Source organism: Pseudomonas sp. QL9 (assembly GCF_041409665.1).
In the GTDB taxonomy this organism is placed as follows: domain Bacteria; phylum Pseudomonadota; class Gammaproteobacteria; order Pseudomonadales; family Pseudomonadaceae; genus Pseudomonas; species Pseudomonas knackmussii.
In genome coordinates, this window is sequence record NZ_CP166971.1 from 2,641,988 (window position 1) to 2,698,261 (window position 56,274).

General features: G+C 63.9%; 54 protein-coding genes (2 of these 54 only partly in view). 38 read left to right on the forward strand and 16 right to left on the reverse strand.

The window, feature by feature from the left end; translation table 11 throughout:
* Together aroE and hemF are read right to left on the reverse strand one after the other, a co-directional pair.
* Positions 1-139, reverse strand: partial view of a shikimate dehydrogenase gene (aroE, locus tag ACA097_RS12515; RefSeq protein WP_371370298.1) — the 5' portion only. Its footprint begins 683 nt before the window's first position; only the first 139 of its 822 coding nucleotides appear in the window; the start codon lies at positions 137-139; its stop codon lies off the left edge, out of view.
* Between the two features lie 61 nt (positions 140-200).
* Complete coding sequence (hemF, locus tag ACA097_RS12520; protein ID WP_371370299.1) at positions 201-1,115, reverse strand: oxygen-dependent coproporphyrinogen oxidase; 915 nt, start codon at positions 1,113-1,115, stop codon at positions 201-203.
* Positions 1,116-1,295: 180 nt separating this feature from the next.
* Here hemF and ACA097_RS12525 point away from each other — a divergent pair, with 180 nt between their 5' ends.
* Complete coding sequence (locus ACA097_RS12525) at positions 1,296-2,273, forward strand: quinone oxidoreductase (RefSeq protein WP_371370300.1); 978 nt, start codon at positions 1,296-1,298, stop codon at positions 2,271-2,273.
* A 199-nt stretch (positions 2,274-2,472) separates the two neighbouring features.
* On the opposite strand, the gene ACA097_RS12530 is transcribed toward ACA097_RS12525, so the two are convergent.
* The 3 genes from ACA097_RS12530 to ACA097_RS12540 all read right to left on the reverse strand — a co-directional run bounded on the left by ACA097_RS12530 (position 2,473) and on the right by ACA097_RS12540 (position 5,324).
* Positions 2,473-3,030 (reverse strand): L-threonylcarbamoyladenylate synthase, encoded by a 558-nt coding sequence (locus ACA097_RS12530; RefSeq protein WP_043247991.1) that lies wholly within the window; start codon positions 3,028-3,030, stop codon positions 2,473-2,475.
* A 43-nt stretch (positions 3,031-3,073) separates the two neighbouring features.
* Positions 3,074-4,159, reverse strand: a complete 1,086-nt coding sequence (gene dprA, locus ACA097_RS12535; protein WP_371370301.1) for a DNA-processing protein DprA — start codon at positions 4,157-4,159, stop codon at positions 3,074-3,076.
* Positions 4,160-4,298: 139 nt separating this feature from the next.
* Positions 4,299-5,324, reverse strand: coding sequence for a LysM peptidoglycan-binding domain-containing protein (locus ACA097_RS12540; RefSeq protein WP_160285392.1), 1,026 nt, complete (start codon positions 5,322-5,324; stop codon positions 4,299-4,301).
* 137 nt (positions 5,325-5,461) lie between these two features.
* On the opposite strand from ACA097_RS12540, the gene def reads away from it, so the two are divergent.
* From def to ACA097_RS12565, 5 genes are all read left to right on the forward strand, one after another.
* Positions 5,462-5,968: a peptide deformylase gene (gene def / locus ACA097_RS12545; RefSeq protein ID WP_043247985.1), complete on the forward strand. Its 507-nt coding sequence runs from the start codon at positions 5,462-5,464 to the stop codon at positions 5,966-5,968.
* Positions 5,969-6,025: 57 nt separating this feature from the next.
* Positions 6,026-6,970: a methionyl-tRNA formyltransferase gene (gene fmt / locus ACA097_RS12550; RefSeq protein WP_371370302.1), complete on the forward strand. Its 945-nt coding sequence runs from the start codon at positions 6,026-6,028 to the stop codon at positions 6,968-6,970.
* Positions 6,967-8,277: a 16S rRNA (cytosine(967)-C(5))-methyltransferase RsmB gene (gene rsmB / locus ACA097_RS12555; protein WP_371370303.1), complete on the forward strand. Its 1,311-nt coding sequence runs from the start codon at positions 6,967-6,969 to the stop codon at positions 8,275-8,277. Before fmt ends, rsmB begins: the two co-directional genes overlap by 4 nt.
* 148 nt (positions 8,278-8,425) lie before the next feature.
* On the forward strand, positions 8,426-9,799 hold the full coding sequence (trkA, locus tag ACA097_RS12560; protein WP_371370304.1) for a Trk system potassium transporter TrkA: 1,374 nt from the start codon (positions 8,426-8,428) through the stop codon (positions 9,797-9,799).
* A gap of 13 nt (positions 9,800-9,812) precedes the next feature.
* A complete protein-coding gene (locus ACA097_RS12565; protein ID WP_371370305.1) occupies positions 9,813-10,130 on the forward strand; it encodes a tetratricopeptide repeat protein in 318 nt (105 codons plus the stop codon).
* Between the two features lie 77 nt (positions 10,131-10,207).
* Here the strand turns inward: ACA097_RS12565 and ACA097_RS12570 are convergent, their stop codons facing one another.
* The 5 genes from ACA097_RS12570 to ACA097_RS12590 form a co-directional block, all read right to left on the reverse strand.
* The gene (locus ACA097_RS12570; protein ID WP_371370306.1) at positions 10,208-10,855 is read right to left on the reverse strand and encodes a 7-cyano-7-deazaguanine/7-aminomethyl-7-deazaguanine transporter; all 648 of its coding nucleotides are present in this window, start codon (positions 10,853-10,855) and stop codon (positions 10,208-10,210) included.
* A gap of 111 nt (positions 10,856-10,966) precedes the next feature.
* Positions 10,967-11,227, reverse strand: a complete 261-nt coding sequence (locus tag ACA097_RS12575) for a PilZ domain-containing protein (RefSeq protein WP_043247974.1) — start codon at positions 11,225-11,227, stop codon at positions 10,967-10,969.
* A 56-nt stretch (positions 11,228-11,283) separates the two neighbouring features.
* A complete protein-coding gene (locus ACA097_RS12580) occupies positions 11,284-12,597 on the reverse strand; it encodes an Nramp family divalent metal transporter (RefSeq protein ID WP_371370307.1) in 1,314 nt (437 codons plus the stop codon).
* Between the two features lie 17 nt (positions 12,598-12,614).
* Complete coding sequence (locus ACA097_RS12585; RefSeq protein WP_160285385.1) at positions 12,615-13,502, reverse strand: lysophospholipid acyltransferase; 888 nt, start codon at positions 13,500-13,502, stop codon at positions 12,615-12,617.
* 177 nt (positions 13,503-13,679) lie between these two features.
* A complete protein-coding gene (locus ACA097_RS12590) occupies positions 13,680-14,228 on the reverse strand; it encodes a DNA-3-methyladenine glycosylase I (RefSeq protein ID WP_160285384.1) in 549 nt (182 codons plus the stop codon).
* Positions 14,229-14,400: 172 nt separating this feature from the next.
* On the opposite strand from ACA097_RS12590, the gene glyQ reads away from it, so the two are divergent.
* The 5 genes from glyQ to ACA097_RS12615 all read left to right on the forward strand — a co-directional run bounded on the left by glyQ (position 14,401) and on the right by ACA097_RS12615 (position 19,735).
* On the forward strand, positions 14,401-15,348 hold the full coding sequence (gene glyQ / locus ACA097_RS12595) for a glycine--tRNA ligase subunit alpha (protein WP_207884869.1): 948 nt from the start codon (positions 14,401-14,403) through the stop codon (positions 15,346-15,348).
* Positions 15,348-17,402, forward strand: coding sequence for a glycine--tRNA ligase subunit beta (gene glyS, locus ACA097_RS12600; RefSeq protein WP_160285383.1), 2,055 nt, complete (start codon positions 15,348-15,350; stop codon positions 17,400-17,402). The genes glyQ and glyS overlap by 1 nt, the downstream gene beginning before the upstream one ends.
* Before the next feature lie 54 nt (positions 17,403-17,456).
* Positions 17,457-17,987, forward strand: coding sequence for a D-glycero-beta-D-manno-heptose 1,7-bisphosphate 7-phosphatase (gmhB, locus tag ACA097_RS12605; RefSeq protein WP_043247964.1), 531 nt, complete (start codon positions 17,457-17,459; stop codon positions 17,985-17,987).
* Positions 17,988-18,002: 15 nt separating this feature from the next.
* Positions 18,003-18,770 (forward strand): 1-acyl-sn-glycerol-3-phosphate acyltransferase, encoded by a 768-nt coding sequence (locus ACA097_RS12610; protein WP_043247962.1) that lies wholly within the window; start codon positions 18,003-18,005, stop codon positions 18,768-18,770.
* 245 nt (positions 18,771-19,015) lie between these two features.
* A complete protein-coding gene (locus ACA097_RS12615) occupies positions 19,016-19,735 on the forward strand; it encodes a hypothetical protein (protein ID WP_371370308.1) in 720 nt (239 codons plus the stop codon).
* Between the two features lie 87 nt (positions 19,736-19,822).
* On the opposite strand, the gene gyrB is transcribed toward ACA097_RS12615, so the two are convergent.
* From gyrB to dnaA, 4 genes are read right to left on the reverse strand one after another with little or no spacing between them, the layout of a single operon-like run.
* Entirely contained in the window at positions 19,823-22,243 is a 2,421-nt protein-coding gene (gene gyrB, locus ACA097_RS12620) for a DNA topoisomerase (ATP-hydrolyzing) subunit B (protein ID WP_043247961.1), read from the reverse strand.
* Positions 22,240-23,346, reverse strand: a complete 1,107-nt coding sequence (gene recF / locus ACA097_RS12625; RefSeq protein ID WP_371370309.1) for a DNA replication/repair protein RecF — start codon at positions 23,344-23,346, stop codon at positions 22,240-22,242. Before recF ends, gyrB begins: the two co-directional genes overlap by 4 nt.
* 10 nt (positions 23,347-23,356) lie before the next feature.
* Positions 23,357-24,463, reverse strand: coding sequence for a DNA polymerase III subunit beta (gene dnaN / locus ACA097_RS12630; RefSeq protein WP_371370310.1), 1,107 nt, complete (start codon positions 24,461-24,463; stop codon positions 23,357-23,359).
* A 37-nt stretch (positions 24,464-24,500) separates the two neighbouring features.
* Entirely contained in the window at positions 24,501-26,060 is a 1,560-nt protein-coding gene (gene dnaA / locus ACA097_RS12635) for a chromosomal replication initiator protein DnaA (protein ID WP_371370312.1), read from the reverse strand.
* A 525-nt stretch (positions 26,061-26,585) separates the two neighbouring features.
* On the opposite strand from dnaA, the gene rpmH reads away from it, so the two are divergent.
* The 22 genes from rpmH (at position 26,586) to ACA097_RS12745 (ending at position 47,410) form a co-directional block, all read left to right on the forward strand.
* On the forward strand, positions 26,586-26,720 hold the full coding sequence (rpmH, locus tag ACA097_RS12640; protein WP_003100258.1) for a 50S ribosomal protein L34: 135 nt from the start codon (positions 26,586-26,588) through the stop codon (positions 26,718-26,720).
* Between the two features lie 14 nt (positions 26,721-26,734).
* Positions 26,735-27,142 (forward strand): ribonuclease P protein component, encoded by a 408-nt coding sequence (gene rnpA, locus ACA097_RS12645; RefSeq protein ID WP_371370313.1) that lies wholly within the window; start codon positions 26,735-26,737, stop codon positions 27,140-27,142.
* The gene (yidD, locus tag ACA097_RS12650) at positions 27,135-27,383 is read left to right on the forward strand and encodes a membrane protein insertion efficiency factor YidD (protein WP_043256750.1); all 249 of its coding nucleotides are present in this window, start codon (positions 27,135-27,137) and stop codon (positions 27,381-27,383) included. Before rnpA ends, yidD begins: the two co-directional genes overlap by 8 nt.
* Before the next feature lie 2 nt (positions 27,384-27,385).
* Positions 27,386-29,134 (forward strand): membrane protein insertase YidC, encoded by a 1,749-nt coding sequence (gene yidC, locus ACA097_RS12655; RefSeq protein ID WP_371370314.1) that lies wholly within the window; start codon positions 27,386-27,388, stop codon positions 29,132-29,134.
* A gap of 64 nt (positions 29,135-29,198) precedes the next feature.
* Positions 29,199-30,566, forward strand: a complete 1,368-nt coding sequence (gene mnmE, locus ACA097_RS12660; RefSeq protein WP_371370315.1) for a tRNA uridine-5-carboxymethylaminomethyl(34) synthesis GTPase MnmE — start codon at positions 29,199-29,201, stop codon at positions 30,564-30,566.
* 99 nt (positions 30,567-30,665) lie between these two features.
* Positions 30,666-32,243: a sulfotransferase domain-containing protein gene (locus ACA097_RS12665; RefSeq protein WP_371370316.1), complete on the forward strand. Its 1,578-nt coding sequence runs from the start codon at positions 30,666-30,668 to the stop codon at positions 32,241-32,243.
* A gap of 617 nt (positions 32,244-32,860) precedes the next feature.
* Positions 32,861-34,753, forward strand: coding sequence for a tRNA uridine-5-carboxymethylaminomethyl(34) synthesis enzyme MnmG (mnmG, locus tag ACA097_RS12670; protein ID WP_043256743.1), 1,893 nt, complete (start codon positions 32,861-32,863; stop codon positions 34,751-34,753).
* A complete protein-coding gene (rsmG, locus tag ACA097_RS12675; RefSeq protein WP_043256741.1) occupies positions 34,753-35,427 on the forward strand; it encodes a 16S rRNA (guanine(527)-N(7))-methyltransferase RsmG in 675 nt (224 codons plus the stop codon). Before mnmG ends, rsmG begins: the two co-directional genes overlap by 1 nt.
* Positions 35,420-36,208, forward strand: a complete 789-nt coding sequence (locus ACA097_RS12680) for a ParA family protein (protein WP_043256739.1) — start codon at positions 35,420-35,422, stop codon at positions 36,206-36,208. Before rsmG ends, ACA097_RS12680 begins: the two co-directional genes overlap by 8 nt.
* Before the next feature lie 17 nt (positions 36,209-36,225).
* The gene (locus ACA097_RS12685; protein ID WP_043256737.1) at positions 36,226-37,098 is read left to right on the forward strand and encodes a ParB/RepB/Spo0J family partition protein; all 873 of its coding nucleotides are present in this window, start codon (positions 36,226-36,228) and stop codon (positions 37,096-37,098) included.
* A 149-nt stretch (positions 37,099-37,247) separates the two neighbouring features.
* Positions 37,248-37,655 (forward strand): F0F1 ATP synthase subunit I, encoded by a 408-nt coding sequence (locus ACA097_RS12690; protein ID WP_043256735.1) that lies wholly within the window; start codon positions 37,248-37,250, stop codon positions 37,653-37,655.
* 16 nt (positions 37,656-37,671) lie between these two features.
* A complete protein-coding gene (gene atpB, locus ACA097_RS12695; RefSeq protein ID WP_043256732.1) occupies positions 37,672-38,541 on the forward strand; it encodes a F0F1 ATP synthase subunit A in 870 nt (289 codons plus the stop codon).
* Positions 38,542-38,654: 113 nt separating this feature from the next.
* The gene (gene atpE, locus ACA097_RS12700; protein WP_043256731.1) at positions 38,655-38,912 is read left to right on the forward strand and encodes a F0F1 ATP synthase subunit C; all 258 of its coding nucleotides are present in this window, start codon (positions 38,655-38,657) and stop codon (positions 38,910-38,912) included.
* Between the two features lie 51 nt (positions 38,913-38,963).
* A complete protein-coding gene (locus ACA097_RS12705) occupies positions 38,964-39,434 on the forward strand; it encodes a F0F1 ATP synthase subunit B (RefSeq protein ID WP_043256729.1) in 471 nt (156 codons plus the stop codon).
* 11 nt (positions 39,435-39,445) lie between these two features.
* The gene (locus tag ACA097_RS12710) at positions 39,446-39,982 is read left to right on the forward strand and encodes a F0F1 ATP synthase subunit delta (RefSeq protein WP_043256727.1); all 537 of its coding nucleotides are present in this window, start codon (positions 39,446-39,448) and stop codon (positions 39,980-39,982) included.
* Between the two features lie 18 nt (positions 39,983-40,000).
* Positions 40,001-41,545 carry a F0F1 ATP synthase subunit alpha gene (gene atpA / locus ACA097_RS12715; protein WP_043256725.1) on the forward strand — a complete coding sequence of 515 codons (1,545 nt, stop codon included), beginning with the start codon at positions 40,001-40,003 and terminating at the stop codon, positions 41,543-41,545.
* Positions 41,546-41,598: 53 nt separating this feature from the next.
* Positions 41,599-42,459, forward strand: a complete 861-nt coding sequence (gene atpG / locus ACA097_RS12720; protein ID WP_043256724.1) for a F0F1 ATP synthase subunit gamma — start codon at positions 41,599-41,601, stop codon at positions 42,457-42,459.
* Positions 42,460-42,489: 30 nt separating this feature from the next.
* Positions 42,490-43,866, forward strand: a complete 1,377-nt coding sequence (atpD, locus tag ACA097_RS12725) for a F0F1 ATP synthase subunit beta (protein ID WP_043256722.1) — start codon at positions 42,490-42,492, stop codon at positions 43,864-43,866.
* A gap of 41 nt (positions 43,867-43,907) precedes the next feature.
* Positions 43,908-44,333, forward strand: a complete 426-nt coding sequence (locus ACA097_RS12730; protein ID WP_043256720.1) for a F0F1 ATP synthase subunit epsilon — start codon at positions 43,908-43,910, stop codon at positions 44,331-44,333.
* A gap of 135 nt (positions 44,334-44,468) precedes the next feature.
* Positions 44,469-45,836, forward strand: coding sequence for a bifunctional UDP-N-acetylglucosamine diphosphorylase/glucosamine-1-phosphate N-acetyltransferase GlmU (glmU, locus tag ACA097_RS12735; RefSeq protein ID WP_371370317.1), 1,368 nt, complete (start codon positions 44,469-44,471; stop codon positions 45,834-45,836).
* 159 nt (positions 45,837-45,995) lie between these two features.
* Positions 45,996-46,583 carry a MarC family protein gene (locus ACA097_RS12740; protein ID WP_043256716.1) on the forward strand — a complete coding sequence of 196 codons (588 nt, stop codon included), beginning with the start codon at positions 45,996-45,998 and terminating at the stop codon, positions 46,581-46,583.
* A gap of 11 nt (positions 46,584-46,594) precedes the next feature.
* Entirely contained in the window at positions 46,595-47,410 is an 816-nt protein-coding gene (locus tag ACA097_RS12745; protein WP_371370318.1) for an N-acetylmuramoyl-L-alanine amidase, read from the forward strand.
* On the opposite strand, the gene ACA097_RS12750 is transcribed toward ACA097_RS12745, so the two are convergent.
* Positions 47,389-49,176 carry an ATP-binding protein gene (locus ACA097_RS12750; RefSeq protein ID WP_371370319.1) on the reverse strand — a complete coding sequence of 596 codons (1,788 nt, stop codon included), beginning with the start codon at positions 49,174-49,176 and terminating at the stop codon, positions 47,389-47,391. The genes ACA097_RS12745 and ACA097_RS12750 overlap by 22 nt on opposite strands.
* Positions 49,173-50,519, reverse strand: coding sequence for a sigma-54-dependent response regulator transcription factor AlgB (gene algB / locus ACA097_RS12755; RefSeq protein ID WP_371370320.1), 1,347 nt, complete (start codon positions 50,517-50,519; stop codon positions 49,173-49,175). Before algB ends, ACA097_RS12750 begins: the two co-directional genes overlap by 4 nt.
* A 357-nt stretch (positions 50,520-50,876) precedes the next feature.
* On the opposite strand from algB, the gene ACA097_RS12760 reads away from it, so the two are divergent.
* The 5 genes from ACA097_RS12760 to ACA097_RS12780 form a co-directional block, all read left to right on the forward strand.
* Positions 50,877-51,116 carry a hypothetical protein gene (locus tag ACA097_RS12760; protein ID WP_371370321.1) on the forward strand — a complete coding sequence of 80 codons (240 nt, stop codon included), beginning with the start codon at positions 50,877-50,879 and terminating at the stop codon, positions 51,114-51,116.
* A gap of 37 nt (positions 51,117-51,153) precedes the next feature.
* Positions 51,154-51,315, forward strand: coding sequence for a DUF1328 domain-containing protein (locus ACA097_RS12765; protein WP_043256709.1), 162 nt, complete (start codon positions 51,154-51,156; stop codon positions 51,313-51,315).
* 641 nt (positions 51,316-51,956) lie between these two features.
* Entirely contained in the window at positions 51,957-53,291 is a 1,335-nt protein-coding gene (gene gltP, locus ACA097_RS12770; protein ID WP_371370322.1) for a glutamate/aspartate:proton symporter GltP, read from the forward strand.
* 260 nt (positions 53,292-53,551) lie between these two features.
* On the forward strand, positions 53,552-54,781 hold the full coding sequence (locus tag ACA097_RS12775) for a nucleoside recognition domain-containing protein (protein ID WP_371370323.1): 1,230 nt from the start codon (positions 53,552-53,554) through the stop codon (positions 54,779-54,781).
* A 216-nt stretch (positions 54,782-54,997) separates the two neighbouring features.
* A protein-coding gene (locus ACA097_RS12780; RefSeq protein ID WP_043256704.1) for an MFS transporter crosses the window boundary here: on the forward strand, positions 54,998-56,274 show its 5' portion. 13 nt of this gene lie beyond the right edge of the window; only the first 1,277 of its 1,290 coding nucleotides appear in the window; the start codon lies at positions 54,998-55,000; the stop codon falls past the right edge of the window.

A 56,274-nucleotide genomic window follows, 5' to 3' on the forward strand; every position in this document is an offset into this window, starting at 1 on the left:
CCGCCCCGGTGAAGTCGTCCAGCGGCGCCAGCAGCGCTTCGTAGGTGAGCGCCTGGCCGGTCTGCTCGGCGAACAGGCGGTGGATCAGCGGCGACTTGCTGTGGCCGATGGGGTTGCCGAAGACGCAATAGCGGTCCATGGAATTCCTGGGAAGTTTCTTCTTGTGGATAACGGCGACGGGCTTGGCTGTGCTCAGCCCATCAATGACCCGCGAGCCAATCGCGGTCCTGCAGGAAGTATTCGGTCAGCCGCGCCTCTTCGCTGCCCGGCTCCGGCTTCCAGTCGTAGCCCCAGCGCACCTGCGGCGGCAGCGACATGAGGATCGACTCGGTGCGCCCGCCCGACTGCAGGCCGAAAAGGGTGCCGCGGTCGTAGACCAGGTTGAACTCGACGTAGCGGCCGCGGCGGAATTCCTGGAATTCGCGCTGCCGCTCGGTCCAGGGAGTGTCCTTGCGCTTGCGCACGATCGGCAGGTAGGCCTCGATGTAGGCATCGCCGATGGCGCGCAGGAAGGCGAAGCTGGTGTCGAAGTCCCACTGGTTCAGGTCGTCGAAGAACAGCCCGCCGATGCCGCGCGGCTCGTGGCGGTGCTTGAGGTGGAAGTAGCGGTCGCACCATTCCTTGTAGCGCGGGTAGACGTCCTCGCCGAAGGGCGCGCAGGCGTCGCGGGCGACCTTGTGCCAGTGCACGCAGTCTTCCTCGTTGCCGTAGTAGGGCGTCAGGTCGAAGCCGCCGCCGAACCACCAGACCGGCTCTTCGCCTTCCTTTTCGGCGATGAAGAAGCGCACGTTGGCGTGGGAAGTCGGCACATGCGGGTTGCGCGGGTGGATCACCAGCGACACGCCCAGTGCCTGGAAGCCGCGGCCGGCCAGTTCCGGACGGTGCGCGCTGGCCGACGGCGGCAGGCCGGCGCCGAACACGTGGGAGAAGTTCACCCCGCCTTTCTCGATCACCGCGCCGTCGCCGATCACCCGGGTACGGCCACCGCCGCCGGCCGGGCGCTGCCAGGCGTCCTCGATGAAGCGCGCGCCGCCGTCTTCGGCTTCGAGCGCGGCACAGATGCGGTCTTGCAGGTCGAGCAGGTAGGCCTTCACGGCCTCGATACGGTCGGTCACGGAGTCACCTTGGAGCGGGAAAGCCGCGCGGCGCGTGGGCCGCAGGCCGAAAAAGGGGGCCAAGCATAGCATCCCCGCCCAGCATCCCGTGCTTGACGGCGATCAACAGGGCGGCTTGGATGAAAGACTTTTCTCAAAGCAGCGTCCTACAGCGGACGCTGCGCGTCGCAGGAGATCGACATGGCCAAGCGTATCCAGTTCGCCCGCACCGGCGGCCCGGAAGTCCTCGAATACATCGACTACACACCCGCCGAGCCGGGGCCGAAGGAAGTTCGCGTGCGCAACCGCGCCATCGGCCTGAACTTCATCGACACCTACTACCGCAGCGGTCTCTATCCGGCGCCCGCGCTGCCCTCCGGACTGGGCACCGAGGGTGCGGGCGAGGTGGATGCTGTCGGCAGCGAAGTCAGCGGCTTCAAGGTCGGCGACCGCGTCGCCTACGCCACCGGCCCGCTGGGTTCCTACAGCGAACTGCACGTGCTGCCCGCGGCCAACTTAGTGAAGCTGCCAGACAGCATCAGCTTCGAGACCGCCGCCGCGGTGATGCTCAAGGGCCTCACCGTGCAGTACCTGCTGCGCCAGACCTACAACGCCCAGCCCGGCCAGACCGTGCTGTGGCACGCGGCGGCCGGTGGCGTCGGCCTTATCGCCTGCCAGTGGGCCAAGGCCCTGGGCGTGAAACTGATCGGCACCGTCGGCTCCGCGGCCAAGGCCGAGCTGGCCAAGGCCCACGGCGCCTGGGAAACCATCGACTACAGCCATGAGAATGTGGTCGAGCGCGTGCTGGCGCTCACCGACGGCAAGAAGGTCCCGGTGGTCTACGACTCGGTGGGCAAGGACACCTGGCCGATTTCCCTCGACTGCGCCGCGCAGCGCGGGCTGATCGTCAGCTTCGGCAATGCTTCGGGCGCGGTGGACGGGGTGAACCTGGGCATCCTCGCGCAGAAGGGCTCGCTGTTCGTCACCCGCCCGACGCTGTTCGGCTACGCGAATACGCCGGAGCGCCTGCAAGCCATGGCCGAAGACCTGTTCGGCATGCTCACCAGCGGCAAGATCAAGGTCGAGATCAACCAGCGCTTCGCCCTGGCGGATGCGGCCAAGGCGCAGACCGAGCTGGCGGCGCGGCGTACTACTGGATCGACCATTCTGCTGCCCTGATAGAGGGGAAGCTGTAGGAGCAACTGTCTGTTGGGCTCCCGCATTCGCGGGAGTGACGGGGCTGAAACATGTGTTTCCCCGTCGTCCCCGCGAACGCGGGGATCCAGAAAACAACGTAGGAGCGGACCTTGTCCGCGATAGCCGCTAATCACTCCGCGATTCGCGGATGAGATCCGCTCCTACACATGCAGCTCCTGCTTCAGGAAGGGCGGACGACCTGGCCGGTCACCAGATCGCGGATCAGGCTGGGATTGCGGCGACCGCCGAGCTTGCCGTCCAGCACGCCGGCCAGTTCGCCACGGAAGTACTGCTCTACGCGAAGTCGCGACCGCGCTGCCGGGCGGCCGGCGGGGTTGGCCGAGGTCGATACCAGCGGCCCGGTGAGGGCACAGAGCTCGCGCACCAGCGGATGATCGGTGACACGCAGGGCAACGCTGTCGTGCTGGCCGGTGATCCACTCGGGCAGGCGGTTCTGGTGCGGCACCAGCCAGGTGTTGGGGCCTGGCCAGCTGGCGGCCAGGCGCTCCTGCCAGGCCTGCGGCAGGTCGGCGAGGAGGAAGTCGAACTGGCGAATGTTGTCGGCGACCAGGATCAGGCCTTTCTCCACCGGTCGCGCCTTGATCGCGAGCAGGCGGTACACCGCGTCTTCATTCCATGGGTCGCAACCCAGCCCCCAGACCGCTTCGGTCGGGTAGGCGATGACGCCCCCATCGCGCACTATTTTGGCCGCACGCTTTACACGCCAACTGCTGATCATCGGCAAACTCCGGGGAAATTCGAATGCGCGGCAGTTTACGTGCTCAGCCACCGCGATGCACCCAGACGCCGGCCTCGCAGGCCACGCGGCCGGCCAGTTCGAGATCGGTCAGCTCCACTAGCAGGCGGGGCAATTCCCAGCCACTGGCAAGCGCCAGTTCTTCGCTGCTGTGGGGCGCGGCGCGCAACAGGGCGAGCAGGGGATGGGCGCGCTCCGCCTTCGGTACGGGCGCAGCGCATTCGCTCTGGGTCCAGCCCTGCAGGCCTTCGAGAATGTGCTCGACGCTTTCCACCAGGCTCGCCCCCTGGCGGATCAGCTCGTGACAGCCGCGCGCGCCGGGGTGGTGGATGGAACCGGGGATCGCATAGACCTCGCGGCCCTGCTCGGCGGCCAGGCGAGCGGTGATCAGCGAACCGCTGGAGGGGCTGGCCTCGACCACCAGCACGCCAAGGGAGAGCCCACTGATGATGCGATTGCGCCGCGGGAAGTTAGATGGATTCGGTGGGCTATCCAGCGGCAATTCGCTGACCAGCGCACCGCCGCCTTCGACGATGCGTCGCGCCAGTGAGCGATGGCGATTCGGATAGATGTGTTCGAGGCCGGTTCCGAGCACGGCGACGGTCGCGCCGCCTGCGGCCAGCGCGCCTTCATGGGCGGCGCCATCGATGCCCAGGGCCAGCCCGCTGGTGATGACGAAGCCGCCACCGGCCAGCGCTCGCGCAAAGGACTTCGCGGTGTCCAGCCCCGGATGGCTGGCACGGCGGCTGCCGACCACGGCCAGCTGCGGACGCTGCAGCACCTCGGGTTTACCTTCGACGAACAGCAGCGGCGGGGCGTCGGACAGCTCCGAGAGCAGCGCCGGGTAATCTTCCTGATCCGACAGCAGCAGGTAGCATCCCTCCTGCTCGAGCCAGCGCAGCGCTGCGGCTGCTCGCCCGCGCACCGGTTCGCTCCGCCGTGCCTCGGCGCAGACCGCCGGCAGCCCCAGCGAGCGCCAGGCAGCAGCGGGCGCACTGAGCGCGGCAGAGGCAGAGCCGAAGGCGGCCAATAGCGCAACGAAGCGGCGAGGCCCCAGTTCGGGCAATAGGTGCAGACGCAGGCGGGCTTCGAGTTCGGCGGGAGAGGGCATGGTGGCGTTCCTTCGGTCGCGGGCGGAACGCCCGACTATGCCGTCCGGATGGGCGGGTGCCTGTCGGACCGCTCGGAAAAACCGGAAGGCCAGAAACAAAGAACCCCGCCGAAGCGGGGTTCTCGAAGAACTTGGTGCGTCAGGGGTTGCGCACCTTGTCCTGCACTTCAAGCGAGCGGCTGGCGGTGAGCACCAGGCCGTAGCTCAGGCGGTTGTAGGTGCGGAAGATCATCACCAGGCCGGAGCGCTCGTCAGGCATCTTCACCAGGTCGCCGTCGACGCGGTCACGCACCGTCTCGCCCAGCTTGTAGATGGCCAGCACGTTGCCTTCCTCGAGGCCGTCGCGCGCGCCCTTGTCGATGGTCACCACGTCGTACTTGCCGACCTGGGTTACGCCGCGCGGCACGTCGATGATGGTGCCCTTGATCGGGGTCTTCGGCTCGCTGGGCATGAATACCGTGGTCACCGCGCGCTCCTCGGTGGGGAACAGACGGTCGCCCGGACGCACTTCCTGGGTGGAACGGGTCAGGTTGAGCGTGGCGACGTCGTTTTCTTTGGCGGTGACGTTGGCGCTGCCGATGTCCATGGCGTCGATGCCGAGGACTTCCTTGGTGTCCGGGTCGGTGTAGGTCTTGCCTTGGCGGAAGATGCCGTAGCTGCCCTGCTCTACCAGCGAGTCGCCGCGCGCATAGGCGCGGTCACCGGCGCCGCTGACCACGCGCTCGGCATCACCGGCAACCATATGCGGGGCCTTTTCGAAATCACCTTCGCTGTCGACGATGCGGTTGGACAGCAGGAAGGCGTTGATCTTGTCCAGCGGAATGGTGGGCACGGCCTCGGCCATGGGCGTGCTGCGCACTTTCGGCGACAGCTTGATGGTGCCGTGGGACGCGCCGCGGCCCAGGACCAGGCGCGGCTGGCCGTCGATGTACACCAAGCTGAGCACGTCGCCCGGGTAGATCAGGTGCGGGTTGCGAATCTGCGGATTCACCTGCCAGATTTCCGGCCACTTCCAGGGTTTGCTCAGGAACTTGCCCGAGATGTCCCAGAGAGTGTCACCCTTGACCACGGTATAGCGATCCGGATGGCCGTCCCTGAGCTCTACGGCACCCTGCGCCACGCTGCCTGCCGCAAGCAGCAGCACGGCGAGTAGTGTTTTCCTCATGCGGTGAATCCCTTTATTATGTGTACCCCTGAAACGCCGCAAAGCCGCCCCTACCGGGCTTTTCAGCGTTTTTCGATGCTGCTCAGCATATTAGCAGCCGATTTTTACTTTATTCCACAAGTGCATCACAAACGCATATGGCCATTCTGAACATTCTCGAATTCCCCGATCCGCGCCTGCGCACGATCGCCAAGCCGGTCGAGCGGGTCGACGACGCTGTTCGCCAGTTGGTCGACGACATGTTCGAAACCATGTACGAGGCGCCCGGTATCGGCCTGGCCGCCACGCAGGTGAACGTGCACAAGCGCATCGTGGTGATGGACCTGTCCGAAGACAAGTCCGAACCGCGCGTGTTCATCAACCCGGAACTGGAGCCGCTCACCGAAGAGATGGGCGAATACCAGGAAGGCTGCCTCTCGGTGCCCGGCTTCTACGAGAACGTCGATCGCCCGACGCGCGTGCGCATCAAGGCGCTGGATCGCGACGGCAAGGCCTTCGAGGAAATCGCCGATGGCCTGCTGGCCGTCTGCATCCAGCATGAGTGCGATCACCTCAACGGCAAGCTGTTCGTCGACTACCTGTCCAGCCTCAAGCGCGACCGGATCAAGAAGAAGCTGGAAAAGCAACACCGCCAGCGCGCCTGACGCCCCATCCCCAAAGGCTTGCCCCGGCAAGCCTTTTTTCTTTGTAGCGAGCCCCGCATGAGCCAAGCATTGCGCATCGTCTTCGCCGGAACCCCGGACTTCGCCGCCGAGCACCTCAAGGCCCTGCTCGACACCCCGCACCAGATCGTCGCTGTCTACACCCAGCCAGACCGCCCGGCAGGCCGCGGGCAGAAGCTGATGCCCAGCCCGGTCAAGCAGCTCGCCGTGGAGCACAGCCTGCCGGTGCTGCAGCCGCCGACCTTGCGCAACGAAGAGGCACAGGCCGAGCTGGCCGCGCTGAAGCCGGACCTGATGGTGGTGGTTGCCTACGGCCTGATCCTGCCGCAGGTGGTGCTCGACATCCCGCGCCTGGGCTGCATCAACAGCCACGCCTCGCTGCTGCCGCGCTGGCGCGGTGCGGCGCCGATCCAGCGCGCGGTGGAAGCCGGCGACGCGGAGAGCGGCGTCACCGTGATGCAGATGGAAGCCGGTCTGGACACCGGGCCGATGCTGCTCAAGGTCGCCACCCCGATTTCCGCCGAAGACACCGGCGGCAGCCTGCATGACCGCCTCGCGCGCCTCGGCCCGCCGGCCGTGATCGAGGCTATCGCCGGCCTCGCCGCCGGCACGCTGAAGGGCGAGGCCCAGGACGATGCCCTGGCCACCTACGCGCACAAGCTCAGCAAGGACGAAGCGAAGCTCGTCTGGAGCCTGCCGGCCACCGAACTGGAGCGCCGCGTGCGCGCCTTCGATCCCTGGCCGGTCTGCCACACCACGCTCAACGGCGAAACCCTGAAGGTCTGGGCCGCGCGCCTGGGCGAAGGCAAGGGCGAGCCCGGCAAGATCCTCGACGCCAGCCGCGACGGCCTGCTCGTAGCCTGTGGCGAAGGCAGCCTGCTGCTGACCCGCGTGCAGCTGCCCGGCGGCAAGCCGCTGGCCTTCGCCGACCTGTTCAACAGCCGCCGCGAGCAGTTCGCCGCCGGCCAGGTGCTCGGCCAATGAGCGTCAGCCCGCGCCTTGCCGCCGCCCGCGCCCTGACTGCCGTGCTCGCCGGCCGCGCCTCGCTGGGTGGCTCGCTGCCGCCGCAGCTGGAGCTGGTCGCTCCGCGTGATCGCGGCCTGACCCAGGAGCTGGCCTTCGGCACCGCGCGCTGGCAACCGCGCCTCGCAGCCCTGGCTTCGCGCCTGCTGCAGAAGCCGTTCAAGGCTGGCGACCGCGACGTCGAGGCGCTGCTGCTGGTCGGCCTCTACCAGTTGCTCTACACCCGCATTCCCCCGCACGCAGCCATCGGCGAGACCGTCGGCTGCGCGGACAAGCTGAAGAAAACCTGGGCCAAGGGCCTGCTCAACGCCGTGCTGCGCCGCGCCCAGCGCGAAAGCGAAGGGCTGCTGGCGGACATCGACCGCGACCCAGCCGCACGCCTCGCGCACCCGCGCTGGCTGCAGAAGGCCCTCAAACAAGCCTGGCCGGAACAGTTCGAAGCCGTATGCGCGGCGAACAACGCGCATCCGCCGATGACCCTGCGGGTCAACCGCCGCCAGGGCACTCGTGACGCCTACCTGGCCGAACTGCAGACCGTTGGATTCGACGCCACGGCCTGTGCCTTCAGCCGCGACGGCATCCAGCTCGACCAGCCGTGCGACGTGCGCGAGCTGCCGGGCTTCGCCGAAGGCCGCGTGAGCGTGCAGGACGAAGCCGCGCAACTAGCCGCCGATTTGCTCGAACTGGCCCCCGGCCAACGCGTGCTCGACGCCTGCTGCGCCCCCGGCGGCAAGACCTGCCACCTGCTGGAAGCCGAACCGGGCCTGGCCAGCGTGCTTGGCGTGGACCTGGAAGAGTCCCGCCTGGTGCGCGTGCGCGAGAACCTGCAACGCCTGCAGCTGGACGCCCAGCTGATCGCCGCCGACGGCCGCGACACCGCCGCCTGGTGGGACGGCAAGCCGTTCCAGCGCATCCTGCTCGACGCGCCCTGCTCGGCCACCGGCGTGATCCGCCGCCATCCGGACATCAAGCTGACCCGCGCCGCCGAAGACATCCCAGCCCTGGCCCAACTGCAGGGCGAACTGCTCGACGCGCTCTGGCCGACCCTGGAAGTGGGCGGCATCCTGCTCTACGCCACCTGCTCGGTGATGCCGCAGGAAAACCGCGAGTCGATCGCCGCCTTCCTCGCCCGCACGCCCGGCGCCCGTGAGCTGGACCTCGCCGGCCCCTGGGGGCTGAAGCAGGACCACGGCCGCCAGTTGCTGCCGCAGGAAGGCGGACACGACGGTTTCTACTATGCCAAGCTGATCAAGATTTCCGCCCGATAGGTTCGGGGGCTGCTGCGCGTCGGCGATACGGCGTCAGGCGGCGATTTCGAAATGCTCATTCACTAGAGTGAACTGCGTTTTCAAAACCACCGCCTTCCTAGTCTCGCTCTAGCTCGCGAGCCCCAGTGAATAGGCATAGGAAGCCGCAATGAAGATCATCATCCTCGGTGCCGGGCAGGTCGGCGGCACCCTCGCCGAACACCTGGCCAGCGAAGCCAACGACATCACGGTGGTCGACACTGACGGCGAGCGCCTGCGCGACCTCAACGACCGCCTCGACATCCGAACGGTGCAGGGCAAGGCCTCCTTCCCCACGGTGCTACGCCAGGCCGGCGCCGATGACGCCGACATGCTGGTGGCGGTGACCAACAGCGACGAGGTCAACATGGTCGCCTGCCAGGTGGCCTATACCCTGTTCAACACGCCGACCCGCATCGCCCGCGTGCGCGAGGCGGCGTACCTGACCCGCAGCGGGCTGTTCAACAACGAGGCCATTCCGGTGGACGTGCTGATCAGCCCGGAACAAGTGGTCACCAACTACATCAAGCGGCTGATCGAATACCCCGGCTCGCTGCAGGTGATCGACTTCGCCGAAGGCAAGGCGCAGCTGGTTGGCATCAAGGCGCACTACGGCGGCCCGCTGGTGGGCCAGGAATTGCGTCAGCTGCGTGAGCACATGCCCAACGCCGACACCCGCGTGGCGGCCATCTACCGGCGCAACCGGCCGATCATCCCCCAGGGCGACACCGTGATCGAGGCCGACGACGAGGTCTTCTTCATCGCTGCCAAGGCCCACATCCGCGCGGTGATGGGCGAGATGCGGCGGATGGAGGAGAACTACCGGCGGATCATCATCGCCGGCGGCGGCAACATCGGCGAACGCCTGGCAGAAGCCATCGAGAACCGCTACCAGGTGAAGATCATCGAGATGAACCCGGCGCGCTGCCGGCATCTTTCGGACAACCTGGACAGCGCCATCGTGCTCCAGGGCAGCGCCTCGGATCGTGACCTGCTGCTGGAGGAAGACATCGGCGAAACCGACCTCTTCCTCGCCCTGACCAACGACGACGAGGCGAACATCATGTCCTCGCTGCTGGCCAAGCGCCTGGGCGCGCGCAAGGTGATGACGCTCATCAACAACCCGGCGTACGTGGACCTGGTGCAGGGCGGCGAGATCGATATCGCCATCAGCCCGCAGCTGGCCACCATCGGCACCCTGCTGACCCACGTGCGTCGTGGTGATATCGAGAGCGTGCATTCCCTGCGCCGTGGCGCCGCCGAAGCCATCGAAATGGTCGCCCACGGCGACCCGAAATCGAGCAAGGTCATCGGCCGCCCGCTGAGCAAGATCAACCTGCCGCCGGGCACCACCATCGGCGCAGTGATCCGCGAAGAGGAAGTGCTGATCGCCCACGGCGAACTGCTGATCGAACACGGCGACCACGTGATCCTGTTCGTGGTCGACAAAAAGCGCATCCGTGACATCGAGCGGCTGTTCCAGGCCGGTCTGACGTTCTTCTGAAGGAGGGCAGGCGATGCTCGAAGGACTGGAAAAAATGCTCGCCAAAGGCGTGGATAACCCGCTGCTGCGCTTTGGCCTCGGCAAGGGCTACCTGGATGCCGGCGAAGCCGCCAGGGCAGCGGTTCATCTGCGCCGCTGCGTGGAGCAGGACCCGAAGTACTCGGCAGCCTGGAAGTTGCTGGGCAAGGCCCTACAGGCCGAAGGCGACCTCGATGGCGCCCGCGCCGCCTGGGCCGATGGTTTGGCCGTAGCCCAGGCCCACGGCGACAAGCAGGCCGAGAAGGAAATGACGGTGTTCCTGCGCAAGCTCGACAAGGCGCAGAACAGCTAACCGCACCGCCCTTTGTAGGAGCGGGCCATGCCCGCGATTCGCGGACAAGGTCCGCTCCTACAGGGAATCGCCGACCTTCAGGCCAGCGCCGGCCGCTGCACGCGACGCAGAATGGCGTTCAGCAGCACGCCATAGAGCGGCACGAAGAGAATCAGGCTGACACTCAGCTTCACCGCGAAATCGACGCTGGCGATCTCCACCCAGTGCTCGGCCATGAAGGGGTTGGCGCTGTGCCAGAAGGCCACCGAGAAGAACGCGAAGGTGTCCATCAGGTTGCCGAACAGGGTCGACACGACCGGGGCGATCCACCACTGGCGCAGCTTGCGCAGGCGGTCGAAGACCTGGATGTCGAGGATCTGCCCCAGCGCGTAGGCGAAGAAGCTGCCCAGTGCGATGCGTCCGACGAAGGTGTTGAACTCGCCCAGCGCGGCGAAACCGCGGTAGCCGCCGTCCTGGAACAGCACCGAAACCACGTAGGAAGCCAGCAGCGCCGGCAGCATTACGCGGGCGATAACACGCCGCGCCGGGCCCTTGCCGAGCAGGCGCACGGTGAGGTCGGTGGCCAGGAAGATGAACGGGAAGCTGAACGCACCCCAGGTGGTCTGCCAGCCGAACAGGGTCATGGGCAGCTGCACCAGGTAGTTGCTGGCGATGATGATGATGATGTGGAAAACGATCAGGCCGGCCAGCGCGTTGCGCCGTGCCGCCGGGGAAAAGGCAGACATGCGTGGTCCTTTTTCATCGATGGGGTGAGGGAACCCATGCCCGGCCCTATGCCGAGCGGCGCGTATTCTAGCGAATAACGGACCCGAAAGTCAGGTTCTTCGTCGGGCGCTTCACTCGACGAAGCGCAAGCCAGCGCCTTCGGCGTCGGTGCGGGTGACTTCCATCTGCAACACCGGCGCCTCGATCGGAAGGTCTTGCACCTGGCCGGTCACGCGGGTGCCGGCGGGCAGGCCGGCGAGGGCTTCATGGCGCACATAGACGCCGCCGTCGGAGAGGTCGCGGGTGTGGCCGAAAATCTCGCCGAAACTCGCGTGGGCGATCTTGATCCTGCACTTCATCGGGGTACGCGGGTACTGCCTCTGATTCGCCATGCTCGGCATCCGTCCGGAAGGTCAGCGGCATAGTCCGCCCGATATGGCGGCGCAGGTCAAGCGAACAGTTGCCCCAGCAGCCACAGGTTGGCGCCACTGATGACCACGAACAGCAGCCAGCCCAAAGCCTGGGTCAGCCGGCTGTTGACGAATTCGCCCATCAACGCGCGGTCGCTGGTGAAGCGGATCAGCGGCCAGAGGGCGAACGGCAGTTGCAGGCTGAGCACCACCTGGCTGAACACCAGCAGCTTGCCCACCGCCTTGTCGCCCAGCAGCAGCACGCCGATCAGCGCCGGGATCAGCGCCAGGGCACGAGTGATCAGGCGACGCTGCCAGCACGGAATCTTCATCTGCAGGAAGCCCTCCATGATCACCTGGCCGGCGATGGTGCCAGTGAAGGTCGAACTCTGCCCGGAAGCCAGCAGCGCCACGCCGAACAGGATGGCGGCCAGGCCGGCGCCGACCAGGGGTTCGAGCAGGCGGTAGGCATCCTGGATCTCGGTGACGTCGGAATGCCCGGTTTCATGGAAGGCCGCCGCGGCGAGGATCAGGATGGCGGCGTTGATCAGCAGCGCAAGGCTCAGCGACACCACGGTATCCAGACGCGCCAGGCGGATTGCCGAGGCCTTGCCCTGGCTGCCGGAAACCGCGCGGGTCTGCACGATGGAGGAATGCAGGTAGAGGTTGTGCGGCATCACGGTGGCGCCGAGGATGCCGATCGCGAGGTACAACGGCTCGCGGTCGCTGACCGCCTGCCAGCTGGGCAGGAAGCCGATGGCCACGTCCGGCCAATGCGGCTTGATCAGCAGCAGCTCGACCGCGTAGCAGGCGCTGATGGTGAGGATCAGGCCCAGCATGATGGCTTCGAGGTGGCGGAAGCGCTGCCCCTTGAGGCCAAGGACGATCAGGGTGTCGAGGGCGGTGAGGAGGATGCCGCCGGTGAGGTTGACGCCCAGCAGCAGGTGGAAGGCGAGGGCGCAGCCGAGTACTTCGGCAAGGTCGGTGGCGATGATCGACAGCTCTGCCAGCAGCCACTGCCCCCTGGCTACGGCCGGGCTGTAGCGTTGCCGCGAGAGCTGCGCCAGATCCTGCCCGCTGACGATGCCCAGGCGCATCGCCAGACATTGCAGGACCATGCCGGCGAGGCTGGAAAGCAGGACCACGAACAGCAGCTGGTAGCCAAAGCCCGAACCGGCTTCGATGGCCGTCGCCCAGTTGCCCGGGTCCATGTAGCCGATGGACACGAGCAGGCCGGGCCCGGCGAATTGCAGGATGCGCTTCCACAGCGGCGCGCTGGGCGAGACGACGACGCTACCTTTGACCTCGGATGGGCAGAAGGGCGCGGTGGCGGTGGTCGGCAATCCCAGCATGCGGCTGCTCCTTCAGCTCAGTACCACTTGGCTTCGCCTTCCGGGCGCTTCTTGAAGCGCTTCATGGTCCACATGTACTGGCTCGGGTAGTCGCGTACGTAGCGGGCCAGTTCGCGGCTCAGGGCGGCCACCGAGACTTCCATGTCCTTGTCGTACATGTCCGCCGGTGCCGCCTCGAGGATCACCTTGTAGCCGCTGCCATCGGGCAGGCGCACGGCATGGAAGAACACCCCGCGTGCCTTGCCCCGCGCGAGCAGGGAGGGCACGAACTTGCTGGTGAGCGCGGTGGTGCCGAGGTAGGGCACGAAGAGCCCCGAGCCCAGGTCCGGCTCAGGGTCGCAGGGAATGCCGACGCAGCCGCCGCGCTTCACTTCCTTGATGACGCTGATGATGCCTTCCGGGGTGGACGGCGCCACGCGGTTGCCCAGCTGCACGCGCTGCTTCTTCAGCAGCTCATCCACCGCCTTCAGCTTCGGCGGGCGGTAGAAGATGATCGGTTTGGCGTAGGAGCAATAGAAGTGGTTGAGCACTTCCCAGTTGCCCAGGTGGCTGGTGATGCCGACCACGCCGTCACCCGAGGCCAGGGCCTCTTCCAGCACCTCCATGCCTTCCACTTCGCGGATGTACTGCAGCGACTTCTGCGGTGGCCAGATCCAGGCACAGGCGCTTTCGGTGAGCGTCTTGCCGATGTCCATCAGGCTGCGTCCGACCAGTTTCTCGCGCTCGGTCGGCGACAGCTCGGGGAAGCAATGCGTCAGGTTGATCCGCACGATCTCGCGGGAGCGGTTGGGCAGCTTCCACATCAGCCAGCCGATGCCCGCGCCCAGGGCCCCGACCGCGCGCCACGGCAACATGGCGAACAACCGCAGGAATCCCACCACCAGTGCGCCTTTGAATTTCTCCACGGAATGCTCCTTCAGACGAATGCGCGCATTTTAACCAGCGCGGATGACCGAAGGCGAAGCGCACGTTCCGATTGGGGCGATAGAGAGGGGATTGGTCTCACCCTTTCACACCCGTAGGAGCGGCCCATGGCCGCGAATCGCGCGCATGGCGCGCTCCTACAGGTTCCTCGACCGGCGTCAGGATAGCTCTGCGTAGCGGTCGCAATCGGTGGTGTGGTCCATCACCATGCCGCTGGCCTGCATGAACGCGTAGCAGATGGTCGGACCGACGAAGGTGAAGCCGGCCTTCTTCAGCGCCTTGCTCATGGCCTCGGCCTCGGGCGTCACCGCCGGGACATCGCCGCGTCCGCTGAAATGGTTGACCTTCGGCTGGCCTCCAACGAAAGACCACAGCAGCTCCACCGGATCGGGCAGGGCCAGCCAGGCCAGGGCGTTCTGCCGGGCGGCCTTGAGCTTGGCCAGGTTGCGGATGATGCCCGGGTCCTGCATGCGCTCCTCGATCTCCTCGTCGCTCATGCGCGCCAGGCGCTCGGGGTCGAAGCCGAACAGCACCTCGCGGTAACGCTCACGCTTGCGCAGCACGGTGATCCACGACAACCCGGCCTGGGCGCCCTCGAGGAGCAGCAGCTCGAACAGTTTCTGCGCATCCCTCAGCGGCACGCCCCATTCGGTGTCGTGGTAGGCGATGTACAGCGGGTCGTCGTTACACCAGAAGCAGCGGGGCATGGCGGTCGGCCTCGAAGGGTTGGGAAAGGCAATCACTATAGTCTGCATACTGTATGAAAATACAGTCACAGGCTGTCGCAGCGGTCGCCCCGGAAGCGTGGAAACCCCAAGCGGCATGCGGCTTCGGGTATACTGCGGGGTTTTAGTCGCATACCCAGCACAGGTGATTTTCGTGAGCCAGACTACGCCCGCCGTGCCCACCTTCCAGGACCTGATCCTCGCCCTGCAAAAATACTGGGCCGATCAGGGCTGCGTGGTGCTGCAGCCCTATGACATGGAAGTTGGCGCCGGCACCTTCCACACCGCCACCTTCCTTCGCGCCGTCGGCCCGGAAACCTGGAACGCCGCCTACGTGCAGCCCAGCCGCCGCCCCACCGACGGCCGCTATGGCGAGAACCCGAACCGCCTGCAGCACTACTACCAGTTCCAGGTCGTCCTCAAGCCGAACCCGGAGAACTTCCAGGAGCTCTACCTGGGCTCGCTGAAGGCCATCGGCATCGACCCGCTCGTGCACGACATCCGCTTCGTCGAAGACAACTGGGAATCGCCGACCCTCGGCGCCTGGGGCCTGGGTTGGGAAATTTGGCTGAACGGCATGGAAGTGACCCAGTTCACCTACTTCCAGCAGGTCGGCGGCATCGAGTGCTACCCGGTCACCGGCGAGATCACCTACGGCCTCGAACGCCTGGCCATGTACATCCAGGGCGTCGACTCGGTGTACGACCTGGTCTGGGCTGACGGCCCGTTCGGCAAGGTCACCTACGGCGACGTGTTCCACCAGAACGAAGTGGAGCAGTCGACCTACAACTTCGAGCACGCCAACGTCGAGAAGCTCTTCGAGCTGTTCGACTTCTACGAAAGCGAAGCCAACCGCCTGATCGAGCTGCAACTGCCGCTGCCGACCTACGAGATGGTCCTCAAGGCCTCGCACACCTTCAACCTGCTGGACGCCCGCCGCGCCATCTCGGTGACCGAGCGTCAGCGCTACATCCTGCGCGTGCGCACCCTGGCCCGTAACGTGGCGCAAAGCTACCTGCAGGCCCGCGCGCGCCTTGGCTTCCCCATGGCCACCCCCGAACTGCGTGACGAAGTACTGGCCAAGCTGAAGGAGGCCGAATAATGAGCGCGAAGGATTTCCTCGTCGAACTGGGCACCGAAGAGCTGCCCCCCAAGGCCCTGAAAAGCCTCGGTGAAGCCTTCCTCGCCGGTATCGAGAAAGGCCTGAAGGCCGCCGGCCTGACCTACTCGGCCGCCCGCTACTACGCCGCGCCGCGCCGCCTGGCCGTGCAGATCGACCAGCTCGCCGTGCAGCAGCCCGACCGCACCGTGAACCTCGACGGCCCGCCGCTGCAGGCCGCCTTCGACGCCAACGGCAACCCGACCCAGGCTGCGCTGGGCTTCGCCAAGAAATGCGGCGTCGACCTCGAGCAGATCGACAAGAGCGGCCCGAAGCTCAAGTTCAGCCAGAGCATCGCCGGCCAGCCGGCCGTGGGCCTGCTGCCGAGCATCGTCGAGACCTCGCTGAACGAGCTGCCGATTCCCAAGCGCATGCGCTGGGCCGCCCGCCGCGAAGAGTTCGTCCGTCCGACCCAGTGGCTGGTGATGCTGTTCGGCGACGACGTCGTCGACTGCGAGATCCTCACCAAGAAAGCCGGCCGTGAATCCCGCGGCCACCGCTTCCACAACCCGGACAACGTGCTGATCTCCAGCCCGGCCAACTACCTGGAAGACCTGCGCAGCGCCCACGTGCTGGCCGACTTCGCCGAGCGCCGCGAAATCATCGCCAAGCGCGTCGCCGAACTGGCTGCCGAGCAGAAGGGCACTGCCGTGGTGCCGGCCGACCTGCTTGACGAAGTGACCGCCCTGGTCGAGTGGCCGGTGCCGCTGGTCTGCTCCTTCGAGGAGCGCTTCCTCGCCGTGCCGCAGGAAGCCCTGATCACCACCATGCAGGACAACCAGAAGTACTTCTGCCTGCTGGACGCCAACGGCAAGCTGCTGCCGCGCTTCATCACCGTGGCCAACGTGCAGAGCAAGGCACCGGAGCACATCGTCTCCGGCAACGAGAAGGTCGTGCGCCCGCGCCTGACCGACGCCGAGTTCTTCTTCAAGCAGGACCAGAAGCAGCCGCTCGAGCAGTTCAACGAGCGCCTGAAGAACGTGGTCTTCCAGGCCCAGCTCGGCACCGTGTTCGATAAGGCCCAGCGCGTTTCCGCCCTGGCCGCCTTCATCGCCGAGCGCATCGGCGGTGACGCGAAGAACGCCGCCCGTGCCGGCATCCTGTCCAAGTGCGACCTGGCCACCGAGATGGTCGGCGAGTTCCCGGAGATGCAGGGCATCGCCGGTTACTACTACGCCACCGCCGGCGGCGAAGCCAAGGACGTCGCCCTCGCGCTGAACGAGCAGTACATGCCGCGCGGTGCTGGCGCCGAACTGCCGAGCACCCTGACCGGCGCTGCCGTGGCCGTGGCCGACAAGCTCGACACCCTGGTCGGCATCTTCGGCATCGGCATGCTGCCCACCGGCAGCAAGGACCCGTACGCCCTGCGCCGCGCCGCCCTCGGCGTGCTGCGTATCCTCATCGAGAAGCAGCTCGACCTCGACCTGGGTGAAGCCATCGCCTTCGCCATCGGCCAGTACGGCGACAAGGTCAAGGCCGAAGGCCTGGCCGCCCAGGTGCAGGACTTCATCTTCGACCGCCTGCGTGCGCGCTACGAAGACGAAGGTGTGGACGTCGCGGTGTACCAAGCCGTCCGCGCCCTGACCCCGACCGCGCCACTGGACTTCGACCAGCGCGTGCAAGCCGTGCAGGCGTTCCGTCAGCTGCCGGAAGCCGAAGCCCTGGCCGCCGCCAACAAGCGTGTGTCGAACATCCTGGCCAAGGCCGAAGGCGAGGTCCCGGCACAAGTCGACGGCAATCGCCTGCAGGAGAACGCCGAGCGCGCCCTGGCGGACGCCGTGGCCGGTGCCGAAGGCGAAGTGGCTCCGCTGGCCCAGGCTCGCGACTATCGCGCCGCCCTGGCCCGCCTGGCCGCCCTGCGCGCGCCGGTGGACGCCTTCTTCGAGGAAGTCCTGGTCAACGCCGACGATGCCGCCGTGCGGGCCAACCGCTACGCGCTGCTGGCGAAGCTGCGCGGGCTGTTCCTCGGCGTCGCCGACATCTCCCTGCTGGGCTGATACGGGTACCCGGTTCCGCGCACCCTGCGCGGAACCGGCCCCGATTTGAACCGTATGAAGCTACTGATCCTCGACCGCGACGGCGTCATCAACCTCGACTCCGACGAGTACATCAAGTCCCTCGACGAGTGGATTCCGATCCCCAGCGCCATCGCTGCCATCGCTCGCCTGAGCCAGGCGGGATGGACCGTGGCAGTGGCCACCAACCAGTCCGGCGTCGCCCGCGGCTACTACGACCTGGCGACCCTGGAAAGCATGCACGCGCGCCTGCGCGAGCTGGTGGCGGAGCAGGGCGGGGAACTCGGCCTGATCGTCTACTGTCCCCATGGGCCCGACGAAGGCTGCGACTGCCGCAAGCCGAAGCCGGGTATGCTCCGGCAGATCGCCGCGCATTATGATCGGCCGCTGCAAGGCGTCTGGTTCGTTGGCGACAGCAAGGGTGACCTGGAGGCGGCCCTGGCCGTCGATTGTCAGCCCGTGTTGGTGAAAACCGGAAAGGGCGAACGAACCCTGGCCAAGCCGCTGCCCGAAGGCACGCTGGTCTTCGACGATCTTGCGGCCGTCGCCGCACACCTCTTGACCTAAGGAGTCGCGCTGAACATGTCGATAGTGCAGGCCACCAGAACCGTCCTCTTCTACCTGCTGCTGTCGTTCAGCGCCTTCGCCTGGGGCACCCTGAGCCTGCTGCTCGCCCCCCTCCTGCCGTTCGAAGCGCGCTATCGCTTCGTCGTCCAGCGCTGGTGCCGCTTCGCCGTCTGGCTGGCCTGGCACATGGTCGGCGTGCGCTACCGCCTGAGCGGCCTGGAGAACATCCCGCAGAAACCCTGCGTGATTCTTTCCAAGCACCAGAGCACCTGGGAGACCTTCTTCCTGTCCGGCTACTTCGCGCCGCTGAGCCAGGTGCTCAAGCGCGAACTGCTCTTCGTGCCCTTCTTCGGCTGGGCGCTGGCACTGCTCAAGCCAATCGCCATCGACCGCAGCCAACCCAAGGTCGCCCTCAAGCAGCTCGCCAAGCAGGGGCACGAACGCCTGCAGCAGGGCGCCTGGGTGCTGATCTTCCCGGAAGGCACACGCATCCCCACTGGCGTAATGGGCAAGTTCTCCCGCGGCGGCGCCGCCCTGGCAGTGAACGCCAACCTGCCGGTACTGCCGATCGCGCACAACGCCGGCCACTGCTGGCCGAAGAACGGCTGGGCCAAGCATCCGGGCACCATCGAGGTGATGATCGGCCCGCTGATGTACGCCGAGGGCGAAGGCCCGCGTGCTATCGCCGAGCTCAACCAGCGCGCCGAGGAATGGGTAGCCAACGCCTTGCGCGGGATCGGCGAACTGCCGCCGCAAGCGAGCGCCCAGGCCGACGTCGCCTGACCCGCTAGAGCGATTCCAGAGACAGGGCCCAAGGGCCCTGTTTTCGTTTCTACGGCCTGATCGTCCATTACGACGGTCATCCCCTGGGCTTTGTCCGATACGCCCTGTGCGCGCCTTCCTGGCGGCCTATAAGCTCAAGGCAGACGCCAGGGAAGAGCCACGCCATGACCAGCCAAAATCCACGCCCCGCCACCTCCGTTTTGCTCATTCGCGAAGCGCACAACGGGGGAGGGTTGGAGGTACTGATGCTGGTGCGCAACCAGCAGGTCGGCTTCTGTCCCGGCGCTCTCGTATTCCCCGGCGGCAAGGTAGAAAGCACAGACGGCCATTCCGCCTTGCGGGCTCGCTGCATCGGCGCGGAATCCTTGAGCGATGACGAGCTACGTTTCCGCGTAGCGGGCATCCGTGAAGTCTTCGAGGAAAGCGGCCTGTTGCTGGCTAGAAGGGCGGGCGACGCCAGCTTGTTGAGCGAGGCCGACGTGGGCGGACTGAGGGCGCGCTGGCAATTGCGCCTGCAATTGGACGCTACCGGCCTGTTCGAAATGCTGGAGGCCGAGGATCTCCTTCTCGCCACCGACCTACTCGAACCTTTCGCCCATTGGGTAACCCCGGACTTCCTCGACAAACGCTTCGACACCCGCTTCTTTCTCGCAGCCGCGCCGGCCGGGCAGAGCGCCCAGCACGATGGAGGCGAAGCCGTGGACTCCCTGTGGATCACTCCCCATCAGGCACTGGCAGAAGGCGAGGCGGGCCGGCGCAGCCTGGTATTCGTCACGGCGCAAAACCTACGGCTATTCCACGGCATCGACACCGTCGTGCAGGCTTTGGCGATGGCTCGCACGCGTCCCCGTTGCAGCGTGCAACCTTGGCTGGAAGAGATCGCTGGCATCCGCCACCTGCGCATCCCCGAGGATGCAGGCTATCCCGAGGCGAGTTTCCCGCTGCGCCCCGGCGCCGCTTTCTAACCCCGGAAAAACGAAAGCCCCTGGCCGGAGTTCCGGGCAGGGGCTTCGTCAAACACCGGGCGCGCACGCCCGGGTTGGGCAAGGCGCTTAGACGTCCAGGTTCGACACCGCCAGGGCATTGCTTTCGATGAAGTCGCGGCGCGGCTCCACGGCATCGCCCATCAGGGTGTTGAATATCTGGTCGGCAGCGATGGCGTCCTCGATGGTTACCTTGAGCATGCGGCGCACGTTCGGGTCCATGGTGGTTTCCCACAGCTGCTCCGGGTTCATCTCACCCAGACCTTTGTATCGCTGGATGCTATGGCGCTTGGTGCCTTCGGCCATCAGCCAGTCCAGAGCTTCCTTGAAGCTCGAGACCGCCTTCTTGCGCTCGCCCTTCTGCACATAGGCGCCTTCTTCCATCAGGCTGTTCAGCTTGGCGCCCAGGTCGGTTACCGAGCGGTAATCGTTGCTGGCGAAGAAGTCGCGGTTGAAGGTGACGTAGTTGGACAGGCCGTGGGCGACCATTTCAACTTCCGGCAGCCACAGGTGACGTTCGCGGTCTTCGCGCAGGCTGGCGGTATAGGTCAGACCCGACTTCTCCGAGCCCTTAAGGCGTGCCTGGAACTGCTCCAGCCAACCCTGCATCGCAGCCTGGTCGCCCAGTTGCTCGACGTCGATACGCGGCAGGTAGACGAAGTGCTCGGTCAGGTCCTGCGGGTACAGGCGCGAGAGGCGGGAGAGGGTACGCATCACCGCGCGGTATTCGTTGACCAGCTTCTCAAGCGCTTCGCCGGACAGGCCCGGGGCGCTTTCGTTGACGTGCACGCTGGCCTCTTCGAGGGCCGACTGGGTCATGTATTCCTCCATGGCCAGGTCGTCCTTGATGTACTGCTCCTGCTTGCCTTTCTTCACCTTGTACAGCGGCGGCTGGGCGATGTAGATGTAGCCGCGCTCGACCAGCTCGGGCAGCTGGCGGAAGAAGAAGGTCAGCAGCAGGGTACGGATGTGCGAACCGTCGACGTCAGCATCGGTCATGATGATGATGTTGTGGTAACGCAGCTTGTCGATGTTGTACTCCTCGCGACCGATACCGCAGCCCAGCGCGGTGATCAGGGTGCCGACCTCCTGGGAGGACAGCATCTTGTCGAAGCGAGCTTTCTCGACGTTGAGGATCTTGCCCTTGAGCGGCAGGATCGCCTGGGTCTTGCGGTTACGGCCCTGCTTCGCAGAACCGCCCGCGGAGTCACCTTCCACGATGTACAGCTCGGAGAGGGCGGGGTCCTTCTCCTGGCAGTCGGCGAGCTTGCCTGGTAGACCGGCGATGTCCAGCGCACCCTTGCGGCGGGTCATCTCGCGGGCCTTGCGCGCGGCTTCACGGGCGCGGGCGGCGTCGAGCATCTTGCCGACCACTGCCTTGGCCTCGTTGGGGTTCTCCAGCAGGAAGTCGGCGAAGTACTTGCCCATTTCCTGTTCCACGGCAGTCTTCACTTCCGAGGAAACCAGCTTGTCCTTGGTCTGCGAGCTGAACTTCGGATCCGGCACCTTCACCGAAATGATCGCGGTCAGGCCTTCGCGGGCATCGTCACCGGTGGTGGCGATCTTGTACTTCTTCGCCAGGCCTTCCTGCTCGATGTAGTTGTTCAGGTGGCGGGTGAGGGCGGAGCGGAAGCCCGCCAGGTGGGTACCACCGTCACGCTGTGGAATGTTGTTGGTGAAGCAGAGGATGTTCTCGTTGAAGCTGTCGTTCCACTGCAGGGCGATCTCCACGCCAACGCCATCTTCCTCGCGCTGGGTGTTGAAGTGGAAGACCTGGTTCACCGCGGTCTTGTTGGTGTTCAGGTACTCGACGAAGGCGCGCAGGCCACCTTCGTACTTGAACAATTCTTCCTTGCCGGAGCGCTCGTCGCGCAGGACGATGCCGACGCCGGAGTTCAGGAAGGACAGCTCGCGGATACGCTTGGCCAGGATGTCCCAGCTGAAGTGGATGTTGCTGAAGGTCTCGGCGGAAGCCTTGAAGTGGACTTCGGTGCCCGAGCCTTCGGTCTCACCGACCGGGCGCAGCGGGAACTGCGGAACACCGTGGTGGTAGATCTGCTCCCAGACCTTGCCTTCACGGCGAATGGTCAGGCGCAGCTCTTCGGAGAGTGCGTTGACCACGGACACACCCACGCCGTGCAGACCGCCGGAAACCTTGTAGGTGTTGTCGTCGAACTTACCGCCGGCGTGCAGTACGGTCATGATGACCTCGGCCGCCGAAACCCCTTCTTCCTTGTGGATATCGACCGGAATACCACGGCCGTTATCGCGAACGGTGATCGACTCATCGGTGTGGATGGTGATGCTGATCTCGCTGCAGAAGCCAGCCAGAGCCTCGTCGATGGAGTTGTCCACCACCTCGAACACCATGTGGTGCAGGCCGGTGCCATCGTCCGTGTCGCCGATGTACATGCCTGGACGCTTGCGTACCGCGTCCAGCCCCTTCAGCACCTTGATGCTGGAAGAGTCGTACGTATTGTTCTCGCTCATTCTTCACTCCCGGGGGTGGTCTGAGAGACATGCCCATGTTCCACGTGGAACATGGCAACCGGCGTGTCCGTTCGCCAGCCGTCCATCAATAGTTCAGGGTCGACGCAGGTGATGAATACCTGGCAACCCAAATCTTCAAGCAACCGGCACAGCGAGTGACGGTGCTTCTCGTCCAGTTCGGAGGGCAGGTCGTCTACCAGGTAGACGCATTGTCCTCGCTTGGCCTGATTGATCAGGTGACCCTGGGCAATCCTGAGGGCGCAAACCACCAGTTTCTGCTGCCCTCGCGACAGGATCTCCGCCGCGTTATGACTGCCCAGTCGAATCCGTAAATCGGCACGCTGCGGTCCAGCCTGGGTATGTCCCATCTGCTGGTCGCGTAGCAAGCTACTGTTCAACACCTCGCTCAGCTCGCGATCCTTGTCCCAACCGCGGTAATAACTCAGGGTGAGCTGGTCCAGCTGGATCAACTCGCCGAGGGTCTGCTCGAAGACCGGCTTGAGCGCCTGGATATAGGACCGTCGATAGCCATCGATTTCTTCACTCGCAGTGCACAGCTCGCGGTCCCACGCAGCTTGCGAAGCACCGTCCAGTCTACCATGCCGGAGCCACGAGTTCCGCTGGCGCAGCGCCTTCTGTAGCCGCTGCCAGGCGACCATGAAGCGTTGTTCCACGTGGAACACTCCCCAGTCGAGGAACTGCCGGCGAATCTTCGGCGCACCTTCCAACAGACGGAAACTGTCCGGGTTGATCAGCTGCAGCGGCAAGGTTTCGGCGAGTTGCGCCGTACTGCGCGCGTTCTGCCCGTCGATACGAATCTGGAACTCACCCTGGCGATCACGAGCCACACCGAGATTGCTGCTCATACCATTGCCGAGCTGAACCTGGCCGAAGACCGTGCAGCTTGGCTGTTCGTACTGGATGACAGGGTTGAGCCGCAGGCTACGGAAGGAACGAGCAAGGCCGAGCAGGTGGATGGCTTCGAGCAGGCTGGTCTTACCGCTGCCGTTTTCGCCGTAGAGGATGTTGATGCGGGGAGAGGGGGAGAAGGTCACCGGGTGCAGGTTGCGCACCGCGGTGACCGAGACGCGGGTCAGTGACATTCAGTGAACGTCAGAGCCGCATCGGCATGACGACGTAAGCGGAGTCGTCATTGTCAGCTTCCTGGACCAGCGCGCTGCTGTTGGCATCGGAGAGGATCATGCGAACCTGCTCGGTGCCCATCACGCCCAATACGTCGAGCAGATAGCTGACGTTGAAGCCGATCTCCAGGCTGCTGCCGTTGTAATCAACCTGCACTTCTTCTTCCGCTTCTTCCTGCTCCGGGTTGTTCGCCTGGATCTTAAGAAGACCGGAAGACAGTTGCAGGCGAATGCCGCGGTATTTCTCGTTCGAGAGAATGGCGGTACGGCTGAACGCTTCGCGCAGTAGCTGACGATCACCGATAACCAGCTTGTCACCGCCTTTCGGCAGAACACGCTCGTAGTCAGGGAACTTGCCGTCGACCAGCTTGGAAGTGAAGGTGAACTCGCCGGTGGTAGCACGAATGTGGTGCTGGCCGAGAACGATGTCGACCTGGCCGTCCTGCTCGGTGAGCAGACGGGCCATCTCGAGGATGCCCTTGCGCGGAACGATAACCTGGTGACGATCCTGCGCCTCCGGCACAGCACCGCACAGCGAACACATGGCGAGGCGGTGACCATCGGTGGACACGGCGCGCAGAGTGCCGGCGTATACCTCGAGCAGCATGCCGTTGAGGTAGTAGCGCACGTCCTGCTGGGCCATGGCGAAGCTGGTGCGGTCGATCAGGCGACGCAGTTTGCTCTGCACCAGGCTGAAAGTCAGCGAACCCGGGCCTTCCTCGACAGTCGGGAAGTCGTTGGCCGGCAGGGTCGACAGCGTGAAGCGGCTGCGACCGGCCTTGATAACGAGCTTCTGCTCATCGACGCGCACATCGATCAGCACGTCCGAAGGCAGGCTCTTGCAGATATCCATCAGCTTGCGTGCCGGGACAGTGATCTCGCCGGGCTCGGCCGGCTCTTCCAGATTGACGCGACCAACCAGCTCGACCTCGAGGTCGGTACCGGTCAGCGACAGCTGCTGGCCCTGGACTACCAGCAGGACGTTGGAAAGAACCGGCAGCGTTTGGCGGCGTTCCACCACGCCAGCGACCAGTTGCAGGGGTTTCAACAGAGCTTCGCGTTGAATAGTGAAATGCATGGTCTATTCCCTTGCCTTGTGGGGCTGCAGCTTGGCCTCAGGTGGTCAGCGTACGCAGCAGGTTCTTGTAGTCCTCGCGGATGTCCGCGTCGGATTCCTTCAATTGAGCGATCTTACGACAGGCATGTAGCACAGTGGTGTGGTCCCGACCGCCGAAGGCCACGCCGATTTCCGGCAGGCTGTGGTTGGTCAGTTCCTTCGACAGCGCCATGGCGACCTGGCGCGGACGAGCGACCGAGCGCGAACGGCGCTTGGACAGCAGGTCGGCGATCTTGATCTTGTAGTACTCGGCGACAGTGCGCTGGATGTTGTCGATGCTCACCAGCTTGTCCTGCAGAGCCAGCAGGTCCTTCAGCGACTCGCGGATCAGCTCGATGGTGATCGGGCGCCCCATGAAGTGCGAATGCGCGATTACCCGCTTCAGTGCACCTTCCAGTTCACGCACATTGGAGCGAATGCGTTGCGCAATGAAGAAAGCGGCGTCGTGAGGCAGCTCGACCTTGGCCTGCTCGGCCTTCTTCATCAGGATCGCCACGCGAGTCTCCAGCTCCGGAGGCTCGACGGCTACCGTCAGGCCCCAGCCAAAGCGCGACTTGAGGCGCTCTTCCAGGCCTTCGATCTCCTTCGGATAGCGGTCGCTGGTGAGGATCACCTGCTGGCCGCCCTCGAGGAGCGCGTTGAATGTGTGGAAGAACTCCTCCTGGGAGCGCTCCTTGCGCGCGAAGAACTGGATATCGTCGATCAGCAGCGCGTCAACCGAACGGTAGAAGCGCTTGAACTCGTTGATCGCGTTCAGCTGCAACGCCTTGACCATGTCCGCCACGAATCGCTCGGAATGCAGGTACACGACCTTGGCATTGGGGTTCTTCTTCAGCAGGTGGTTGCCCACAGCGTGCATCAGGTGCGTCTTGCCCAGGCCCACGCCGCCATAAAGGAAGAGCGGGTTGTAGCCATGCTTGAGGTTGTCTGCAACCTGCCAGGCCGCGGCGCGCGCGAGCTGGTTGGATTTACCTTCGACGAAGTTCTCGAAGGTAAAGGTGCGGTTCAGGTAGCTGGTGTGCTTGAGCGCACCTTCTACCTGCACGTTGCGCTCGGTGCGCACCGCAGGCGCTGGAATGGCTGCGGCGAGCGGATCGATACTCGGGCTCGACTCGTCGATGTCCGGTATCGGCTCCTGCACGTTCAGCTGCATCTGCTGGACGCGCGCGGCTGCTTCTTCCTGAGCGGGTGCTTCGGCCTGGTAGGCCTGGGCCTTGGCCGCACGCACCTGAGCTGGAGTCGGCTGCGGAGTGATGGTCGGCGCCGGCATGGCGTGGCTTTGCGGCACCAGTGCCGGACGCGGCGCGCGGCTGCGGCGACTGCCGATCAGCAAGGAGAGCGCCGGGATCTGCCCATTGCCGCGCTCCCCAAGGAGCTCGAGCAGGCGACCCATGTATTTTTCGTTGACCCAGTCGAGCACGAAGCGATTCGGTGCGTAGACACGCAGCTCCTCGCCCTCGGCTTCCACCTGCAATGGGCGGATCCAGGTATTGAATTGTTGGGATGGCAGCTCGTCGCGGAGCAATTCCACGCACTGCTGCCAGAGTTCCACGGACACGGGTATCCCCCAAGGGTTTCGAAGGCACGGAGCCAAAGGAAACGCCTATTGTAGCCCTCCCTTACAGACTTATCCACACGAGAAATCAACAAGTGGGCAAGCAAAATCAAGACCTTAATGATGCACAGGCACCAGCCACTGGAACACCCGAAAACTTGTGGATAACCACCATTAAGGCCTGGGAAGAAGTCCAGGGAGAACTCTGTTGGCAAGTCAGCTGTGGACAACAGCGCCTTTCACCCCCAGCTTGCCCACAGGGGAAGCACAATGAGCCCACCAGCAATCGACAGAGCTGTCCTTCGCCAATCATCGCAGCCGGTGCGGCCGGAATTGACTTATCCACACAAAAACGCTCCACCAACATCAATTGCTTTCACAATCCTTTATTCAAAAAATCTCCTCTTACTTTCTATTTCATCGGGCACGCTGGTTGGAAATTGACCTGCCGCTGGCTTTTCACTAGAATCGCCGGTCTCTTTAAACGGGGTCACTACGACCTCAAGTCGTCAACCCAGGTACCGAACAATGAAACGTACTTTCCAACCCAGCACCCTCAAGCGCGCTCGCGTCCATGGTTTCCGCGCCCGTATGGCTACCAAGAACGGCCGTCAGGTTCTGTCGCGTCGTCGCGCCAAGGGCCGTAAGCGTCTGACCGTCTGATTTGCCCGGCACCGGTGGTGAGTCGAGGATTCGAACGGGAAAAGCGTCTACTGACTTCCCGGCACTTCACAGCAGTCTTCGACTCCCCCAGCGCCAAGGTTCCCGGTAAGCACGTCCTGCTGCTGGCGCGCGAAAACGCTCTGGATCACCCCCGCCTCGGCCTGGTGATCGGCAAGAAGAACGTCAAGCTCGCCGTCGAGCGCAATCGCCTGAAACGCGTGATCCGTGAAACGTTCCGGCACAACCAGGAAGCCCTGGCTGGTCTGGACATCGTGATCATCGCGCGCAAGGGCCTGGGCGACCTGGAGAATCCCGAGCTGCACCAGCAGTTCGGCAAACTCTTCAAGCGTCTGGTGCGCAACCGACCCCGGCCGGAAACCGCAACCGAACCTCCGGGGGTAGCCGATAGTTCCCATGCGTAAACTGGCGCTTCTTCTGATCCAGTTTTACCGCTACGCCATCAGCCCTTTGATGGCCAACCACTGTCGCTTCCACCCCAGCTGTTCCTGCTACGCGCAAGAGGCCATCGAACATCATGGCCTCTTGCGTGGTGGCTGGCTGACCCTGCGTCGCCTGGGTCGCTGCCATCCCTGGCATCCCGGTGGCTATGATCCCGTGCCGCCCGCCAACTCCACGCCCCGCCCTTCCTCGACGGCCGAGTAACCATGGACATCAAGCGTTCAATCCTATTCGTCGCCCTGGCAATCGTGTCCTATGCGCTGGTTCTCCAGTGGAACAAGGACTACGGTCAGCCCCAGCTGCCGGAACAGACCGCGACCTTCAACCAGCAGAACCAAGGTCTGCCGGACACCTCCGTGCCGACCAGCGGCACCGCCAGTGCCGACGTGCCTACGGCGCCGACCGCTACTGCTAGCCTGCCGAACACCCAGGCAGCGGCCGCGACTGGCCAGATGATCAAGGTCAAGACCGACGTTCTCGAACTGGCCATCGACCCGCGCGGTGGCGACGTGGTGCAACTGGGCCTGACCCAGTACCCGTTCCGCCAGGATCGCCCGGACCTGCCGTTCCCGCTGTTCGAGCATGACCAGCAACGCACCTACCTGGCCCAGAGCGGTCTGACCGGCGCCGATGGTCCCGACGCGACTGTCGCCGGCCGTCCGCTGTTCAGCAGCGCCAAGAGCGAATACCAGCTGGCCGACGGCCAGGACAAACTGGTCGTCGACCTGAACTTCGCCCGCGACGGCGTCAGCTACATCAAGCGCTTCACCTTCCACCGCGGCATGAAGACCGACTGCAGCGACAAGGAAAAAGCGCAGAAGAAGCTCGACTGCATCAACCCGAACGCTTACCAGGTCGACGTCAGCTATCTGATCGACAACCAGAGCGGCAAGCAGTGGAACGGTCTGCTGTTCGCCCAGCTCAAGCGTGATGCCAGCGCAGACCCGTCGTCGACCACCGCCACTGGCGTATCGACCTACCTGGGCGCTGCTATCTGGACCCCGGACAAGCCCTACAAGAAAGTGTCCATGAAGGACATGGACAAGGAAGGCGTCAACGAAACCGTGCAGGGCGGCTGGGTAGCCTGGCTGCAGCACTACTTCGTGACCGCCTGGGTTCCGGCCAAGGGCGACACCCACAACGTCCTGACCCGCAAGGACGCCCAGGGCAACTACATCGTCGGATTCACCGGCCCGACCCTTAGCGTCGCTGCCGGGGCCAAGGCCGAAACCAACCTGACCCTGTACGCCGGTCCCAAGCTGCAGAAGTACCTGGGCGAGCTGTCCCCGGGCCTGGAGCTGACCGTCGACTATGGCCCGCTGTGGTTCATCGCCCAACCGATCTTCTGGCTGCTGCAACACATCCACGGTCTGCTGGGTAACTGGGGCTGGTCGATCATCCTGCTGACCATCGTCATCAAGATGGCCTTCTTCCCGCTGTCTGCCGCCAGCTACCGCTCGATGGCCCGCATGCGCGCCGTTTCGCCGAAGATGCAGGCGATCAAGGAACAGCACGGTGACGATCGCCAGAAGATGTCCCAGGCAATGATGGAGCTGTACAAGAAGGAGAAGATCAATCCGCTGGGCGGCTGCCTGCCGATCCTGGTGCAGATGCCGGTCTTCCTGTCCCTGTACTGGGTACTCCTGGAAAGCGTCGAGATGCGCCAGGCCCCGTGGCTGGGCTGGATCACCGACCTCTCGGTGAAGGATCCCTTCTTCATCCTGCCGATCATCATGGGCGCGACCATGCTGGTTCAGCAGATGCTCAACCCGACTCCGCCGGACCCCATGCAGGCCAAGGTGATGAAGCTGATGCCAGTGGTCTTCACCTTCTTCTTCCTGTGGTTCCCGGCTGGCCTGGTGCTGTACTGGGTGGTCAACAACTGCCTGTCCATTACCCAGCAGTGGTACATTACCCGGCAGATCGAAGGCGCGAGCAAGGCCAAGACAGCCTGATAATCGCACCAGCCAAACAACAGAACGCCCCCTCGTGGGGCGTTCTGCTATGTGGAGAACGTGCATGAACGCAGCCCGTGAAACCATTGCCGCCGTCGCCACCGCCCAAGGTCGCGGAGGCGTCGGCATCGTCCGTGTCTCCGGACCAAGGGCGCTGCCAATCGCCATCAGCCTCAGCGGCCGTGAACCGCAGCCCCGCTACGCGCACTACGGGCCCTTCTACGACGACGATGGCGAAGTCATCGACGAAGGCTTGCTGCTGTTCTTCCGCGGACCCAATTCCTTCACTGGCGAGGATGTCGTCGAACTGCACGGCCACGGCGGCCCGGTAGTGCTCGACATGCTCCTGCAGCGCTGCCTGGAGCTTGGCTCGCGCCAAGCCCGCCCCGGCGAATTCAGCGAGCGCGCGTTCCTCAACGACAAACTCGACCTGGCCCAGGCCGAAGCCATCGCCGACCTCATCGAGGCCAGCTCGGCGCAGGCCGCACGCAACGCCGTTCGCTCGCTGCAGGGCGAGTTTTCGCGTCGCGTACATCAGCTCACCGAACAGCTCATCCAGTTACGCATCTACGTCGAAGCGGCCATCGACTTCCCCGAGGAAGAGATCGATTTCCTCGCCGATGGCCATGTCCTTTCGCAACTCGACAAGGTCCGCACCGAACTCGCCGGCGTTCTGCGGGAGGCAGGCCAAGGTGCGCTGCTGCGCGATGGCATGACGGTAGTGATCGCCGGCCGTCCGAATGCCGGCAAATCCAGCCTGCTGAACGCACTGGCGGGCCGTGAAGCGGCCATCGTCACCGATATCGCAGGCACCACGCGGGACGTGCTGCGCGAACATATCCACATCGACGGCATGCCGCTGCATGTCGTCGACACCGCCGGCTTGCGGACGACGGATGACCATGTGGAAAAGATCGGTGTGGAGCGCGCACTCAAGGCTATCGGCGAGGCTGACAGGGTACTTCTGGTGGTGGACTCAACCGCTCCCGAGGCTGTGGATCCTTTTAGCCTGTGGCCGGAGTTCCTCGACGAACGACCGGACCCCGCTCGCGTAACCCTGATCCGCAACAAGGCCGACTTATCCACATCGCCTATCGGCCTGGAAGAAAGCGCCGACGGCCACGTCACCCTGACCCTGTCCGCCAGGTCCGGAGACGGCCTCGAACTGCTGCGTGAGCACCTGAAGGCCTGCATGGGCTTCGAGCAGACCGCAGAAAGCAGCTTCAGCGCCCGCCGGCGACACCTGGAAGCCCTGCGCCACGCAGGCCAGCACCTCGATCACGGGCACTCCCAGCTGCTTCTCGCCGGGGCCGGCGAACTCCTTGCAGAAGACCTGCGCCAGGCCCAGCACGCCCTTGGCGAGATCACCGGGGCATTCAGCTCGGACGACCTGCTCGGGCGCATCTTCTCCAGCTTCTGCATCGGCAAGTAAGCACAGCTATAAGAAATAATTTACATATCAGAAAAACGGTGAACGATATTTGCTGACTAAGATTCGTGTCTCCCCTACAGATCCTACGAGGGAATGTAAATGCGCCAATTATCTCCCACCTTATTCCACATCACTCATTGGAAAGCAGGCTCGCAATGGATTCTGAAGATTCTGGAAGCTCTAGCTCCTGAGCGAATAATTCGACCACGAGTCGGTGAAGGCCAGTTACTTCTGGATCCCATTATAGAAGGGGGTATTTACCCGACAGCCTATCTTACAAAAGAGCAATTCTATTCAATAAATCGTCCGGCAGGCTCCAGGCATTTTGTCGTTGTTCGCGACCTACGCGACACCCTAATATCCGGTTATTTCAGCGCTCGCTACAGCCATGCATTGAGCTCCACCGGACTGGCTGACCTACGTAATCAGCTTGAGCAAATGAGTCTTGACGATGGTTTAATCTTCCTTGCAGAAAAATGGCTTCGAGGTCCAGCTCTAATTCAAGCATCCTGGCTTCAGGAACCAACACACATTTTTAAGTATGAAGATATCCTCTCCCATGATCTCGAACTTATGCAGGAGGCTCTCAACACTGTAGGTGGCCTGAATGTATCGACAGAGCGCCTCAGAGTCGCAGTCGAGACGAACCGCTTCGATGTTCTGACAGGAGGGCGCCAAGCAGGTCTGGAAAACACCATGGCCCACGAGAGGAAAGGGATTGCCGGAGATTGGCGGAATCACTTCAGTGAAAGAGTGAAGCAACGTGTGGACGAGCTTTATGGCCCCTTACTTCGCAGTTATGAAAAGGGAATCCCATTAAAAACATCCGTTGCTGTCAATCGCCCTGCGCTTCCGGGAAAGATTGGTGCAGCAGATGTTCTGAAGAGCTACTCCAAAACCATTTCTATTCATCCGACGTTACCCAGTTATGCTCATTGGCTTGCCTGGGAACTTGCGGCCTTCAGACGAATTCCCTTGAGTGGTCGAATTCTCGACTTGGGATGCAGTGACCCCAAATTCTTTAATATTTTATTGCCAGCAGGCAGTACTGCCGAGGGGATGTGCACAAACTCGCATCAAGCTGAGCAGGCTCGCCTTTACGGTCGTTACGACAGCGTGAGTGAGGGAGGGTTTTCCGCATTGCAAAAAATGTGCGAGTTCGACCATGTGTTTTCCCGAGGTTCACTAGTGCATTTCCCGAGACTGGAAGATAACTTGAAAGGTGTTTTGGAGAAGCTACGGCCAGGGGGATCTTTTGCTTGCAGTGTAGTTACCAACCGCTATGAAGAGTGGGAGACTCTGCCGTATCTGCTGGAAAGAACTGGGCATGCGGACATTGCGCAACAGGCACGCAAGAACCATAGAAGCTTCCATGGGATCCATTACGCCATCCCGATAGAGCAATGGCAGCGTCACTTCGTCGAGGCGGGGTTCGAAATCTGCGCTACCTATCCTGTAGTCCCCAAGGTAAACGCGCAGGCGAATCTTATGTTCGATGCGCTCTGGCACGCGCCATCCGCAGAAGGGCGACCAATTGGCGAGTTCATGGGAGCTTACGTATCTGCCAGACCCCGCTTTCTGCAGTTATTGGCCAACTCGATCGACGCCCTGATGGAGCTGGAAAGCAACTGGGAAGACACAGCCGGAGCTGTATTCGAGCTCCGAAAACCTCTATAGGTGATGCCTTCAGCTCGGACGACCTGCTCGGGCGCATCTTCTCCAGCTTCTGCATCGGCAAGTAATCCTCTTATCCACATCAGCAAACGCCCGGCTACTCGACAGTACCCGGGCGTTTTTGCTTCCGCTTCATTCGTCCGCTTGTGGACAGTCTTACCCTGACAATCCTCCTAACCCACGCCGTTATTGGTATCGATGGGAATATTCACATGCCTTCATGAACCCTGTGGAAAACTACCGTATAGGTACGTAGACAAGCCCGTGGCTAACCCACTGGATAACTCGCCTGTGCATAAATGTGCTTTCCATGCACAGGTGATCAACCGGCCTTCCCCCGTTTCCCGACACCTTCGGCACAGTCTTATCCTTCCTCGAAACCAGCGTCCTTAAGGGGCTTGAATCGTTTATCCACAGATAGTGTGCACACCAAACATAATCACTAGCTCTAAAAAGATTTAAAAACTCCCTTTCATTTTTTTCTGTTAATAGCTTTTCCCCTCCGTGAGCCGACCGACGATTGGCTACTTTTTGTCCAGGTCCCTTCAATCGTTTCCGTTAAGCCCCTATACTGTGCGGCTCTCTTTTTCTTTCCCTGATCGACAGGCACGAGGTGCGTGGTGGATTTCCCTTCCCGTTTTGACGTGATCGTGATCGGCGGTGGCCATGCCGGCACAGAGGCTGCGCTCGCGGCCGCACGCATGGGCGTGAAGACCCTGCTGCTCACCCACAATGTGGAAACCCTGGGCCAGATGAGCTGCAATCCGGCCATCGGCGGTATCGGCAAGAGCCACCTGGTCAAGGAAATCGACGCCCTGGGCGGCGCCATGGCGCACGCCACCGATAAGGGCGGCATCCAGTTCCGCGTGCTGAACAGCCGCAAGGGTCCGGCTGTACGCGCTACTCGTGCCCAGGCAGACCGCGTGCTCTACAAGGCAGCGATCCGCGAGATCCTGGAAAACCAGCCGAACCTGTGGATATTCCAGCAGGCCTGCGACGACCTCATCGTCGAACAGGATCAGGTCCGCGGCGTGGTGACCCAGATGGGTCTGAAATTCCATGCAGACCAGGTTGTACTCACCGCCGGTACTTTCCTCGGCGGACTTATCCACATCGGACTGCAGAATTACTCTGGCGGCCGCGCTGGTGACCCGCCCGCAATCGCCCTGGCCAAACGCCTGCGCGAACTGCCCTTACGTGTCGGTCGCCTGAAGACCGGTACGCCGCCGCGCATCGATGGTCGCAGTGTCGATTTCTCGGTAATGACCGAGCAGCCCGGCGACACGCCGATCCCGGTGATGTCCTTCCTCGGTTCCAAGGAAGAACACCCGGCCCAGGTCAGCTGCTGGATCACCCATACCAACGCCCGCACCCACGAGATCATCGCGAGCAACCTCGATCGCTCGCCGATGTACTCCGGTGTCATCGAAGGCATCGGCCCGCGCTATTGCCCGTCGATCGAAGACAAGATCCACCGCTTCGCCGACAAGGACAGCCATCAGGTCTTCCTGGAGCCGGAAGGCCTGACCACTCATGAGCTGTACCCCAACGGCATCTCCACTTCGCTGCCGTTCGACGTACAGCTCGAGATCGTCCGCTCGATCCGTGGCATGGAGAACGCCCACATCGTTCGCCCGGGCTACGCCATCGAGTACGACTACTTCGATCCTCGCGACCTGAAGTACAGCCTGGAGACCAAGGTGATCGGCGGCCTGTTCTTCGCCGGCCAGATCAACGGCACCACCGGCTACGAAGAAGCCGGCGCCCAAGGCCTGCTCGCCGGCGCCAACGCCGCACTGCGTGCGCAGGGCCGCGAAGCCTGGTGCCCGCGCCGTGACGAGGCGTACATCGGCGTGCTGGTCGACGACCTGATTACCCTGGGCACCCAGGAGCCTTACCGCATGTTCACTTCGCGTGCCGAATACCGACTGATCCTGCGCGAAGACAACGCCGATTTGCGCCTGACTGAAAAAGGCCGCGAGCTCGGCCTGGTCGACGACAAGCGCTGGGCGGCCTTCGAGGCCAAGCGCGAAGGCATCGAACGCGAAGAACAGCGCCTGAAGAGCACCTGGGTGCGCCCGAACACGCCGCAGGGCGATGCCATCGCCGAGCGTTTCGGTACTCCGCTGGCCCATGAGTACAACCTGCTCAACCTGCTGGCCCGCCCGGAAATCGACTACGCCAGCCTGGCCGAAGTGACCGGCAGCGGCGCAGAAGATCCGCAGGTTGCCGAGCAGGTAGAGATCCGCACCAAGTACGCCGGCTACATCGATCGTCAGCAGGACGAGATCGCCCGCCTGCGAGCGAGCGAGGACACCCGTCTGCCGGACGATATCGACTACACCACGATCTCCGGGCTGTCCAAGGAGATCCAGAACAAGCTCGGCCAGTCCCGACCGGAAACCCTCGGCCAGGCCGGGCGTATCCCCGGCGTCACCCCGGCGGCCATCTCCCTGCTGCTGATCCACCTGAAGAAACGCGCGTCGAGCCGCCAGCTGGAGCAAAGCGCCTGATGTCCCTCGTTACCCAAGCCCACGCCGACGAACTCGTGCGTGGGGCAGCCGCGCTCGGCGTCGCACTCGACGAAGAGCGCAAGCAAGGCCTGCTCGCCTACCTCGCCCTCCTAGCGAAGTGGAACAAGGCCTACAACCTCACCGCGGTGCGCGATATCGACGAGATGGTCTCGCGCCACCTGATCGACAGCCTGAGCATCGTCCCGAACTTCGTCGCCGCTGGCGGTGAACGCTGGCTCGACGTTGGCAGCGGCGGTGGCATGCCCGGCATCCCGCTGGCCATCCTGTTCCCCGAGAAGCGCCTGACTCTGCTCGACAGCAACGGCAAGAAGACGCGCTTCCTGACCCAGGTGAAGCTCGAGCTGAAGCTAAAGAACCTGGAAGTTATCCACAGCCGGGTCGAGGCCTATCAACCGGCCCAGCCCTTCAACGGCATCGTCTCCCGGGCTTTCAGCAGCCTGGAGGACTTCAGCAACTGGACCCGCCACCTCGGTGACGGCGAAACCCGCTGGCTGGCGATGAAAGGCGTACACCCGGCAGACGAGCTGGCAGCACTCCCGGAGGATTTCCGGGTCGAAGCCGAGCACACGCTGGATGTGCCGGGTTGCCAAGGTCAGCGGCATCTGTTGATACTGCGCCGTTGCGTGACGGGGACGGGGGAAAACCATGGCTAAGGTATTCGCGATCGCCAACCAGAAAGGCGGTGTCGGCAAGACCACCACCTGCATCAACCTCGCCGCTTCGCTGGTCGCGACCAAGCGCCGCGTGCTGCTGATCGACCTCGATCCACAGGGCAACGCCACCACCGGCAGCGGTGTGGATAAGTTGAACCTGGAGCACTCCATCTATGACGTCCTGACTGGCGAGTGCGATCTCGCCCAGGCAATGCAGTTCTCCGAGCACGGCGGTTATCAACTGCTGCCTGCCAACCGCGACCTCACAGCCGCGGAAGTGGTGCTGCTGGAGATGGAGATGAAGGAGCACCGACTGCGCCAGGCGCTGGCTCCGATCCGCGAGAACTACGACTACATCCTGATCGACTGCCCGCCATCGCTGTCGATGCTGACCGTGAATGCGCTGTCCGCCTCCGACGGGGTGATCATCCCCATGCAGTGCGAGTACTACGCGCTCGAAGGTCTGACCGACCTGATGAACAGCATCCAGCGCATCGCCGAACGCCTGAACCCGGCGCTGAAGATCGAAGGCCTGCTGCGCACCATGTACGACCCGCGCATCAGCCTGACCAACGACGTCAGCGCGCAGCTGCAGGAGCACTTCGGCGACAAGCTCTACACCACCGTGATCCCGCGCAACGTGCGTCTGGCCGAGGCCCCCAGCTTCGGCATGCCGGCGCTGGTCTACGACAAGCAATCTCGCGGCGCCATGGCCTACCTGGCCCTGGCGGGCGAACTGGCGCGCCGACAGCGCGCTTCCCGCTCCACCGCCACCGCATGAAGAACTAAGGAACCCGCATGGCCGTGAAGAAACGAGGTCTCGGACGCGGGCTGGACGCCCTGCTCAGTGGCTCCAGCGCCGCCACCCTGCAGGAAGAGGCGGTCCAGGTGGACAGCCGCGAGCTGCAACAGCTGCCACTGGACCTGATCCAGCGCGGCAAATACCAGCCGCGCCGTGACATGGATCCGCAGGCCCTGGAAGAACTGGCCCTGTCGATCAAGGCCCAGGGCGTCATGCAGCCGATCGTGGTGCGCCCGATCGATGGCGGCCGCTACGAGATCATCGCCGGTGAGCGCCGCTGGCGCGCCACCCAGCAAGCCGGCCTGGACAAGATCCCGGCGCTGGTACGCGAAGTGCCGGACGAAGCCGCGATCGCCATGGCGCTGATCGAGAACATCCAGCGCGAAGACCTCAACCCGATCGAGGAAGCTGCTGCACTGCAACGCCTGCAGCAGGAATTCCAACTCACCCAGCAACAGGTCGCCGACGCGGTCGGCAAGTCGCGCGTAACCGTGGCCAACCTGTTGCGCCTGATCGCCCTCCCCGAGGAGATCAAGACGCTGCTGTCCCATGGCGACCTGGAGATGGGCCATGCCCGTGCACTGCTCGGTCTACCTGAGCAGCGTCAGGTCGAAGGTGCGCGACATGTTGTCGCACGTGGCCTCACCGTGCGCCAAACCGAGGCACTGGTACGCCAGTGGCTGCATGCCCCGGCGGAACCTGTCAAAGCGGTCAAGGCCGATCCGGACATCAGCCGCCTGGAACAGCGCCTGGCCGAGCGCCTGGGCGCTCCGGTACAGATTCGCCACGGGCAGAAAGGCAAGGGCCAACTGGTCATCCGCTACAACTCGCTGGACGAGTTGCAAGGGGTTCTGGCCCACATCCGTTGAAACCTTCGGATGTGTAGCGGTAGTCGGAAATCACTACCGGGCTGTTGCCCGGGTATCCCGGGGCCCCTATACTCTGCGCGCAATTTTGTCGGCACAAAGTATGCCAAGTTGTTGATTTGCGAAGCCGACACCAGAGGACTGTGAGACAGATGGAACCCTGCAAGCCCACTCGTTTGCCCTTCCATCGCCAACCGGCTCTAGGCCTGTTGCTCGTCCAGCTGGTGGTGCTGCTTTTTGGTGCAGCAACCCTTTGGTTCATCAAGGGGCCGGTCGCGGGGTACTCCGGTTTGCTCGGAGGCTTCATCGCATGGCTGCCGAATGTTTATTTCGCGTTCAAGGCGTTTCGTTACAGCGGAGCGCGCTCGGCTCAACTGATCGTCCGTTCTTTCTACGCGGGCGAGGCCGGGAAGCTGATTTTGACGGCAGTGCTCTTCGCACTGGCGTTTGCAGGAGTGAAGCCGCTGGAGCCTCTGGCTCTGTTCGGCATCTACCTGCTGACCTTGCTGGTCAGCTGGTGCGCACCCCTGCTGATGGGACACACATTTACAAGACCTTAGAGCGATTGAGGCAAACATGGCAGCAGAAAGCGCTTCGGGTTACATCCAGCACCACTTGCAGAACCTGACCTTTGGTCGTCTGCCGGAAGGTGGTTGGGGGTTCGCCCACACAGCCGAACAAGCCAAGGAAATGGGCTTTTGGGCATTCCACGTTGACACCCTGGGCTGGTCGGTATTCCTCGGCCTGGTGTTCATCCTGATCTTCCGTGCAGCGGCCAAGAAGGCCACCAGCGGTCAACCCGGCGGCCTGCAGAACTTCGTCGAAGTTCTGGTCGAGTTCGTCGACGGCAGTGTGAAGGACACCTTCCACGGCCGTAACCCGCTGATCGCCCCGCTGGCGCTGACCGTGTTCGTCTGGATCTTCCTGATGAACCTGATCGACCTGGTGCCGGTGGACTTCCTGCCGCTGGCCGCAGCCAAGGTCACCGGCAACGAGCACCTGTTCTTCCGCGCCGTAGCCACCACCGATCCGAACGCCACCTTCGGCATGTCGATCGCGGTGTTCGCGCTGATCATCTTCTACAGCATCAAGGTCAAGGGTCTCGGCGGCTTCCTCGGCGAACTGACCCTGCACCCGTTCCACAGCAGCAACATGCTGGTTCAGATCATCCTGATCCCGGTCAACTTCCTGCTCGAGTTCGTGACCCTGATCGCCAAGCCGGTTTCGCTGGCTCTGCGTCTCTTCGGCAACATGTATGCCGGCGAGCTGATCTTCATCCTGATCGCGGTCATGTTCGGCACCGGCATTCTGTGGCTGGGCGGCATGGGCGTGGTGCTGAACTGGGCGTGGGCTGTGTTCCACATCCTGATCATCACCCTGCAGGCCTTCATCTTCATGATGCTGACCATCGTCTACCTGTCGATGGCGCACGAAGACAGCCACTGATCCACCAGTTCTGACCGGCTCCTTCCTTCCCGGAAGGGGCCGCGGAAAAGAAGTTTCACCACCTTAACTTGCTTCAACCTTTAACCAACACGACAAAAAAGTCGGGAGGAAAAATGGAAACTGTAGTTGGCCTCACTGCTATCGCCGTTGCTCTGCTGATCGGTCTGGGCGCCCTGGGTACCGCCATTGGTTTCGGCCTGCTGGGCGGCAAATTCCTGGAAGGCGCTGCTCGTCAGCCGGAAATGGTTCCGATGCTGCAGGTGAAAATGTTCATCGTCGCCGGTCTGCTCGACGCCGTGACCATGATCGGTGTTGGTATCGCGCTGTTCTTCACCTTCGCTAACCCGTTCATCGCTCAGGTAGCCCACTAATTTCCGGCTTCCGGAAAGACGTGACTGACAACGAACGAGCGAGGTGTTGGCGTGAACATTAATGCAACTCTGATCGGCCAGGCCATTGCGTTCGCCATCTTCGTCATCTTCTGCATGAAGTTCGTATGGCCTCCGGTCATCGCGGCTCTGCACGAGCGTCAGAAGAAGATTGCCGACGGCCTGGATGCTGCCAACCGTGCGGCTCGTGATCTGGAACTGGCTCACGAGAAAGCGGGCCAGCAACTGCGCGAGGCCAAGGCTCAGGCAGCCGAAATCATCGAGCAGGCGAAGAAGAGCGCTAACCAGATCGTTGATGAAGCCCGTGATCAGGCCCGTGTCGAAGGTGATCGCATGATCGCCCAGGCCAAAGCCCAGATCGAACAGGAGCTGAACAGCGTCAAGGATGCTCTGCGTGCCCAAGTGGGTGCACTGGCCGTATCCGGCGCCGAGAAGATCCTGGGTGCTTCGATCGACGCCAACGCGCAAAAGCAGCTGGTTGATCAACTGGCCGCTGAGATCTAAGCGAGGGCGATATGGCAGAACTGACCACGTTGGCTCGTCCCTACGCGAAGGCGGCTTTCGAGTACGCCCAGGCTCATCAGCAATTGGCCGCTTGGTCCGCTGCTCTGGGTGTGCTGGCTGCAGTGTCGCAGGACGACACCGTGCGCCAGCTGCTCAAAGAGCCTCAGCTGACTGCTGCGTCCAAGGCCGATGCGCTGATCGACGTATGTGGCGACAAGCTCAATGCTCCAGCCCAGAACTTCGTCCGGACTGTGGCTGAAAACAAGCGGCTCGACCTGCTGCCGACCATCTTCGAGATGTTCGAGCAGCTCAAGGCCGAGCAGGAAAAGCTGGTCGAGGTCGAGGTCACCAGTGCCTTCGCCCTGGACCAGGAACAGCAGGACAAACTCGCCAAGGCTCTCAGCGCCCGGCTCAGTCGCGAAGTGCGACTTCATGCGTCGGAAGACGCGAGCCTGATCGGCGGCGTGGTGATCCGCGCCGGCGACTTGGTAATCGATGGCTCGGTGCGCGGCAAGCTCGCGAAACTGGCCGAAGCGTTGAAATCTTGAGTTTGAAGGGGCAGCGGCATGCAGCAACTCAATCCTTCCGAAATTAGTGAAATCATCAAGGGGCGTATCGAGAAACTCGATGTCGCCTCGCAAGCGCGTAACGAAGGCACCATCGTCAGCGTGTCCGACGGTATCGTGCGCATCTTCGGTCTGGCCGACGTCATGTACGGCGAGATGATCGAATTCCCGGGCGGCGTCTTCGGTATGGCGCTGAACCTGGAGCAAGACTCCGTTGGTGCTGTGGTTCTGGGTGAATACCAGGACCTCAAAGAAGGCATGAATGCCAAGTGCACCGGCCGCATCCTGGAAGTCCCGGTTGGTCCGGAACTGCTGGGTCGCGTGGTCGACGCACTGGGCAACCCGATCGATGGCAAAGGCCCGATCGATGCCAAGCTGACCGACGCCGTCGAGAAAGTGGCTCCGGGCGTGATCTGGCGTAAGTCGGTAGACCAGCCGGTACAGACCGGTTACAAGTCGGTCGACGCCATGATCCCGGTAGGCCGTGGCCAGCGCGAGCTGATCATCGGCGACCGTCAGATCGGTAAGACCGCTCTGGCCATCGACGCCATCATCAACCAGAAGAACAGCGGCATCCGCTGCGTCTACGTTGCCATCGGTCAGAAGCAATCGACCATCGCCAACGTCGTACGCAAGCTGGAAGAGAACGGCGCCCTGGCCAACACCATCGTGGTCGTTGCCAGTGCTTCCGAATCCGCTGCTCTGCAGTACCTGGCTCCGTACTCCGGCTGCACCATGGGCGAATACTTCCGCGATCGCGGTGAAGACGCTCTGATCGTTTATGACGATCTGTCCAAGCAAGCCGTAGCCTACCGCCAGATCTCCCTGCTGCTGCGCCGTCCGCCGGGCCGTGAAGCCTACCCGGGCGACGTGTTCTATCTCCACAGCCGTCTGCTGGAGCGCGCATCCCGCGTTTCCGAAGAGTACGTAGAGAAGTTCACCAATGGCGCCGTGACTGGCAAGACCGGTTCCCTGACCGCTCTGCCGATCATCGAAACCCAGGCTGGCGACGTTTCCGCGTTCGTTCCGACCAACGTGATCTCGATCACCGACGGTCAGATCTTCCTGGAATCGGCCATGTTCAACTCGGGTATCCGTCCGGCCGTCAACGCCGGTATCTCGGTATCCCGTGTGGGTGGCGCGGCTCAGACCAAGATCATCAAGAAACTGTCCGGCGGCATCCGTACCGCGCTGGCCCAGTACCGTGAACTGGCGGCCTTCGCCCAGTTCGCTTCGGACCTGGACGACGCGACCCGCAAGCAGCTTGAGCATGGTCAGCGCGTTACCGAGCTGATGAAGCAGAAGCAGTACGCGCCTATGTCCATCGCCGAGATGTCGCTGTCCCTGTACGCCGCCGAGCGTGGCTTCCTGCAGGACGTCGAGATCGCCAAGGTGGGCGCCTTCGAACAGGCGTTGATCGGTTACTTCCAGCGTGAGCACGCCGCTCTGCTGGCCAAGATCAACGAGAAGGGTGACTTCAACGACGAAATCGACGCTGGCATCAAAGCCGGTATCGAGAAGTTCAAGGCCACCCAAACCTGGTAAGCCGCAGCGGGGGTCCGGTAAGGGCCCCCGCCTGCTAACCCGATAGGTGTCAAATGGCAGGCGCAAAAGAGATTCGCAGCAAGATTGCGAGCATCAAAAGCACGCAGAAAATCACCAATGCCATGGAAAAGGTGGCGGTGAGCAAGATGCGCAAGGCACAAATGCGCATGGCGGCCGGCCGTCCCTACGCGGAGCGCATTCGCCAGGTGATCGGCCATCTGGCCAACGCCAACCCGGAGTACCGTCACCCGTTCATGGTCGAGCGCGAAATCAAGCGCGTCGGCTATATCGTCGTGAGCTCCGACCGTGGCCTGGCCGGCGGCCTGAACATCAACCTGTTCAAGGCGCTCGTCAAGGACATGTCCGCCAAGCGCGAACAGGGCGCGGAAGTCGACCTGTGCGTGATTGGTGCCAAGGGTGCATCCTTCTTCAAGAACTTTGGCGGCAACGTGGTTGCAGCCATCAGTCACCTGGGCGAAGAGCCGTCGATCAATGATCTGATCGGCAGCGTCAAGGTCATGCTGGATGCCTACCTGGATGGGCGTATTGATCGCCTGTACGTGGTTTCCAACAAGTTCGTCAACACCATGACCCAGAAGCCGACCGTGGAACAGCTGATTCCGCTGGTGGCCGAGGACGACGCGAACCTGAAGCACCACTGGGACTACCTCTACGAACCCGACGCCAAGGCGCTGCTCGACGGCCTGCTGGTGCGCTACGTGGAATCCCAGGTGTATCAGGCGGTGGTTGAGAACAACGCCTGCGAGCAGGCGGCCCGGATGATTGCAATGAAGAACGCTACCGACAACGCCGGCGATCTGATCAGCGGACTGCAGCTGATCTACAACAAGGCACGTCAGGCGGCGATCACCCAGGAAATCTCGGAAATCGTCGGCGGCGCTGCCGCGGTGTAAGAACAGGTTCAAAATTCAGAGGAACCAGACATGAGTAGCGGACGTATCGTTCAAATCATCGGCGCCGTGATCGACGTGGAATTCCCGCGCGATGCCGTGCCGAGCATCTACGAGGCCCTGAAGGTTCAGGGCGTCGAAACCACCCTCGAAGTTCAGCAGCAGCTGGGCGACGGCGTGGTTCGTTCCATTGCAATGGGTTCCACCGAAGGCCTCAAGCGTGGCCTGAACGTGGACAGCACCGGCGCAGCCATCTCCGTCCCGGTCGGTACCAAGACCCTGGGCCGTATCATGGACGTACTGGGCAACCCGATCGACGAAGCTGGTCCGATTGGCGAAGAAGAGCGCTGGGGTATTCACCGCGACGCTCCGTCCTACGCTGACCAAGCTGGCGGCAACGACCTGCTGGAAACCGGCATCAAGGTAATCGACCTGGTCTGCCCGTTCGCCAAGGGCGGTAAAGTCGGTCTGTTCGGTGGTGCCGGTGTAGGCAAGACCGTAAACATGATGGAGCTGATCCGTAACATCGCCATGGAGCACAGCGGTTACTCTGTGTTCGCTGGTGTGGGCGAGCGTACCCGTGAGGGCAACGACTTCTACCACGAGATGAAGGATTCCGGCGTACTGGACAAGGTAGCCCTGGTTTACGGCCAGATGAACGAGCCGCCGGGCAACCGTCTGCGCGTTGCACTGACCGGCCTGACCATGGCCGAGAAGTTCCGCGACGAAGGCCGTGACGTACTGCTGTTCATCGACAACATCTACCGTTACACCCTCGCCGGTACCGAAGTATCCGCACTGCTGGGCCGTATGCCTTCCGCAGTAGGTTACCAGCCGACCCTGGCCGAAGAGATGGGCGTTCTGCAGGAGCGCATCACCTCCACCAAGAAAGGCTCGATCACCTCGATCCAGGCCGTCTACGTTCCCGCGGACGACCTGACCGACCCGAGCCCGGCGACCACCTTCGCCCACTTGGACGCCACCGTCGTACTGTCCCGTGACATCGCCTCGCTGGGTATCTACCCGGCCGTCGATCCGCTGGACTCGACTTCGCGTCAGCTGGACCCGCTGGTCATCGGCCAGGATCACTACGACACCGCTCGTGGCGTGCAGTACGTTCTGCAGCGCTACAAAGAGCTGAAGGACATCATCGCGATCCTCGGCATGGACGAACTGTCCGAGTCCGACAAGCTGCTGGTGGCCCGTGCTCGTAAGATCCAGCGCTTCCTGTCCCAGCCGTTCTTCGTGGCTGAAGTATTCACCGGCTCGCCGGGCAAATACGTCTCCCTGAAGGACACCATCGCTGGCTTCAAAGGCATCCTCAACGGCGACTACGACCACCTGCCCGAGCAGGCGTTCTACATGGTCGGCGGCATCGAAGAAGCCATCGAGAAAGCGAAGAAGCTGTAATCCCGTGCGCCCGGAAACGGGCGCTTACGTGAGGCAAGGGTATGGCTATTACTGTCCATTGCGACATCGTCAGCGCCGAAGCGGAGATCTACTCCGGTCTGGTCGAGCTGGTCGTCGCGCACGGTTCGCTGGGTGATCTGGGTATCGCTCCGGGCCACGCGCCGCTGATCACCGAGCTCAAGCCGGGTCCGATCCGCATCGTCAAGCAGGGCGGCGAGCAGGAGGTGTACTACATCTCCGGCGGCTTCCTCGAAGTACAGCCGAGCATGGTGAAGGTCCTGGCCGACACTGTGATCCGCGCTGGCGACCTCGACGAAGCAGCTGCTCAGACCGCACTGAAGGAAGCTGAGAAGGCTCTGAACGCCAAGGGCGCAGAGTTCGACTACAGCGCCGCTGCAGCCCGCCTGTCCGAAGCCGCAGCCCAGCTGCGCACGGTCCAGCAGGTTCGCAAGAAGTTCGGCGGCTAAGCCGGATCGCGAATCCCTCCCACCGCTTTGGCAACGAAGCGGTTGCCGAGGGTTCAGCGACCTAGGGGAAAAGGGTAGCCTTGGCTACCCTTTTTCTTTTTCCACTCCATGGTTTTCCAGGACGGTTCAACTCCCATGTCCCTCGAGATCGTCATCCTCGCCGCTGGCCAGGGCACGCGCATGCGTTCCGCCCTGCCGAAAGTCCTCCACCCGGTCGCCGGCAAGCCCATGCTGGCCCACGTGATCGATACCGCGCGGACCCTGGCGCCTCAGCGCATCCACGTGGTGATCGGCCATGGCGCCGAGAAAGTGCGCGAGCAACTGCAGGCCGATGACCTGAATTTCGTGGTCCAGGAGCAGCAGCTCGGCACCGGCCACGCGGTGGCCCAGGCTGCACCCTTCCTCAGCGCCGACCGCGTGCTGATCCTCTACGGCGACGTGCCGCTGATCGAGCAGCCGACCCTGGTGCGTCTTCTTGAACAGGCCAGCGCCGAGCAGCTCGCGCTGCTGACCGTGACGCTGGACGATCCGACCGGCTACGGCCGCATCATCCGCGGCGCCGACGGCGAGGTCGCCGCCATCGTCGAGCAGAAGGACGCCAGCCCCGAGCAGCGCGCCATCCGCGAAGGCAATACCGGCATCCTCTGCGTGCCGCGTGCGCGCCTGGAAGGCTGGCTGGGCCGGCTGTCGAACAGCAACGCCCAGGGTGAGTACTACCTCACCGATGTCATCGCCATGGCCGTCGGCGATGGTCTGCGCGTGGCTACTGCACAACCGGCGGCAGCCATGGAAGTCCAGGGTGCCAACGATCGCATCCAGCTCGCCGAGCTCGAGCGCTTCTACCAGCAGCGTATCGCTCGCCGCCTGATGGCCCAGGGTGTGACCCTGCTGGACCCGGCACGCTTCGACGTGCGTGGGGAGGTGAACGTCGGCCGTGACGTGCTGATCGATGTGAACGTGATTCTCGAAGGCCGTGTGGATATCGAGGACAACGTGCAGATCGGCCCGAACTGTGTGATCAAGAACAGCACCCTGCGCCGTGGCGCGATCATCAAGGCCAACAGCCACCTGGAAGGTGCGGATGTCGGCGCCGGCAGCGATGTAGGTCCGTTCGCCCGCCTGCGCCCGGGCAGCGTCCTGCGCGACCAGGTGCATGTGGGTAACTTCGTCGAGCTGAAGAACGCGCTGCTCCACGACGGGGTGAAGGTCGGCCACCTGACCTATCTCGGCGACAGCGACGTCGGTGCGCGCACCAACATCGGCGCCGGCACCATCACCTGCAACTACGACGGCGCCAACAAGTGGCGCACCGTGATCGGCGAAGACGTCTTCATCGGCTCCAACAACTCCCTGGTCGCGCCTGTGGATATCCGTGCCGGGGCCACGACTGGCGCGGGCTCCACCATCACCGCCGAAGTCCCGGAGAAGGCCCTCGCGGTCGGCCGAGCCAAGCAGCGGGTGATCGAGGGCTGGAAACGCCCGGAGAAGATCAAGAAATCCTGATGGCTTGTGGATAAACCAACGTCCACACTCAACGGGTGCCTGCGGAGGAAATCATCCACAGGCATTCGCGGCCTTCTCGTCCGCAGCTGATCTATCCACAGGGACGAATCCGACCGAGGCGCCCAGGCGCCATCTATCCAACTCCTGGAGTTATCCACAATGCTCGGCGTAGCCGTCCTGATCTTTCTGATCACCGACCCCTTTGGCAACATCGCGGTCTTTCTCGCCGCCCTCAAGTCGGTACCGGCGGAGCGTCGGCTCAAGGTCGCGCTGCGCGAGCTGCTGCTCGCCCTCGGCCTGCTGCTGCTGTTCCTGACCCTCGGCGAACACATCCTCACCGGGCTGGGCCTGACCCGCGAGGCGACCGGCATCGCCGGCGGCATCATCCTCTTCGTGGTCGCCATGCGCCTGATCTTCCCGACGCCGCAGGGCGTGCTCGGCGACATGCCGGACAGCGAGCCGCTGCTGGTTCCGCTCGCCACCCCGGCGGTGGCAGGCCCTTCAGCGCTGGCAATGCTGATCACCCTGCGGACCACCTACAACGGACCGCTGTGGGAGCTGTACCTGGCGGTAGTCCTGGCCTGGGCGGCGACTGCGGCCATACTCCTGCAGGCGTCCTTCCTGCAGCGCTTCCTCGGTCCGCGCGGGCTGACCGCGGTGGAACGCCTCGCGGGCATGCTGCTGATCATGCTGAGCGTCAACATGCTGCTGCAGAACCTGCGCAGCGTGCTGCACATCACCGGCTAAGCGGAGTCGCCATGCGCCACCTGTGCCTGATCCTCGCCAGCCTGCTGCTGGCTGCCTGCGCCGGCAAGGGCGGCCTGCAGATCGACCGCGAACATCCCTCGCGCAACCAGGACAGCCGCGTCCAGTACGTGATCATCCACTACACCTCGACCGACCTCGAGCGCTCGCTGAAGATCCTGACCCAGGGCGATGTGAGCGCGCATTACCTGATCGGCGCCAACCCGCCGACCATCTACCAGCTGGTCGACGAGAACCGCCGCGCGTGGCACGCAGGGCAGAGCGAATGGCAGGGGCGGACCTGGCTGAACTCCACGTCCATCGGTATCGAGCTGGTCAACCCGGGCTACATCGACGGGCCCAATGGGCGCACCTGGGGAGCTTATCCACAGGGCCAGATCGATGCGCTGATCCTGCTGCTCAAGGACATCGTCAAACGCCAGGGCATCGCTCCCGAACACATTCTCGGGCACAGCGACATCGCGCCCCAGCGCAAGGTCGATCCGGGCCCTGCGTTCCCCTGGAAGCGCCTGGCGGATGCCGGCTTGATCCCCTGGCCGCAACAGGCTGACGTGCAGCGCCACCTGGCCGACTTGAACGGCCAGTTGCCGCCACCCGGCTGGTTCCAGCAACAACTGGCGCGCCAGGGTTATGCAGTGCCGCTCGATGGCGTACTGAACCAGGCCACGCGCAACGTCATCGCGGCCTTCCAGATGCGCTACCGCCCGCAGCGCTTCGACGGCGAGCCGGATCTGGAAACCGCCGCACTACTGCTCGCGGTACCCACCTCGCTGCCGGCGCCAGCCGTTCAGACCGGCAGCAGCATGTAGATGCGCGTGCCGGCGCCCGGCTGGGATTGCACGCCGATGCGCCCGCCGTGCAGTTGCACGATCTCCTTGCACAGCGCCAGGCCAAGCCCGGCGCCGCCGCTGCGCGTGCCGACCTGGACGAAGGGCTCGAAGATGCGGGCCTGCTGGCTGTAGGCGATGCCTTCGCCGCTGTCCTCGACCGCCAGGCTCAGGTACTTGTCCTGGCGCTGCGCGAGCAGGCGGACCCGGCCGCCCGCCGGGGTGTGGCGCAACGCGTTGACCAGCAGGTTGTCGAGCACCCGCTCCAGGCGCAGCCGATCGCCTTCCAGCAGCGGCAGGTTGGGCGCCAGCTCCACCTGGAGCGAGATTCCCTGAGCGTCGGCCCGCGCGGCGAAGCGCTGGCGCGCCTGTTCGAGCAGCTCGCCGGGATTGCAGGGCTCGCGCTCCAGCTTCTGCTGGCCTTCCTGGTAGCGCGAGAAGTTCAGCAGGTCGTCGATCAGCCGGACCAGGCGCTGCATTTCCTCGTCGACGGTATCGGCCAGCTCGCGCTCGCGTCCGCCCTCCGGCAGCTGCAGGCGCTCGCGCAGCAGTGCGAAGGCCATGTGCAGGCCCGTCACCGGGGTGCGTAGCTCGTGAGAGGCGCGCAGCACGAATTCGCTGCGCACACGTTCGAAGGCCCGGCTGTCGGTTACATCGCGCAGCACCAGCACTGCACCCATGTTGCGGCCGTCGTCGTGGGTGACCGGGACCAGCGTCCAGGCCAGCAGGCGGCTTTCTCCGGAGATCTGCACCTCCAGGTCAGCCGATGACTCGGCAAGAGTCTCGCCGCGCAGCACCAGGCCAGTGGCCTGCAGCAGCTCCGGGTTATCCACAAGCTCCCCGAGCAGGCGGCCGTGCGGGTCGCTCTGCGAGAACAGCTGGCGGCTGGCGACCGGGTTGGCGTGCTCGATGCGGCTGCGCCGGTCGAGGATCACCAGGCCATCGTCGATGCTGTCGAGAACCGCCTGCAGGCGTCGCTGGCCGGCCATCACAGCCTCGATGTTGGTCGCCTTGTAGTCGGCCAGGGCCTGAGCCATGAGGCCGAAGCGCCGGCTTAGCGAGGCCATCTCGGCGACCTTGGAAAGCGGCAGCTTCACCTTGAAATCACCCTTGCCGATCTGGTCGGCGGCCTGCGCCAGTGCCTCGATGGGCGCGCCGAAACGGCGGGCGATGCCGTGGGCGGTGACGAAGCCGATCAGCAGCACGGCCAGCCCGACCAGCCCGAGCAGGCCGGAGATCAGCCAGGCATGCTGGCGCGAACGCTGCTCGGCGTCGCTGATCGTCTGCATGGCGTGGCTATGCAGGGCCAACAGGTACTGGTGCAGGGCGTTGAAGGCGCGGCTGAAGCTGCTGTCTTCCACGAGGTTGAAGCGACTGTTGCGGGAGCTTTTGACCTGATCGAGGAAACGCTGGTTGGCCAGGTCGATGCGCTCGTAAAGCGCCCGTTCGACGTCGTTCTCCGCTTTTTGCCGACCTTCATTGAGATAGTCGGCGAAGGCCTTGCGCTGGATGGCCAGGCGTTCCGCGCTGGCGCTGTCGCTGAGGAGTTGGGCGAGTTGCTCGTCCAGCGCCTGGCGCAACTGTTCGCTGCTGCGCACGATGGCGAAGTTGTGCGCGATCACCCGTTCCTGTTCGCGGCCCAGCAGCATCACGCTGAACACCCCGAGCAGCAGCCCGATCAGGGCCAGGGTGATCAGCGCCGAGATGCTCAGGAACATCCGCGAGCGCAGGCTGGGCGGGCGTTTCACAGGTTGTACTGCTTGCGTTTGCGGTACAGCGTGGAGGCGTCGATGCCGAGGGTCTTGGCGGCCTGGTCGAGGGTCGGGCTGCTGGCCATCACCGAGGCGATGTGGGCTTTTTCCAGCTCTTCCAGGCTCAGCGCTTCACCGACCCGCGGCAGGTTGCTGCCGGTGTGTTCGCCCAGGCCCAGGTGCTCGGGCTGCACCAGCTCCTCATTGCAGATGATGCTCGCGCGTTCCACCACGTTGCGCAGTTCGCGCACGTTGCCTGGCCAGGCGTATTGGCGCAGCAGCGCCTGCGCTTCAGGGGCGTAGCCGCGTGCCGGGCGGCCGTAGTCGCGGACGAACTGGGCGAGGAAGCGCTCGGCGAGGTCGGGGATGTCCTCGGCGCGCTCGCGCAGCGGCGGCAGGTTGAGGACGATGACGTTGAGGCGGTAGAGCAGGTCCTCGCGGAACAGGCCCTGGGCGACCATGCCGGCCAGGTCGCGGTTGGTCGCGGCGAGGATGCGCACGTCGGCGCGGCGGGTAACGGGGTCGCCGACACGCTCGTATTCCTTGTCCTGGATGAAGCGCAGCAGCTTGGCCTGCAGCGGCAGCGGGAAGTCGCCGATCTCGTCGAGGAAGAGTGTGCCGCCGTCGGCCTGGCTGACCCGTCCCAGGGTACTTTCGCTGGCGCCGGTGAAGGCGCCGCGGCTGTGGCCGAACAGCTCGCTTTCCATCAGATCGGCGCTCAGCGACGGGCAGTTGATGGTGACGAAGGCCTTCTTCGCGCGCTTGCTCCAGCCGTGGATGGCGCGCGCCAGCTCGCCCTTGCCCGAGCCGGACTCGCCGAGCACGAGGATGTTGGCATCGGTGGCCGCCACCTGCCGCGCGGTTTCCAGCACCGCGGTCATCGCCGGGCTGTGCGATTCCAGCTGTCCGCCCTGGCCGGCCTGGGCGCCCTCCAGCACTTCCAGGCGCGCGGTCAGCTGGCGCAGCTCCAGTTGCTTGGCTGCGGCCATGCGCAGTTGCTCCGGGCTGCACGGCTTCACCAGATAATCGGCGGCGCCGGCCTGCATGGCGTCGACCGCGGTATCCACAGCGGAATGCGCGGTGACTATCACCACGCGCATCCAGGGCGTCTGCAGGCGCATCTGCGCCAGCAGGTCGAGCCCGCTGTCATCGCCCAGGCGCAGGTCGAGGAAGCACAGGTCGAACACCTGGCGCTGCAGCAGCGTTTCGGCCTGCGCGCTGCTGCTGGCGGTGGCCACGGCATAGCCGCTGTCCTCCAGGCAGTAACGGAAGGTGCGCAGGATGGCGGGTTCGTCATCGACCAACAGGATTCGGCCTGACTGCTCGGTGGTGGGCTCCATGCGGTTACGTCCTCGCTCTCAGCGTCTAATTAGGAATCTGCGCATTTAGTCCAGGAAATTTCCTGCAAGTTGCAAGGAAACAGTGAAGCCCCTGGCAAGGACGGTTGTGCGGGCCATACGCCGGACGGCATGTCTGGCTCCATCGAGGTCATCGTGCAAAACGCCCGGCCCGACGCCTTGCATCGTGCAGGATGCGGGCCTCATGCAACCCTGGATATATTGCAAGTGATTGATTAGTAAGAGTTAAGCGAGAAGTCGGTATCTGGCACGGTGCATGCGAGGAAGGATCGGACAGGGTTTTCCGGGAGCGTTCCCACCGCTCCGGCCCATCACGACTTCGTCGGGAGGAATGCGCAGATGAACGGCCATGAATCGCCAACCGATCCGCGGGGCAGGCTGCTTTTGGCTGGCTTCGCGCTGGCGCTGCTGCTGGGCGGGGTATATCCGTCCGCGCCGGCGCAGCCGGTCGAGACGCTGACGCCCATGCCTTTCGCTGCCGCCGCGCCCACTTCGCGCGAACAGTGGGCGGCGCCGGCTGAAAACATCGGCAGCCAGGCTTCGGCCCACCCGCCGCGCCTGGAGCGCTGGGTGTTCTGAACCGACGAGTTCCGCCACGCCATAAAGGAGAAACGCCATGCTGAGCTGGGCACTGACCTTCCTGATCATCGCCATCATCGCCGGGGTTCTCGGCTTCGGCGGCATCGCCGGGGCCGCGACCAGTATCGCGAAGATTCTCTTCGTGCTGTTCCTGGTGCTCTTCGTGTTGTCCTTCATCGCCGGCCGCCGGCGCGGCTGACCAAGAGTCGCTGGCGCGGGACTATCACACCGCGCCGAGCGGGCTGCGTCGCCGCTTCGCCCGACCACGGGCGGGGCTTGGCCAGGGGGCCGGGAGGCTGGGGGAGCAGTGGAACCGCAGCCACCCAGGGGTACAGGGAGTACCTCCGCAGAGGGCCGGGTCAGGTGAAAAGGCCGCGACGGGGCGGCTGCCTTGCACAGGCTTCGCCCCGGAGGGCCGGCTTTACCGGCGGTCCGAAAGGCGCCGCCGACCTCGTATCCGTCTGATTTCGATCAATGCCAGGGCGAGTCTCAACCCTTCTACTGGGTGAGGTTTCGGCACCGGTCGGGTGCCGTTATCCGCCGGGTCCGTCCCGTTGGCATTCGTTTCCCTGCATCCATGCGAGCCGCCTGGCACGCCGTTTTCCGCCCTATGCGCGGATGATCAGGTGGGTGCGACGTCATGCCCGACATGAAGGTTCCAACCAGCTGGAACCCTCGTTCCGTTTGTCTTTTTCCATGCCGATTCGGCATGGGCTAGTCGTTTCCGGCATTAGACGTCGGGGGAGGCGCTGGGAATCATGCGCCCCTTTTTTCGCGCCCCCGGCCAACCCGGCGGGCAGCGGAACCCCCGACTTCCACAAGAACCAAGGGTGACTACACATGGGCAAAGCCAAGCTCAGCCTCGCCTGGCAGATCGTCATCGGTCTGCTCCTGGGCATCGCCGTCGGCGCCGCGCTGAACCACTTCAGCGCAGACAAGGCCTGGTGGATCAGCAATATCCTGCAACCGGCGGGCGACATCTTCATCCGCCTGATCAAGATGATCGTCGTACCGATCGTCATCTCCTCGCTGGTGGTCGGCATCGCCGGCATGGGCGACGCGAAGAAGCTCGGGCGCGTCGGCCTGAAGACCATCGTCTACTTCGAGATCATCACCACCGTCGCCATCGTCGTCGGTCTGCTGCTGGCCAACCTGTTCCAGCCCGGCGCCGGCATCGACATGAGCACCCTCGGCACTGTGGATATCTCCAAGTACGCGCAGACCGCCAAGGAAGTCGAGCACCACCACGCGTTCATCGAGACCATCCTCAACCTGATCCCGTCGAACATCTTCGCCGCCATGGCGCGCGGCGAGATGCTGCCGATCATCTTCTTCTCGGTGATGTTCGGCCTGGGCCTGTCCTCGCTGCCGGCGCCGACCCGCGAGCCGCTGGTGAAGATGTTCCAGGGCGTGGCCGAGGCGATGTTCCGTGTGACCCACATGATCATGCTCTACGCCCCGGTCGGGGTGTTCGCGCTGATCGCCGTGACCGTCGCCAGCTTCGGCTTCGCCTCGCTGCTGCCGCTGGCCAAGCTGGTGCTGCTGGTGTACTTCGCCATCGCCTTCTTCGCCTTCATGGTGCTGGGCCTGGTGGCGCGGCTGTTCGGCTTCTCGATCATCAAGCTGATGCGCATCTTCAAGGACGAACTGGTCCTGGCGTACTCCACCGCCAGCTCGGAAACCGTGCTGCCGCGCATCATCGAGAAGATGGAGGCCTACGGCGCGCCCAAGGCGGTGAGCAGCTTCGTGGTGCCCACCGGCTACTCCTTCAACCTCGACGGCTCGACCCTTTACCAGAGCATCGCGGCGATCTTCATCGCCCAGCTCTACGGCATCGACTTGTCGATCAGCCAGCAATTGCTGCTGGTGCTGACCCTGATGGTGACCTCCAAGGGCATCGCCGGAGTGCCGGGGGTGTCCTTCGTGGTGCTGCTGGCGACCCTGGGCAGCGTCGGCATCCCGCTGGAAGGCCTGGCCTTCATCGCCGGCGTCGACCGCATCATGGACATGGCGCGCACCGCGCTGAACGTGATCGGCAACGCCCTGGCGGTGCTGGTCATCGCCAAGTGGGAAGGCATCTATGACGGCAAGCAGGGCGAGCTCTACTGGCAGGCGGTGGAGCAGGGCCGTGGCGAGGATCTGCTGAACGAAGCCAAGGCTGCCAGCGCGCACTGATTCGTAGCCGGTGGGCGCGGACCTTGTCCGCGCATCGCGGATAAATCCGCTCCTACAGGGTGACGCCGAACTCAGCCGCTGACTTGTGTAGGAGCGAGCTTGCTCGCGAACAGCCCCGGCGCGAGGTCATTCGCGAGCAAGCTCGCTCCTACGAAAAGCAGCATCGCCAAGGCCCCGTCAGCGTCCGGGGCCTTGGCGTTTCTGGTCGCGGCCGACGCGCGCCGCTATCATCCCCGGCCAACATCCTCGGGGGGATTCCCATGCTCAATGGCCTCTGGCTCGGCTTCTTCGTGGTCGCGGCGGTCACCGCGCTGTCGCGCTGGCTGCTCGGTGGTGACGCCGGCGTGTTCGCCGCCATGGTCGAGAGCCTGTTCGCCATGGCCAAGCTGTCGGTCGAGGTGATGATCCTGCTGTTCGGCACCCTGACCCTGTGGCTGGGCTTCCTGCGCATCGCCGAGAAGGCCGGCCTGGTCGAGGGCCTGGCGCGCCTGCTCGGCCCGCTGTTCCGCCGGCTGATGCCGGAGGTGCCGGCCGGGCACCCGGCGATCGGCCTGATCACCCTGAACTTCGCCGCCAACGGCCTGGGGCTGGACAATGCCGCCACGCCGATCGGCCTCAAGGCAATGAAGGCGCTGCAGGAGCTCAACCCCAGCAGCACCACCGCGAGCAACGCGCAGATTCTCTTCCTGGTGCTCAACGCCTCGTCGTTGACCCTGCTGCCGGTGACGATCTTCATGTACCGCGCGCAGCAGGGCGCGGTCGATCCGACGCTGGTGTTCCTGCCGATCCTCCTGGCCACCAGCGCCTCGACGCTGACCGGCCTGCTCTCGGTGGCCCTCATGCAGCGCCTGCGCCTGTGGGACCCGGTGGTGCTCGCCTACCTGATCCCCGGCGCCCTCGGCCTGGGTGCCTTCATGGCCTTGCTCGCCGGGCTTTCGGCCACGGCGCTGGCGCAGCTCTCCTCGCTGCTGGGCAACCTCACGCTGTTCGGCCTGATCCTGGCCTTCTTGGTGCTCGGCTGGCTACGCAAGGTGCCGGTCTACGAAACCTTCGTGGAAGGCGCCAAGGAAGGTTTCGACGTCGCGAAGAACCTGCTGCCGTACCTGGTCGCGATGCTCTGCGCCGTTGGCGTGCTGCGTGCTTCGGGCGCGCTGGAGCTGGTCCTCGATGGCATCCGCTGGGTGGTCCTGCACATGGGCTGGGACACGCGCTTCGTCGAGGCGCTGCCCACCGCGCTGGTCAAGCCGTTCTCCGGCAGCGCCGCGCGCGCCATGCTGCTGGAAACCATGCACAGCCAGGGTGTGGACAGTTTCCCCGGTCGCCTGGCAGCGGTGATGCAGGGCAGCACCGAGACCACCTTCTACGTGCTGGCGGTGTATTTCGGCTCGGTCGGCATCCAGCGTGCGCGCCATGCCGTGGGTTGTGCGCTTCTGGCCGACCTCGCCGGCGTCCTGGCGTCCATCGCGGTCTGCTACTGGTTCTTCGGCTGAGTTCGAATTCGAATTTTCTGGTTCGGGTCAAATACATCCGACGAGCTGTCGCGAAGCTTTCACGAGGCTTTCAAACCCTTGTATTTCGGGCCTTTCGGCGATTTTCCGATTGCTCTCCGGGAGTTTTTACACATAGGGTTACAAATATCTTCCCGGCCGCTGCCCCGATCCTTCGCGCTCGGGAAGGACCCCGTGTCTGCCTGAGTGGTGCTTCCAATGGCTTCCAACAATTCCAAGGCCAAAGCCGTTTTCCGTGTGGTCAGCGGCAACTTCCTCGAGATGTACGACTTCATGGTGTATGGCTTCTACGCCACCGCCATCGCCAAGACCTTCTTCCCCGGCGACAACGCCTTCGCCTCGCTGATGCTGTCGCTGGCCACCTTCGGCGCCGGCTTCCTGATGCGTCCGCTGGGCGCCATCTTCCTCGGCGCCTACATCGACCGCCATGGCCGTCGCCAGGGCCTGATCATCACCCTCGGGCTGATGGCCATGGGCACCCTGCTGATCGCCTTCGTGCCGGGCTATTCCACCCTCGGCGTGGTGGCGCCGATTCTGGTGCTGGTCGGCCGCCTGCTGCAGGGCTTCTCGGCTGGCGTCGAGCTGGGCGGGGTGTCGGTGTACCTGGCGGAGATCGCCACCCCCGGCAAGCGCGGCTTCTTCGTCAGTTGGCAGTCCGCCAGCCAGCAGGTGGCGGTGGTCTTCGCCGGGCTGCTGGGGGTGATCCTCAACCACTGGCTGAGCCCCGAGCAGATGGGCGAGTGGGGCTGGCGCGTGCCGTTCTTCGTCGGCTGCATGATCGTCCCGGCACTGTTCATCATCCGTCGCTCGCTCGAAGAGACCGAAGCCTTCCAGAAGCGCAAGCACCATCCGAGCCTGGGCGAAGTGCTGCGCTCCATCGGCCAGAACTTTGGCCTGGTGCTGGCCGGCACCGCCATGGTGGTGATGACCACCGTGTCCTTCTACCTGATCACCGCGTACACCCCGACCTTCGGCAAGAACGAGCTGCACCTGTCGGACTTCGACAGCTTGCTGGTGACCATGTGCATCGGCCTGTCGAACTTCATCTGGCTGCCGGTCATGGGCGCGCTGTCCGACCGCATCGGCCGTCGTCCTCTGCTGATCGCCGCGACCAGCCTGGCGCTGCTGACCGCCTACCCGGCGCTGTCCTGGTTGGTCGCCGAGCCGAGCTTCGCGCGCCTGCTGATGGTCGAGCTGTGGCTGTCGTTCCTCTACGGCAGCTACAACGGCGCCATGGTGGTGGCGCTGACCGAGGTGATGCCGGCCGACGTGCGCACCACCGGCTTCTCCCTGGCCTACAGCCTGGCCACCGCGACTTTCGGCGGCTTCACGCCGGCGGTCTGCACCTGGCTTATCCACAGCCTGGACAACAAGGCGGCGCCCGGCCTGTGGCTGAGCGGCGCGGCGCTGTTCGGCCTGGTGGCCACCCTGGTGCTGTTCCGCCGTGGCGGCCGTGCGCTGCCCGGCGGCGCCCT

Excerpts from the sequence above, each read along its gene's own strand:
- ACA097_RS12615 (WP_371370308.1), top strand. The coding sequence starts at position 19,016 with ATGCTGGTGCGCAACCAGCAGGTCGGCTTCTGTCCCGGCGCTCTCGTA.
- ACA097_RS12565 (WP_371370305.1), top strand. The coding sequence starts at position 9,813 with ATGCTCGAAGGACTGGAAAAAATGCTCGCCAAAGGCGTGGATAACCCG.
- gltP (WP_371370322.1), top strand. The coding sequence starts at position 51,957 with ATGGGCAAAGCCAAGCTCAGCCTCGCCTGGCAGATCGTCATCGGTCTG.
- ACA097_RS12530 (WP_043247991.1), bottom strand. The coding sequence starts at position 3,030 with ATGATCAGCAGTTGGCGTGTAAAGCGTGCGGCCAAAATAGTGCGCGAT.
- ACA097_RS12745 (WP_371370318.1), top strand. The coding sequence starts at position 46,595 with ATGCGCCACCTGTGCCTGATCCTCGCCAGCCTGCTGCTGGCTGCCTGC.
- ACA097_RS12710 (WP_043256727.1), top strand. The coding sequence starts at position 39,446 with ATGGCAGAACTGACCACGTTGGCTCGTCCCTACGCGAAGGCGGCTTTC.
- ACA097_RS12740 (WP_043256716.1), top strand. The coding sequence starts at position 45,996 with ATGCTCGGCGTAGCCGTCCTGATCTTTCTGATCACCGACCCCTTTGGC.
- ACA097_RS12685 (WP_043256737.1), top strand. The coding sequence starts at position 36,226 with ATGGCCGTGAAGAAACGAGGTCTCGGACGCGGGCTGGACGCCCTGCTC.
- algB (WP_371370320.1), bottom strand. The coding sequence starts at position 50,519 with ATGGAGCCCACCACCGAGCAGTCAGGCCGAATCCTGTTGGTCGATGAC.
- dprA (WP_371370301.1), bottom strand. The coding sequence starts at position 4,159 with ATGCCCTCTCCCGCCGAACTCGAAGCCCGCCTGCGTCTGCACCTATTG.
- trkA (WP_371370304.1), top strand. The coding sequence starts at position 8,426 with ATGAAGATCATCATCCTCGGTGCCGGGCAGGTCGGCGGCACCCTCGCC.
- ACA097_RS12765 (WP_043256709.1), top strand. The coding sequence starts at position 51,154 with ATGCTGAGCTGGGCACTGACCTTCCTGATCATCGCCATCATCGCCGGG.
- ACA097_RS12540 (WP_160285392.1), bottom strand. The coding sequence starts at position 5,324 with ATGAGGAAAACACTACTCGCCGTGCTGCTGCTTGCGGCAGGCAGCGTG.
- rsmB (WP_371370303.1), top strand. The coding sequence starts at position 6,967 with ATGAGCGTCAGCCCGCGCCTTGCCGCCGCCCGCGCCCTGACTGCCGTG.
- ACA097_RS12680 (WP_043256739.1), top strand. The coding sequence starts at position 35,420 with ATGGCTAAGGTATTCGCGATCGCCAACCAGAAAGGCGGTGTCGGCAAG.
- ACA097_RS12610 (WP_043247962.1), top strand. The coding sequence starts at position 18,003 with ATGTCGATAGTGCAGGCCACCAGAACCGTCCTCTTCTACCTGCTGCTG.
- yidC (WP_371370314.1), top strand. The coding sequence starts at position 27,386 with ATGGACATCAAGCGTTCAATCCTATTCGTCGCCCTGGCAATCGTGTCC.
- yidD (WP_043256750.1), top strand. The coding sequence starts at position 27,135 with ATGCGTAAACTGGCGCTTCTTCTGATCCAGTTTTACCGCTACGCCATC.
- ACA097_RS12730 (WP_043256720.1), top strand. The coding sequence starts at position 43,908 with ATGGCTATTACTGTCCATTGCGACATCGTCAGCGCCGAAGCGGAGATC.
- atpA (WP_043256725.1), top strand. The coding sequence starts at position 40,001 with ATGCAGCAACTCAATCCTTCCGAAATTAGTGAAATCATCAAGGGGCGT.
- def (WP_043247985.1), top strand. The coding sequence starts at position 5,462 with ATGGCCATTCTGAACATTCTCGAATTCCCCGATCCGCGCCTGCGCACG.
- ACA097_RS12760 (WP_371370321.1), top strand. The coding sequence starts at position 50,877 with ATGAACGGCCATGAATCGCCAACCGATCCGCGGGGCAGGCTGCTTTTG.
- recF (WP_371370309.1), bottom strand. The coding sequence starts at position 23,346 with ATGTCACTGACCCGCGTCTCGGTCACCGCGGTGCGCAACCTGCACCCG.
- gmhB (WP_043247964.1), top strand. The coding sequence starts at position 17,457 with ATGAAGCTACTGATCCTCGACCGCGACGGCGTCATCAACCTCGACTCC.
- atpD (WP_043256722.1), top strand. The coding sequence starts at position 42,490 with ATGAGTAGCGGACGTATCGTTCAAATCATCGGCGCCGTGATCGACGTG.
- mnmE (WP_371370315.1), top strand. The coding sequence starts at position 29,199 with ATGAACGCAGCCCGTGAAACCATTGCCGCCGTCGCCACCGCCCAAGGT.
- gyrB (WP_043247961.1), bottom strand. The coding sequence starts at position 22,243 with ATGAGCGAGAACAATACGTACGACTCTTCCAGCATCAAGGTGCTGAAG.
- ACA097_RS12690 (WP_043256735.1), top strand. The coding sequence starts at position 37,248 with ATGGAACCCTGCAAGCCCACTCGTTTGCCCTTCCATCGCCAACCGGCT.
- rsmG (WP_043256741.1), top strand. The coding sequence starts at position 34,753 with ATGTCCCTCGTTACCCAAGCCCACGCCGACGAACTCGTGCGTGGGGCA.
- ACA097_RS12775 (WP_371370323.1), top strand. The coding sequence starts at position 53,552 with ATGCTCAATGGCCTCTGGCTCGGCTTCTTCGTGGTCGCGGCGGTCACC.
- ACA097_RS12525 (WP_371370300.1), top strand. The coding sequence starts at position 1,296 with ATGGCCAAGCGTATCCAGTTCGCCCGCACCGGCGGCCCGGAAGTCCTC.
- atpG (WP_043256724.1), top strand. The coding sequence starts at position 41,599 with ATGGCAGGCGCAAAAGAGATTCGCAGCAAGATTGCGAGCATCAAAAGC.
- atpE (WP_043256731.1), top strand. The coding sequence starts at position 38,655 with ATGGAAACTGTAGTTGGCCTCACTGCTATCGCCGTTGCTCTGCTGATC.
- ACA097_RS12590 (WP_160285384.1), bottom strand. The coding sequence starts at position 14,228 with ATGCCCCGCTGCTTCTGGTGTAACGACGACCCGCTGTACATCGCCTAC.
- dnaN (WP_371370310.1), bottom strand. The coding sequence starts at position 24,463 with ATGCATTTCACTATTCAACGCGAAGCTCTGTTGAAACCCCTGCAACTG.
- atpB (WP_043256732.1), top strand. The coding sequence starts at position 37,672 with ATGGCAGCAGAAAGCGCTTCGGGTTACATCCAGCACCACTTGCAGAAC.
- ACA097_RS12580 (WP_371370307.1), bottom strand. The coding sequence starts at position 12,597 with ATGCTGGGATTGCCGACCACCGCCACCGCGCCCTTCTGCCCATCCGAG.
- glyS (WP_160285383.1), top strand. The coding sequence starts at position 15,348 with ATGAGCGCGAAGGATTTCCTCGTCGAACTGGGCACCGAAGAGCTGCCC.
- glmU (WP_371370317.1), top strand. The coding sequence starts at position 44,469 with ATGTCCCTCGAGATCGTCATCCTCGCCGCTGGCCAGGGCACGCGCATG.
- fmt (WP_371370302.1), top strand. The coding sequence starts at position 6,026 with ATGAGCCAAGCATTGCGCATCGTCTTCGCCGGAACCCCGGACTTCGCC.
- ACA097_RS12570 (WP_371370306.1), bottom strand. The coding sequence starts at position 10,855 with ATGTCTGCCTTTTCCCCGGCGGCACGGCGCAACGCGCTGGCCGGCCTG.
- ACA097_RS12665 (WP_371370316.1), top strand. The coding sequence starts at position 30,666 with ATGCGCCAATTATCTCCCACCTTATTCCACATCACTCATTGGAAAGCA.
- rpmH (WP_003100258.1), top strand. The coding sequence starts at position 26,586 with ATGAAACGTACTTTCCAACCCAGCACCCTCAAGCGCGCTCGCGTCCAT.
- ACA097_RS12575 (WP_043247974.1), bottom strand. The coding sequence starts at position 11,227 with ATGGCGAATCAGAGGCAGTACCCGCGTACCCCGATGAAGTGCAGGATC.